The 41686-nt window shown below is 69.0% G+C and carries 57 protein-coding genes (1 of these 57 cut by a window edge); 12 read left to right on the top strand and 45 right to left on the bottom strand.

Going from position 1 to position 41686, the window contains the following annotated elements:
• Positions 1-299, bottom strand: a 299-nt coding sequence (locus ACPYN5_RS09280) for a class II aldolase/adducin family protein (RefSeq protein WP_424448685.1), incomplete at its 3' end; no start/stop codon positions are given.
• A gap of 99 nt (positions 300-398) precedes the next feature.
• Between ACPYN5_RS09280 and ACPYN5_RS09275 the strand changes: the two genes are divergently transcribed.
• Positions 399-1499, top strand: a complete 1101-nt coding sequence (locus ACPYN5_RS09275) for a VanZ family protein (protein ID WP_424448684.1) — start codon at positions 399-401, stop codon at positions 1497-1499.
• A gap of 19 nt (positions 1500-1518) precedes the next feature.
• The gene (locus ACPYN5_RS09270; protein WP_424448683.1) at positions 1519-1695 is read left to right on the top strand and encodes a hypothetical protein; all 177 of its coding nucleotides are present in this window, start codon (positions 1519-1521) and stop codon (positions 1693-1695) included.
• A 56-nt stretch (positions 1696-1751) separates the two neighbouring features.
• On the opposite strand, the gene ACPYN5_RS09265 is transcribed toward ACPYN5_RS09270, so the two are convergent.
• Positions 1752-2714, bottom strand: coding sequence for an alpha/beta fold hydrolase (locus ACPYN5_RS09265; RefSeq protein WP_424448682.1), 963 nt, complete (start codon positions 2712-2714; stop codon positions 1752-1754).
• A gap of 42 nt (positions 2715-2756) precedes the next feature.
• Between ACPYN5_RS09265 and ACPYN5_RS09260 the strand changes: the two genes are divergently transcribed.
• From ACPYN5_RS09260 to ACPYN5_RS09235, 6 genes are all read left to right on the top strand, one after another.
• On the top strand, positions 2757-3872 hold the full coding sequence (locus ACPYN5_RS09260) for a Gfo/Idh/MocA family protein (RefSeq protein WP_424448681.1): 1116 nt from the start codon (positions 2757-2759) through the stop codon (positions 3870-3872).
• A 9-nt stretch (positions 3873-3881) separates the two neighbouring features.
• Positions 3882-4820: a metal ABC transporter substrate-binding protein gene (locus tag ACPYN5_RS09255; protein ID WP_424448680.1), complete on the top strand. Its 939-nt coding sequence runs from the start codon at positions 3882-3884 to the stop codon at positions 4818-4820.
• The gene (locus tag ACPYN5_RS09250) at positions 4820-5554 is read left to right on the top strand and encodes a metal ABC transporter ATP-binding protein (protein WP_424448697.1); all 735 of its coding nucleotides are present in this window, start codon (positions 4820-4822) and stop codon (positions 5552-5554) included. The genes ACPYN5_RS09255 and ACPYN5_RS09250 overlap by 1 nt, the downstream gene beginning before the upstream one ends.
• A complete protein-coding gene (locus tag ACPYN5_RS09245; RefSeq protein ID WP_424448679.1) occupies positions 5551-6426 on the top strand; it encodes a metal ABC transporter permease in 876 nt (291 codons plus the stop codon). Before ACPYN5_RS09250 ends, ACPYN5_RS09245 begins: the two co-directional genes overlap by 4 nt.
• A 9-nt stretch (positions 6427-6435) precedes the next feature.
• On the top strand, positions 6436-6684 hold the full coding sequence (locus tag ACPYN5_RS09240) for a hypothetical protein (protein WP_424448678.1): 249 nt from the start codon (positions 6436-6438) through the stop codon (positions 6682-6684).
• Positions 6685-6751: 67 nt separating this feature from the next.
• Positions 6752-7819: a spore photoproduct lyase family protein gene (locus ACPYN5_RS09235; protein WP_424448677.1), complete on the top strand. Its 1068-nt coding sequence runs from the start codon at positions 6752-6754 to the stop codon at positions 7817-7819.
• A 19-nt stretch (positions 7820-7838) separates the two neighbouring features.
• Here the strand turns inward: ACPYN5_RS09235 and ACPYN5_RS09230 are convergent, their stop codons facing one another.
• The gene (locus tag ACPYN5_RS09230; RefSeq protein ID WP_424448676.1) at positions 7839-8300 is read right to left on the bottom strand and encodes a VanZ family protein; all 462 of its coding nucleotides are present in this window, start codon (positions 8298-8300) and stop codon (positions 7839-7841) included.
• Positions 8297-9004: a universal stress protein gene (locus tag ACPYN5_RS09225; protein ID WP_424448675.1), complete on the bottom strand. Its 708-nt coding sequence runs from the start codon at positions 9002-9004 to the stop codon at positions 8297-8299. The genes ACPYN5_RS09230 and ACPYN5_RS09225 overlap by 4 nt, the downstream gene beginning before the upstream one ends.
• A 107-nt stretch (positions 9005-9111) precedes the next feature.
• Between ACPYN5_RS09225 and ACPYN5_RS09220 the strand changes: the two genes are divergently transcribed.
• Together ACPYN5_RS09220 and ACPYN5_RS09215 are read left to right on the top strand one after the other, a co-directional pair.
• Positions 9112-10254 (top strand): glycoside hydrolase family 6 protein, encoded by a 1143-nt coding sequence (locus tag ACPYN5_RS09220; protein ID WP_424448674.1) that lies wholly within the window; start codon positions 9112-9114, stop codon positions 10252-10254.
• Between the two features lie 80 nt (positions 10255-10334).
• Positions 10335-11420 (top strand): response regulator transcription factor, encoded by a 1086-nt coding sequence (locus ACPYN5_RS09215; RefSeq protein WP_424448673.1) that lies wholly within the window; start codon positions 10335-10337, stop codon positions 11418-11420.
• Between the two features lie 35 nt (positions 11421-11455).
• Here ACPYN5_RS09215 and ACPYN5_RS09210 read toward each other — a convergent pair whose 3' ends face one another.
• The 6 genes from ACPYN5_RS09210 to ACPYN5_RS09185 form a co-directional block, all read right to left on the bottom strand.
• Complete coding sequence (locus ACPYN5_RS09210; protein WP_424448672.1) at positions 11456-12946, bottom strand: glycosyltransferase family 2 protein; 1491 nt, start codon at positions 12944-12946, stop codon at positions 11456-11458.
• A 128-nt stretch (positions 12947-13074) separates the two neighbouring features.
• Positions 13075-13821 (bottom strand): fructose 1,6-bisphosphatase, encoded by a 747-nt coding sequence (locus ACPYN5_RS09205; RefSeq protein WP_424448671.1) that lies wholly within the window; start codon positions 13819-13821, stop codon positions 13075-13077.
• Between the two features lie 128 nt (positions 13822-13949).
• Entirely contained in the window at positions 13950-14615 is a 666-nt protein-coding gene (locus ACPYN5_RS09200; protein ID WP_424448670.1) for a hypothetical protein, read from the bottom strand.
• A gap of 55 nt (positions 14616-14670) precedes the next feature.
• The gene (locus ACPYN5_RS09195) at positions 14671-15339 is read right to left on the bottom strand and encodes an endonuclease/exonuclease/phosphatase family protein (protein WP_424448669.1); all 669 of its coding nucleotides are present in this window, start codon (positions 15337-15339) and stop codon (positions 14671-14673) included.
• A 32-nt stretch (positions 15340-15371) separates the two neighbouring features.
• Positions 15372-16205 (bottom strand): tRNA pseudouridine(38-40) synthase TruA, encoded by an 834-nt coding sequence (truA, locus tag ACPYN5_RS09190; protein WP_424448668.1) that lies wholly within the window; start codon positions 16203-16205, stop codon positions 15372-15374.
• A gap of 4 nt (positions 16206-16209) precedes the next feature.
• Positions 16210-17115 (bottom strand): carbohydrate kinase family protein, encoded by a 906-nt coding sequence (locus tag ACPYN5_RS09185; protein ID WP_424448667.1) that lies wholly within the window; start codon positions 17113-17115, stop codon positions 16210-16212.
• A 100-nt stretch (positions 17116-17215) separates the two neighbouring features.
• On the opposite strand from ACPYN5_RS09185, the gene ACPYN5_RS09180 reads away from it, so the two are divergent.
• Entirely contained in the window at positions 17216-19105 is a 1890-nt protein-coding gene (locus ACPYN5_RS09180) for an acyltransferase family protein (protein WP_424448666.1), read from the top strand.
• Here the strand turns inward: ACPYN5_RS09180 and ACPYN5_RS09175 are convergent.
• From ACPYN5_RS09175 to infA, 7 genes are all read right to left on the bottom strand, one after another.
• Complete coding sequence (locus ACPYN5_RS09175; protein WP_424448665.1) at positions 19099-20112, bottom strand: GNAT family N-acetyltransferase; 1014 nt, start codon at positions 20110-20112, stop codon at positions 19099-19101. The two genes, ACPYN5_RS09180 and ACPYN5_RS09175, sit on opposite strands and share 7 nt — an antisense overlap.
• Before the next feature lie 89 nt (positions 20113-20201).
• Positions 20202-20777: a 50S ribosomal protein L17 gene (rplQ, locus tag ACPYN5_RS09170; protein ID WP_424448664.1), complete on the bottom strand. Its 576-nt coding sequence runs from the start codon at positions 20775-20777 to the stop codon at positions 20202-20204.
• Between the two features lie 29 nt (positions 20778-20806).
• The gene (locus ACPYN5_RS09165; RefSeq protein WP_424448663.1) at positions 20807-21796 is read right to left on the bottom strand and encodes a DNA-directed RNA polymerase subunit alpha; all 990 of its coding nucleotides are present in this window, start codon (positions 21794-21796) and stop codon (positions 20807-20809) included.
• Between the two features lie 123 nt (positions 21797-21919).
• Positions 21920-22318: a 30S ribosomal protein S11 gene (gene rpsK, locus ACPYN5_RS09160; protein WP_023954078.1), complete on the bottom strand. Its 399-nt coding sequence runs from the start codon at positions 22316-22318 to the stop codon at positions 21920-21922.
• 34 nt (positions 22319-22352) lie between these two features.
• Positions 22353-22727 (bottom strand): 30S ribosomal protein S13, encoded by a 375-nt coding sequence (gene rpsM / locus ACPYN5_RS09155; protein WP_424448662.1) that lies wholly within the window; start codon positions 22725-22727, stop codon positions 22353-22355.
• Positions 22728-22993: 266 nt separating this feature from the next.
• Positions 22994-23110, bottom strand: coding sequence for a 50S ribosomal protein L36 (gene rpmJ / locus ACPYN5_RS09150; protein WP_005050492.1), 117 nt, complete (start codon positions 23108-23110; stop codon positions 22994-22996).
• 76 nt (positions 23111-23186) lie between these two features.
• A complete protein-coding gene (infA, locus tag ACPYN5_RS09145; protein ID WP_017201569.1) occupies positions 23187-23408 on the bottom strand; it encodes a translation initiation factor IF-1 in 222 nt (73 codons plus the stop codon).
• 372 nt (positions 23409-23780) lie between these two features.
• On the opposite strand from infA, the gene ACPYN5_RS09140 reads away from it, so the two are divergent.
• Positions 23781-24743 (top strand): hypothetical protein, encoded by a 963-nt coding sequence (locus ACPYN5_RS09140; protein WP_424448661.1) that lies wholly within the window; start codon positions 23781-23783, stop codon positions 24741-24743.
• Positions 24744-24834: 91 nt separating this feature from the next.
• Here ACPYN5_RS09140 and ACPYN5_RS09135 read toward each other — a convergent pair whose 3' ends face one another.
• The 28 genes from ACPYN5_RS09135 to fusA all read right to left on the bottom strand — a co-directional run.
• Positions 24835-25521 (bottom strand): DsbA family protein, encoded by a 687-nt coding sequence (locus tag ACPYN5_RS09135; protein ID WP_424448660.1) that lies wholly within the window; start codon positions 25519-25521, stop codon positions 24835-24837.
• A gap of 11 nt (positions 25522-25532) precedes the next feature.
• Positions 25533-26366, bottom strand: coding sequence for a type I methionyl aminopeptidase (gene map / locus ACPYN5_RS09130; RefSeq protein WP_424448659.1), 834 nt, complete (start codon positions 26364-26366; stop codon positions 25533-25535).
• Complete coding sequence (locus tag ACPYN5_RS09125; protein ID WP_424448658.1) at positions 26363-26950, bottom strand: adenylate kinase; 588 nt, start codon at positions 26948-26950, stop codon at positions 26363-26365. The genes map and ACPYN5_RS09125 overlap by 4 nt, the downstream gene beginning before the upstream one ends.
• The gene (gene secY / locus ACPYN5_RS09120; protein ID WP_424448657.1) at positions 26947-28272 is read right to left on the bottom strand and encodes a preprotein translocase subunit SecY; all 1326 of its coding nucleotides are present in this window, start codon (positions 28270-28272) and stop codon (positions 26947-26949) included. Before secY ends, ACPYN5_RS09125 begins: the two co-directional genes overlap by 4 nt.
• 131 nt (positions 28273-28403) lie before the next feature.
• Positions 28404-28895, bottom strand: a complete 492-nt coding sequence (gene rplO / locus ACPYN5_RS09115) for a 50S ribosomal protein L15 (protein WP_424448656.1) — start codon at positions 28893-28895, stop codon at positions 28404-28406.
• On the bottom strand, positions 28895-29080 hold the full coding sequence (gene rpmD / locus ACPYN5_RS09110; RefSeq protein WP_023954062.1) for a 50S ribosomal protein L30: 186 nt from the start codon (positions 29078-29080) through the stop codon (positions 28895-28897). Before rpmD ends, rplO begins: the two co-directional genes overlap by 1 nt.
• Positions 29080-29778 (bottom strand): 30S ribosomal protein S5, encoded by a 699-nt coding sequence (gene rpsE, locus ACPYN5_RS09105; protein ID WP_424448655.1) that lies wholly within the window; start codon positions 29776-29778, stop codon positions 29080-29082. The genes rpmD and rpsE overlap by 1 nt, the downstream gene beginning before the upstream one ends.
• Positions 29775-30134: a 50S ribosomal protein L18 gene (gene rplR / locus ACPYN5_RS09100; protein WP_424448654.1), complete on the bottom strand. Its 360-nt coding sequence runs from the start codon at positions 30132-30134 to the stop codon at positions 29775-29777. Before rplR ends, rpsE begins: the two co-directional genes overlap by 4 nt.
• Before the next feature lie 2 nt (positions 30135-30136).
• Complete coding sequence (gene rplF, locus ACPYN5_RS09095; protein ID WP_424448653.1) at positions 30137-30673, bottom strand: 50S ribosomal protein L6; 537 nt, start codon at positions 30671-30673, stop codon at positions 30137-30139.
• Between the two features lie 4 nt (positions 30674-30677).
• A complete protein-coding gene (gene rpsH, locus ACPYN5_RS09090) occupies positions 30678-31076 on the bottom strand; it encodes a 30S ribosomal protein S8 (RefSeq protein WP_424448652.1) in 399 nt (132 codons plus the stop codon).
• Positions 31077-31209: 133 nt separating this feature from the next.
• A complete protein-coding gene (rplE, locus tag ACPYN5_RS09085) occupies positions 31210-31800 on the bottom strand; it encodes a 50S ribosomal protein L5 (protein WP_424448651.1) in 591 nt (196 codons plus the stop codon).
• A gap of 2 nt (positions 31801-31802) precedes the next feature.
• Positions 31803-32162, bottom strand: coding sequence for a 50S ribosomal protein L24 (gene rplX / locus ACPYN5_RS09080; RefSeq protein WP_424448650.1), 360 nt, complete (start codon positions 32160-32162; stop codon positions 31803-31805).
• A gap of 2 nt (positions 32163-32164) precedes the next feature.
• Entirely contained in the window at positions 32165-32533 is a 369-nt protein-coding gene (rplN, locus tag ACPYN5_RS09075) for a 50S ribosomal protein L14 (RefSeq protein WP_091500775.1), read from the bottom strand.
• Between the two features lie 4 nt (positions 32534-32537).
• A complete protein-coding gene (gene rpsQ / locus ACPYN5_RS09070) occupies positions 32538-32870 on the bottom strand; it encodes a 30S ribosomal protein S17 (RefSeq protein ID WP_120264235.1) in 333 nt (110 codons plus the stop codon).
• Positions 32870-33178 (bottom strand): 50S ribosomal protein L29, encoded by a 309-nt coding sequence (gene rpmC / locus ACPYN5_RS09065; protein WP_424448649.1) that lies wholly within the window; start codon positions 33176-33178, stop codon positions 32870-32872. The genes rpsQ and rpmC overlap by 1 nt, the downstream gene beginning before the upstream one ends.
• On the bottom strand, positions 33178-33597 hold the full coding sequence (gene rplP / locus ACPYN5_RS09060) for a 50S ribosomal protein L16 (RefSeq protein WP_091500777.1): 420 nt from the start codon (positions 33595-33597) through the stop codon (positions 33178-33180). The genes rpmC and rplP overlap by 1 nt, the downstream gene beginning before the upstream one ends.
• Complete coding sequence (gene rpsC / locus ACPYN5_RS09055; protein ID WP_424448648.1) at positions 33597-34355, bottom strand: 30S ribosomal protein S3; 759 nt, start codon at positions 34353-34355, stop codon at positions 33597-33599. The genes rplP and rpsC overlap by 1 nt, the downstream gene beginning before the upstream one ends.
• Positions 34355-34753: a 50S ribosomal protein L22 gene (rplV, locus tag ACPYN5_RS09050; RefSeq protein WP_424448647.1), complete on the bottom strand. Its 399-nt coding sequence runs from the start codon at positions 34751-34753 to the stop codon at positions 34355-34357. The genes rpsC and rplV overlap by 1 nt, the downstream gene beginning before the upstream one ends.
• A 38-nt stretch (positions 34754-34791) precedes the next feature.
• Positions 34792-35073 carry a 30S ribosomal protein S19 gene (rpsS, locus tag ACPYN5_RS09045; RefSeq protein WP_023954043.1) on the bottom strand — a complete coding sequence of 94 codons (282 nt, stop codon included), beginning with the start codon at positions 35071-35073 and terminating at the stop codon, positions 34792-34794.
• Between the two features lie 12 nt (positions 35074-35085).
• Positions 35086-35925, bottom strand: a complete 840-nt coding sequence (rplB, locus tag ACPYN5_RS09040) for a 50S ribosomal protein L2 (protein WP_210006230.1) — start codon at positions 35923-35925, stop codon at positions 35086-35088.
• Between the two features lie 24 nt (positions 35926-35949).
• On the bottom strand, positions 35950-36249 hold the full coding sequence (gene rplW, locus ACPYN5_RS09035; RefSeq protein ID WP_424448646.1) for a 50S ribosomal protein L23: 300 nt from the start codon (positions 36247-36249) through the stop codon (positions 35950-35952).
• Positions 36246-36908, bottom strand: coding sequence for a 50S ribosomal protein L4 (gene rplD / locus ACPYN5_RS09030; RefSeq protein WP_424448645.1), 663 nt, complete (start codon positions 36906-36908; stop codon positions 36246-36248). Before rplD ends, rplW begins: the two co-directional genes overlap by 4 nt.
• 2 nt (positions 36909-36910) lie before the next feature.
• Positions 36911-37570 (bottom strand): 50S ribosomal protein L3, encoded by a 660-nt coding sequence (gene rplC, locus ACPYN5_RS09025; protein WP_424448644.1) that lies wholly within the window; start codon positions 37568-37570, stop codon positions 36911-36913.
• Positions 37571-37578: 8 nt separating this feature from the next.
• Positions 37579-37887, bottom strand: coding sequence for a 30S ribosomal protein S10 (gene rpsJ, locus ACPYN5_RS09020; protein WP_017201594.1), 309 nt, complete (start codon positions 37885-37887; stop codon positions 37579-37581).
• Positions 37888-38376: 489 nt separating this feature from the next.
• Positions 38377-39333: a hypothetical protein gene (locus tag ACPYN5_RS09015; protein ID WP_424448643.1), complete on the bottom strand. Its 957-nt coding sequence runs from the start codon at positions 39331-39333 to the stop codon at positions 38377-38379.
• A gap of 182 nt (positions 39334-39515) precedes the next feature.
• Complete coding sequence (locus ACPYN5_RS09010) at positions 39516-39731, bottom strand: hypothetical protein (protein ID WP_424448642.1); 216 nt, start codon at positions 39729-39731, stop codon at positions 39516-39518.
• Between the two features lie 130 nt (positions 39732-39861).
• A complete protein-coding gene (gene tuf, locus ACPYN5_RS09005; protein WP_091500783.1) occupies positions 39862-41055 on the bottom strand; it encodes an elongation factor Tu in 1194 nt (397 codons plus the stop codon).
• A 144-nt stretch (positions 41056-41199) separates the two neighbouring features.
• Positions 41200-41686, bottom strand: partial view of an elongation factor G gene (gene fusA, locus ACPYN5_RS09000; RefSeq protein ID WP_424448641.1) — the 3' portion only. Its footprint extends 1628 nt past the window's final position; only the last 487 of its 2115 coding nucleotides appear in the window; the start codon falls outside the window, past its right edge; the stop codon is at positions 41200-41202.

Raw genomic sequence — 41686 nt, 5'->3', positions numbered from 1 at the left:
TACGCATGAGCCGCCGTATCACTGGACGGAGCCCGATCAGCACCCGGCGTACCCGGCACCACATTGCCATCCAGATCACACACGATCATGTTCTCCGGAGCCAACTCGTCATACGACACCCCCGACGGCTTGATCACGAACAGATCAGCGCTGGGATCATCACCAAGCCGAACCCGCCCCGACACGTTCCCCCCGGTCCACACCACCAGGCCGTAACGCACCAGCTCCGCGTGCAACGACGCCACCTCGGCACGAACCTGCGCCACCGCTTCGTGCTCCGTCGAGTGCTCGTGTTCCATCGAGTGCTCCCTCGCCTCTCGGATGAGCCCGACCCGCGCGTCGGGCTCATCCGGCCATGTTACCGGTAACACCTCGAGGCTGCTGGAAGACTCGGCGACATGGGCGACAGTGTCTTTCTCGCGGCGCTCGCGATAGGCATCGGCGCGTTCGCCGGAATCGTGCTTTTCGTGCCGTTCGTGGCGATCCAATACCGCCGCGCGGGACGACTCACGGGCGGGCAGGTCATGCTGTGGAGCGCGGCCCTGGTGTATTTCTTCGCGATCTGGACCTACACGCTGCTACCGCTCCCCGACCCCGCGGAGCTGCGCTGCGCCGGCGTCAATGTCGACCTGTTCGCGTTCGTCGACGACATCCGCGGCGCGGCCGACCGCGCCGGCGGCAGCCCGCGCGCCTTCCTCTCTGACTCCGCCGTGCTCCAGCTCGCCCTCAACGTCCTGCTCTTCCTCCCGCTCGGCTTCTTCGTGCGCATCCTCGGCCGCCGCGGCATCCTCACGGCCCTGGCAGCGGGCCTGGCCATCTCGCTCGTCGTCGAGCTCACGCAGCTGACCGGCGTCTGGGGTGTCTACCCGTGCGCGTACCGGGTCTTCGACGTCGACGACCTGCTCACCAACACCGTCGGCGCGGTCCTCGGCTCGATGCTCGCGCTCCTCGTGCCCCGCCGTCCGACGCACAGCGAGCGCGACGTCCCGCGCGCGGTGACTCGCGGCCGCCGCATCCTCGCGATGGTGTGCGACCTGCTCGCCTACTCGCTCGTCGGGATCTTCGTGAGCGTCGGACTGCAGGCCGCCCTGGTCTTCACGGGCAACCGCGACCTCGCCGTCAGCAGCAACATCGCCGGCGACGCCGGCTCGCTCGCCGCCCTCGCGGTCGTCGCCGGATGCGTGATCGTTTCGGGGCGGACGATCGGCGACCTCGCGGTGCGCCTCCGCTACGTCGGCGGCCCCGCCCCGGTCGCGGTGACCCGGCTGACCCGGTTCGCGGGCGGCATCGGCGGATACGCTCTCCTCGACCAGCTCTCCGGCATCTGGGGTCTGCTGACCTTCGCGTTCGTCGTGACGGCCGCGGTCCTCGCGCTGACGACGCGCAACGGCCGGGGCCTGCCCGGAATCCTCGGCCGCCAGGAACTGCGTGACAGCCGCGAGCGTGGTCCCCGAGGACGAGACGAAATCACCCGTTCGGGGGACGCGCGCCGCGGATGATGTCCGTAGCGTCGTGGCCATGGACGTCGAAGCTCTCGCCCACACCGCCACCGGCGCTCTCGTCGGCATCGCCCTCGGATTCCTCCTGGGCCTGGTGACCCTCAACCCGATGCTCGGCGTCATCGTCGGGGGTGTCGCCATGATCGTCCTGTCGATCGCCGCACCCATGCTGCTCCCCCGCGGAACCCATCGCTGATCACCGGCATCGATCCCGACGCCGCCGTCTGGGAGTGAACCGTCGGCGGGGGGAGCTCAGCTCCGGCCGCCCGTGAAGGCCCGCCACATCACGGCGGCGTGCGATTCCTTCGCGTGCTCGACGCCGACCTCGTCGCCCTCCTTGGCGCTGAACCATTCCTGCACGCGATAGCGCACCGCCCGCCACGTCAGCGAGATGCCGCCGTACGCGGGCTGCGGAACGCGTGCCTCCTCGGCCGACATCTGGCCCCGACGCGCGAGGTCGCCCGCCACGAAGGCGCTCGTGAGCTTCGCGACGCCGATCGCGTTGCCGTTGATCACGGAGTGAGCGGCGCCGTGGATCTCCCACCGCCACGCGTCACGCGCTGCGGCGACGAGCGCGGAATGGAAGTAGCGCGGCGACGAGAAGTCCCGGGCACCGCGGATCAGCAGCACCTGCGCCGGCACATCCTGCAGCCGGGCCGTTAGCCGATACGACATCATGTGGGGCAGCACCCGCAGGAAGTAGGCGAAGCCGCAGAGGAGGTACGCGCTCACCGCGAGCAGCACCAGGCGGAACGGCTCGAACAGCGCCGACTGCGCGAACCGGATCGCCTGCAGCACGACCGAGCGCTCCCGGTCGTTGACGACGGGCCCGATGAGGACGGCCTGACGGATGCCGGGCCGGCGCTCGAGCACCTCGGTCACGATCTGCGTCCCGAACGAGTGTCCCAGCAGCACCGGGTCGTCGAGTCCGAACCGGTCGAGCACCGCTTCGACCTGGTCCGCGAAGAACGACACCGACGGTTCGTCGCGCGGCGCGCGCTGACCGGCGAAGCCCGGCAGGTCGAGCGCGTAGACGCGCGCGTCCTGCGCGAGGATCGGTGCGAGCAGGTCGAAGTAGGTCGCTGCCACGCCGATGCCCGCGATCAGCACGAAGGCCCGCTCCGCGTGTTCCGACGATTCGGTCCGCACCCGCGTCACCCGCGTGCGGACACCGTCGAACTCGACCGTGTCGACGTCGATCTCGGCCGGCTCCATGTCGACTACCGTCTCACACGCTGCGGCGGGCAGACTGTGCCGATGAGCCTCACCTTCGCGATCGTCGGCAGCGGATGGCGCAGCGAGTTCTTCCTGCGCATCGCCGCCGCCCTCCCCGAGCGCTTCCGCGTCTCGGGCCTCGTCACCCGCAGCTCCGACACCGCGGCGGACATCGAGCGCCGCTGGGGGGTGCGCGGCTACAGCGACATCGACGGTCTGCTCGCGGCCGGCGTCCCCGACTTCGTCGTCGTCTCGGTCCCGCGCGACGCGGCCCCCGGCATCATCGTCGACCTCGTCGAGCGCGGCGTCCCCGTCCTGACCGAGACCCCGCCGGCGAACGACGTCGACGATCTCGTCGCGCTGTGGGATCGCGTCGGCCGCCCCGGGATGCCGACCGTTCAAGTCGCCGAGCAGTACCACCTCTCTCCGCTCCTGTCGTCACAGCTCGCGGTCGCGCGCTCGGGCCGGCTGGGCCGGCCCTCCCAGGCCCTGGTCGCGCAGTGCCACGACTATCACGGCGTCAGCGTCATGCGCCGGGCGCTCGGCATCGGCGCGGACGAGGCCGTCATCACGGCATCCGTCTTCCGATCTCCCCTCGTGGCGGGGCCGGGCCGCGCGGGCGATCCGGCCGAGGAGCGCGTCGTGACGGCGACTCAGACGACCGCGCGCTTCGACTTCGGCGACCGGCTCGGCGTCTACGACTTCGCCGGCGAACAGTACTTCTCCTGGATCCGCGGCAACCGTCTGCTCATCCGCGGCGAGCGCGGCGAGATCGAGAACGGCGAGGTGCGCCACCTCCGCCGGTTCGACGAGCCCGTCTTCGACTCGCTGCGGCGCGTGCTGACCGGCGAGGGCGGCAACCTCGAGGGAATGTTCCTGCGCGGCATCCTGCTGGGCGACGAATGGGTCTTCCGAAACCCCTTCCGCCCAGCCCGGTTGAACGACGACGAGATCGCGATCGCCCGCATGCTGGGCGCGATGCCGGAGGCCATCGCGGGCGTCGCTCCCGTCTACTCCCTCGCCGAGGCGAGTCAGGACCACTATCTCGCGCTGCTCATGCAGCAGGCGGCGGCCACGGGTACCAGCGTGCGCTCGGCTCGTCAACCCTGGGCCGACGTCGTCGACGAGGAATTGCGTGTGCGCGAGGTCAGCGGGTAATTTTTCGGTATGCCGAAAAATCGACGCCGCGCCTCCGCCCTGGTGTCGGTCGCGGCCGCGGTCGCGCTGCTCGCCGGCTGCGCGACGAGCTCGAACGAGGGCGCGGCCGGGGCGCCGTCGGATGGACGGCCGGTCGTGCTCACGACGTTCACGGTGCTCGCCGACATCGCCCGGAACGTCGCGGGCGACCGCCTCGACGTCCGCTCCATCACGAAGGCGGGCGCCGAGATCCACGGCTACGAACCGACCCCGCGAGACATCGCGGCGGCATCCGACGCCGACCTGATCCTCGACAACGGTCTCGGCCTGGAGTCGTGGTTCGCGCGCTTCGTCGAGACCGCCGACGCACCCCATGCCGTGGTCTCCGACGGGGTCGAGACGATCGACATCACCGGCGATGCGTACGCCGGCAAGCCGAACCCGCACGCATGGATGAGCCCGCTGAACGTCCAGATCTACGTCGAGAACATCGTCGCGGCCTTCAGCGACCTCGATCCCGCGGGGGCCGACGTCTACGCCGCGAACGGCGCCGAGTACAGCGCCGAGCTGCAGCGGATCCACGACGATCTCGTCGCCGACCTCGCGACGGTTCCCGCCCGGCAGCGCGCGCTCGTCACGTGCGAAGGCGCGTTCTCGTACCTCGCCCGCGACGCCGGACTCACCGAGGCGTACATCTGGCCCGTCAACGCCGAGCAGCAGGCCACCCCTCAGCAGATCCGGCAGACGATCGAATTCGTCGAGGATGGCGACGTGCCCGCCGTCTTCTGCGAGTCGACCGTCTCGGACCGTCCGATGCAGCAGGTGGTCGAGGCGACGGATGCCGTCTTCGGCGGCACCCTCTACGTCGACTCGCTGTCGGAGCCGGACGGCCCGGTGCCGACCTACCTGGATCTCCTCCGCCACGACGCCGAGACGATCGCCGCGGCGCTGACCGGGAGTGCCTCGTGATCCCCGCCGCCGGCATCGAGATTTCGGGCGTCTCGGTGCGCTACCGCGACATCGTGGCCCTCGAGGACGTCACCCTCACCGTTGCGCCCGGGCGGGTGACGGCGCTGATCGGTATGAACGGATCGGGCAAGTCGACGCTGTTCAAATCGATCGCGGGCCTCGTCCGGCCGGCGAGCGGTCGGGTGACGGTCGCGGGGCAGACCCCGGCGGCGGCGCGTCGCCAGGGCCTCATCGGTTACGTCCCGCAGAGCGAGGACGTCGACTGGACCTTCCCGGTGTCGGTGCGCGACGTCGTGATGATGGGGCGCTACGGACGCCTCGGCCCCACCCGGCGTCCGCGCGCGGAGGATCATCGCGCCGTCGACGCCGCCCTCGAGCGCGTCGAGCTGATCGACCTCGCCGACCGCCAGATCGGCCGGCTCTCGGGCGGACAGCGCAAGCGCGCGTTCGTCGCCCGCGGGATCGCCCAGGATGCCGGCGTGCTGCTGCTCGACGAGCCCTTCGCCGGTGTCGACAAGAAGTCCGAGGCGACGATCGTGCGTCTTCTCCGCGAGCTTGCCGCCGACGGACGCACCGTGCTCGTCTCGACCCACGATCTGCACGCGCTTCCCTCACTCGCCGACGAGGCGGTGCTGCTGCTGCGCCGTGTCGTGTTCCAGGGGGCCGTCGACGAGGCGCTGCGGCCCGAGCTCCTCGCCCGCGCCTTCGGACTGACCATCGAGGAGCGCCCGTGAACCCCGTCGACATCCTGCTCGAGCCCCTTCGGTACGAGTTCATGCTGCGCGCGCTCTCGGCCACCGCGATCGCCGCCATCGTCTGCGCCGTCCTGTCGTGCTGGCTCGTCCTCATCGGCTGGTCGCTCATGGGCGACGCGGTCAGCCACGCGGTGCTGCCCGGGGTCGTGCTCGCGTACGTCCTCGGCGCCCCGTTCGCGGTCGGCGCTCTCGTGTTCGGGTTCCTCGCCGTGGCGCTCATCGGCATCATCCGCGGCACGAGCCGGGTGAAGGAGGATGCCGCGATCGGAATCGTCTTCACGACGCTGTTCGCCCTGGGCCTCGTGCTCATCTCCGTCACCCCGAGCCAGACCGACCTCAACCACATTCTGTTCGGCAACGTCCTGGGCGTCTCGGCGGGCGACCTCGTGCAGATCGCCGCCCTCGCCGCCGTCGCTTTCGCGATCCTGTTCGTCAAGCGCCGCGACCTGACCCTGTTCGCCTTCGACCCGATCCACACCTTCGCGATCGGCCTGTCCCCCCGCCTGCTGTCGGGACTGCTGCTGGGGGTCCTCGCGCTGACGGCCGTCGTCGCCCTGCAGGTCGTGGGTGTCGTGCTGGTCGTGGCGATGCTGATCATCCCGGGAGCCACCGCCCACCTGCTCACCGACCGCTTCGGCCGCATGCTCGTGATCGCCCCCGTCCTCTCGGCGACCTCCTCGGTCGTCGGGATCTACCTGAGCTACTGGGTCGACGCCTCCTCAGGGGGACTCGTCGTGCTCGTCCAGGGCGTCGTCTTCGCCGCGGTGTACCTGTTCAGTCCGAAGCACGGGGTCATCGGTCGTCGGATCGCTTCGCGCAAGCCCATCGCCGAATCCGTTCCGGCTGCATAGCGTGCCGGTATGAAGATCAGCGAGATCCACTGGAACGACGAAGCCCGCCAGAAGGTGCTCGATGACGCCGACCGTGTCCTGCAGGATGCCGTCGCCGCCGTCGCCGGAACCGACGATGCCGCGGACGCCGACAAGGCCTACGCCGCGCTCGTCAGCCACATGAAGGACAAGTTCATCGATTGGGAGCCCGGCCCCGACGTACGCACGTACGCCGATGCCCTCGCTGCCGGCGAGGTCGAGCTCGAGTCGCGCGACTGAACCGCCCCGCTGTCCTCCCGTGGCCGCCGACGATGCCGATGTCGGTGGCCACGGGTAGAACGGGATGATGCGCGAACCCGCACCGCTGCTGCAGATCAGCCGCATCTACGCCGAGCGAGCCGCGCTCGAGCTGCCGCGCGGGCAAGAGGTCGTGGCACGCTGGCCGGGCGCCGAGATCGTGCCCATCGACTCGCACTGGCTGGTCCCCGAGGTCCACGGCGACGAGACGAACGTCCGCCGGTGGGTGCGCATCAAGACCGAGGCCCTCGTGCTCGGGGTGAAGAAGTCGGTCGCGACGCGCCTCAACGGCCGCTCCGCCGATTTCATCGCGCCCTCGACCGCGAACGGATGCGCCATGGCGTGCTCCTACTGCTACGTGCCGCGGCGCAAGGGGTACAGCAATCCCGTCACGGTGTTCGCGAACATCGACGAGATCTCCCGTCACCTCGCGCGTCACATCGCCCGACAGGGGCCCAAGACCGAGCCGAACCAGTGCGACCCCGAGGCGTGGGTCTACGACATCGGCGAGAACAGCGACTGCTCGGTCGACGCGATGATCAGCGAGAATGTCCGCGACCTGTGCGAGCTGTTCCGGATGTCGCCGACCGCGAAGGCCTCGTTCGCGACCAAATACGTCAACCGCGACCTCCTCGAGTGGGATCCGCTCGGGCGAACGCGCATCCGCTTCTCGCTCATGCCGCACGACACGGCGAAGGTGACCGACATCCGCACCTCGCCGATCTCCGAGCGCATCGCCGCGATCAACGACTTCGTCGAGGCCGGCTACGAGGTGCACCTCAACTTCTCGCCCGTCATCCTCACCCCCACGTGGGTCGCCGACTGGACCGCCCTGCTGCGCGAGCTCGACGACGTGCTGTCGGATCGCGCGAAGGCGCAGCTCGCGTGCGAGATCATCCTCCTCACGCACAACGAGGGACTCCACGAGGTGAACCTCGGCTGGCATCCGCGCGGTGAGGACCTGCTGTGGACCCCGCGGATGCAGGAGACCAAGCGCTCGCAGAACGGCGCGATCAACGTCCGGTACCGCTCGCCGATGAAGGGCGAAGCGGTCGCGACGCTCTGCGCGCTCATCGAGCGCGAACTGCCGTCGTGCCGTATTCGCTACGCCTTCTGACCCGTCGCGCCCGCGAGGCTCAGTCGTCCGACGCGGGCTGCCCCGGGCCGACGATCTGCCACGCCTCTCGCCGCCGCCGGCGCCGGCGCCACGGCGCGGCGATCAGCCACCCCACGGCCGCGCCGGCGGTATTGGCCACGACATCCCAGACGCTCGAGGTGCGCTCGGTGAGCAGCAATCCCTGCCCGACCTCGATGGCGGTCGAGATGACCAGGGCCGCCGGAACGACGACCGCGCGCCAGCCCCGCCATCCGACGGCCGCGCACCACCCGAAGGGTACGAACAGCGCGATGTTCGCGATGAACTCGATGCGCCCGTAGGTCAACCACGGCACCGCGCCCGTGATCGCCGCGAGGAACGGCCCGGCGTCGCGGTCGACCGGGGTCGGCCAGAACGCGATGAGCGCGAGCACGACGACGTAGCCGGCGAGCAGCGCCCGCGCGATCCGCGATGAGGGGGTGGTGCGCAGCGCCCGCGTCACCGCACGACGACGGCCGGGGAGGCGACGTGAGCGGCCACGTGCTCGCTGACCGACCCGAGCAGCAGGCGCGACAGCCCCGTGCGCCCGTGCGAGCCGACGACGGTCAGCACCGCACCGCGCGACGCCTCCTCGATGAGGGCCGAGGCGTCGCCGACCTCGATGCGGGTGCGCACCTCGAGCTGCGGGTGGCCGGCGCGCACCGGTTCGAGCATGCGCTCCACCATCGCGGCGGTGGCCTCGGAGAGGTCGACCGGCATGGGGCCGGTCCACAGGTCGAGCCCCGGCTCCGTGCCGACCGCGACCGGCTCCCACGCGGCGAGCGCGACGAGGGGCTGGCGCGTGCGAGCAGCCTCGCCGGCGGCGAAGGCGAGCGCGCGAGCCGATACCTCCGTGGCGTCGACACCGACCAGGATGCCCTCACGAGCGGCACTGGGGGCGTCGAGACCACTCGGGGCCTCGTCGGGGACGATCGCGATCGGGCAGTGCGCTTGCGCGATGAGCGGACGGTACGAATGGCCGTGTTCAGCCGGGAGGACGAGGATCTCCGCATCCGCGGTCGCGGCGACGGCGGTGTCGACATCGTCGCGGGTCGGCGCGATCAGCAGTTCGCGCAGCGGCAGGCCCAGAGCCTCCGCCCGGCGCACCGCCCACACACGTGCCGCCGTCCCGTCCGCGTCGGTCACGCCCAGGATCACATCGCTCATGAGTGCCGCCCCTCTCGCCGATTCGAAGCCCCGATCGCCCCAGGCTAGCCGCCGCGGTGTACGGACACGACGACCCGACGGACACGCCCACCGATTAGAGTCGACGCGTGACACAGCGACCGAGCGCCGACGAGTCGCGTCACCCTGCTGCCGGACACGATGTCCACGGGCGCCACGCCGACGGGCGCTACGTCGTGGACGGGCATTACGAAGCGCCGCCCGCGCCCGAACGGCCGGCACCCGCGCCCCGGCGACGCCGCCGCGTCCCCCGCTGGGCGTGGATCGCGATCATCGTGGCGGCGGCCGCCCTTCTCATCGCCGGCATCGCCTTCGCCGTATCGCTCGTGCTGAACGGAGTCCAGATGCTCACCGCACGGCCTCCGCGTGTCGGCACCGCGTTCGTCGCACCCGATGAGTCGAAGGCCGCCCGCGCCGCCGCGGCGGGAGGAACGGCCGAGGAGGTCGCCGCCGCCGAGTACCTCGCGGCCCAGCCCACCGCCTACTGGCTGACCCCCGAGCAGGATCCCATCGGCGAGGTCGGCGAGCGCGTCCTGCACATCGCGCAGGAGGCTCGCGACGCCGACACCGCGATGGCCGTCGTCGTCTACGGCCTGCCCGGACGCGACTGCGGCAATCACTCCGCCGGCGGGCTCGACGAGGCCGACTACGAGACCTGGACGACGCAGATCGGCACGGCGCTGCGATCCGTGCCCGACGTGAAGAAGGTCGTCGTCGTCGAGCCCGACAGCCTCGCCCTCGCCCCGCAGTGCGGCAACGTCGACGAACGGGTCACGCAGCTGCGGGGCGCCCTCGGCCGCCTGACAGGCCCCGACACATGGGTCTACGTCGACGGCGGGCATTCGAACTGGCTCGGCGCCGACGTCATGGCCGGGCTCATCGAGCGGGTCGCCGGGTCGGGCGTGCGAGGTTTCGCGACGAACGTGTCGAACTTCAACAGCACGTTCGACGAGTTCGCCTACGCCCACACCCTGTCCGACCGCCTCGGCGGAATGCACGCCCTCGTCGACACGTCGCGCAACGGAGCCGGCGCACCGGACGACGGCGAATGGTGCAACCCGCCGGGGCGCAGCGTCGGCGACCCGAGCGGGACGTACGGCGACGACGTGGTCGACACGAACCTCTGGATCAAGCCGCCCGGCGAGAGCGACGGCCCCTGCAACGGCGGTCCCGCCGCCGGAGTATGGTGGCCGGCCGGAGCCGTCGATCTGACCCGCGACGTCGAGTACTGACTGTCGGCCGTTCGGGCGACACCGCCGCGCCCCGTGCTTATGACAAAATTACCCGAACCTGAGGGAGAAGAGTGACGAGCATGGCGTCGGAGCAGCTGAAGACCGCGGTCATCGTCGAGGACGACCCCGACATCCGCCATCTCCTCGTCGAGGTGCTCGAGGCCGCCGGCTTCTCCACCGTCTCGGTCGGCAACGGCATCGACGGCATCCAGGCGGTGCTGTCGTACCGGCCCCTCCTGACGACCCTCGACGTCAACATGCCCGGCATCGACGGGTTCGAAGCGGCGCGGCGCATCCGCGCCCAGAGCGACACCTACATCATCATGCTCACGGGGCTCTCCGAAGAGGCCGACGTCGTCCTCGGCCTCGGCGCCGGCGCCGACGAGTACATCGTCAAGCCCTTCCGCCCGCGCGAGTTCCGCGCCCGCGTCGACGCCCTCCTGCGGCGCCCGCGTGCCTCGGCCCCGCAGCAGACCCCGCAGCAGGATTCGGTCGGCCCGTCGTTCCCCGGAGCCCGCTCGGCAACGCCCGCCCCGGCGCCGGCGCCCGCCGACGGCGCGCCCCTGTCGTACGAGGAGTACCTCGCCCGCTTCCCCGGGGCGACCCCCGCGCCCGCCCCGGCAGCGCCGGTAGCGCCGCAGTTCCCCGCGCCGCAGCCCGTCTACGCGCCGCCGCCCCAGCAGCAGCCCGCCCCGCCGGTGCACCCCGCGTCACCGCCGCAGCAGCCCATCATCGTGCATCGCCCCGGCGATGCGCCCGCCCCCTCGTCCGGCGCCGAGCTCGTCGTGCACCAGCCGGCCGGTGAGCTCGTCCCCGTCACGGGCGAGCAGTGGCTCTCGCATCGCGATCTGCAGGTCGACACCGACACCCGCCTCGCGTACGTTGCCGGGCGCGAGCTCGATCTGACCCGTACCGAGTTCGACCTGCTGTCGACCCTGATGGCATCCAAGCGGCGGGTCCGGTCGAAGGCCGACCTCACGCTGGTCCTACGCGGCGAGTCGTACGTCACCAGCTACTTCGTCGGCGAGGCCGACAAGCGCGCCATCGAGGCGCACATGACCAACCTGCGCCGGAAGCTCGCCGACAACCCCACGACCCCCCGGTACATCGAGACCGTGCGGGGCGTCGGTTACCGCATGACGTCGGAGATGGCCGCCCCGGCCTGACCGCTCGGGACCCCACGGGCGCCGGGCCCGGCGGATCAGACCTGGTAGCCGTTCTGGCGGCGCACGAGCTTCGAGAACATCAGCAGCGTCTGCAGCACGGTCACGACGCCGACGATCGGCCACCCGATCCACAGGATCGACGACTGAGCGACGGGACCGATGAGGTTCCACACGACGGCCATCGCCAGCAGCACGGCGGCGAGGATCACCATCGGCATCCAGTGACCGATGCTGCCACCGCCGCTCTCGGCCTTGGCCTGCATGGCCCAGTTGTCGACCTTCTTCTTCGACAGGAATCGCGACCACGAGCGCATGAAGTGGCCGAGCCTGACCCACATGAACGCCTCGGCGGGGAAGACCAGGAGCGCGAACAGGATGTCGCGACGGTTGCGGTCCTTGATGCTCATCGCCATACGGAGGTTGAGCAGGATCGCCACGAGCGGCGGGACGAGCCACAGCGGCGAGAAGACGAACGCGCTGATCGAGAGCGACCCGGCGAGCAGGATGAGGAACGCCACGCGCACGAACAGGTTCGTCAGCATCCCGAAGTTCTCGAACCAGCGCAGGCGCAGGTTGGGGTGGAAGGGCTGGCCCTTCGTGTCGCCCCGCTGCCCCGGCCACATCAGCTCGATCGCGCCGTAGGTCCACTTCACCTGCTGGGCGTCGTAGCCCTTCAGCGTCGTCATGCCGCCGACGTTGGCGCGGGCGTACGGGCTGATCTTGGTGAGGTACCCGGCGCTCTTGATCTGGAGCGAGAGAAGCGAGTCCTCGACCTCGGAGTCCTTGACCCACGGCGTCGACTGGTGGTTCGCCTTCATCGCGTCGCGCAGGGCGTTGGTGGAGAAGATCGAGAACTGTCCGCCGAGCACGGCCATGTTGCGACCGCGCAGCAGGTTCTGCATGTTGAACGCGGCGAACTGCGTGCGCTGACCGGCGATGAGGAACTTCGCGATCGTGCCCTTGATCGGTCGGTCGTCGATCGAGTAGATCGCCGAGATGCCGCCGATGCGCGAGTCGCCGACGGCCTCGGACTCGAGGTACTCCACCGCGCGCGAATCGGCGATGGTGTCGCCGTCGACGCCGAGCAGGTAGTCGTAGCCCTCGACGAGCGAGTAGCCGTAGTTGAGCGCGCCGACCTTCTTGTCGGGGTTCTTGCCGATGTCGTGGACGAACACCTCGGTGAACTGCGTCCCGAGCTCGGTCGTGATCTCGTGGGGACCGGCGTAGCCCGCGGCGATCTTGACGGTGTTGTCGGAAGTGTTGTTGGCGATGACGTGGATGACGTCGGGTACGCGCGTCTGGGCGAGCAGGCCCTCGATGACGCCCGCGATCGACTCCTCCTCGTTGTACGCCGGGATGACGCAGCCGATGGTGGAGCGGTGGACGGTGGTGCTCTCGAGGACGGACTCGAAGTCGTCGGGGTACGCCGCCGCGTCGAAGTGGTCGGTGAGCTGCACCGGCGCCGGCGCGGCCGGGTACTGAGGCTGCGCGAACGCCGGGTTCGTCGTGTACGGCGTCTGAGTCATGCGGTCACATCCTGTGCGAGGTCGTGGCAGCTGTCTGGCTACCGGGATCCATTCTCCGGCGCGACGTGCTCAGAGCGGACGAAGTGAAGCGCAATTTCTGCGCAAGGATTTGGCGGACGCGCGCCGCGTCAGGGCGTCGTCGACGGAGCGGGCGAGGGCACGGCATCCGCGGCCTGCTCCTCGTTGAAGATCGCGACCGGGAGGTACTGGTACACCGTCTGCTGGGTGAAGCTCGCGTCGTCGTTGGCGTTGCCCTCGACCCAGACCGTCATCGCGAACTCGAGCGTCATGCCGTAGGTGTCCGCGGGCAGCCCGTGGATCACCGTCTCGGGGACGTAGAGACCGCCCTGGAAGCTGTTGAGCAGCAGCCCGCGGTCGGAGCGGATCGTGTCGGTCGGGACGAGCGTGCGCGGGTCCGCGCTGAACTGGAACGGGCTCTGCACCTGACCCGAGGTCTGCGCGGTCTGCGAGGTGATCGAGATCGACGAGATGAAGACGCGCCGCTTCTGCGACAGCACCGACTTCTCGTCGACGCGGTTGTCGTGGACGTTGACGGCGAAACCGAACGTCTTCTCCGCCCCGGGCGTCCACTCCTGCGTGCGCTTGGGGTTCTGCGCCCAGACATCCAGACGCAGTTCCAGATCCTGGGCGACGTCGGATGACAGCGCCACCGAGCCGTCGTAGGTGAACTGCGAGTTGAACGCCATCGCCGGCGACTGCGAGGGAGCCGGCGCCGGGACGGCCGAGACGGGCTCGCCCTGGATGGAGTCGATCATGCCGGTCAGCTGCGAGCAGCCCGTGAGCGCGACGAGCGAAAGAGCGAGCGCGCCCGCCGACACGGCGGTGCGGAGGGAGCGGGAGCGGCGCGGAGACATGGGAGACCGGCTTTCTCGAGGTGAAGCCGGCGTCGGGTTTCGCGGGCCTCGCCATACAACCACCCCGGCGAGCGCGACTCCGGCGGTTTAGCCATCTCTTCAGGCCGCCTTGCGGTGACCTTGAGGTTTCAGTCGGCGTCGGTCTCGGTGCTGGTCTCGGCGTCGGTCTCGCTGGCGGTCTCCGAGGCGGCGATCGCGACCGTGATGCTGTCGGTCGCGGTCTGCTTGGCGAACTCCGACGACGTGGGCGTGGTCTGCACGAGGAAGTCGTACGTGAAGCGGATGGTGACGAAGGTCGCCTCGGGCGGCACCTCGCCGACGTAGAACGTCTGCGAGTAGCTGTAGGGCGACAGGACGAGGTAACCCGGGTTCGTCGCCGACTGGTCCGCCGACGGCGCCAGCGGGCTGAAGTCGCCCTCGGCGTTGCCGGGGACGGCGATCATCGTCGCCTTCTGCAGGTACACCTTCTGCCCGTCGTCGGGGCTCACCGTCGTCACGAGCGACAGGCTGACGGGTTTGAGCGCCGTCGCCGACCACCGGTCCATCGACAGATCCGACCAGTAGTTGAGCGAACCCGTGACCGAGCCCGCGGTCACCTGACGTTCCGTCGATCCGCTCGAGAGGTCGTTCGGCACCGGGGGCGGCACCGCGGTGCGCGAGATGCTCGGCGACGGAGCCGGATCGCTCGCGTCGCCGCCGCCGGCGGACGGGAGGTTCCACGGCGCCGGCCCGCAGCCCACGAGGGCCATCGCCATCACCGCTGCCGCGGCGGCTGTCGCCCAGCGTCGCATCATGTTCCCTCCGCTTCCCTTCCCCGAGTGTACGGGCGGACGCGGATCGCGCGCGGCGTCAGACCGGCTCTGCGGTGACCAGGATCGGGAGATGATCGCTCGCCCCCTGCGGCAGGGTCTGCACGCGGGCGATGTCGAAGCCGACGCTGGTGGCGAAGTCGTAGTGCCCGCGGAAGAACTTGTAGCGCGTGTAGGTCCTGGCATCGCTCAGCGTCAGCTCGTAGCCCTGTTTGCGCACGACCTGCCCGAGGTTCTCCTTGAAGACGGGGTAGTTGTAGTCGCCCACCATGAGGATCGGCAGCCCCGTGCCCAGCTCGGCGAGTGACCCGAGGGCCGCCTGGATCTGGTTGCGGCGCAGCGAGTTCAGCGCCGTCAGCGGGGCGGCATGGAAGCTCGCCACGATGACATCGCGCCCGTGGTCGATGTCGCGCAGCCTCACGCCGAGCATGCGCTCCTCGGCGGGCTTGAGCACGCGATCGTGCAGCGACTTCTTCAGCGCGAGGGATCGCACCTCGACCGCGCGATAGGTGTTCTCGCGGTAGTACACCGCGAGCCCGAGCCGGTTCCGCGCCGTCGCCTCGGCCAGCCGCAGCCCGCTGATCTCGTCCGGGATGCCGCTGGTGTCGGCCTCCTGCAGGCACAGCACGTCGGCGCCGTGCTGCTCGACGAGGGCGGCGAGCTCGGATGCCGCGCGATGCTTCCGCAGGTTGTACGAGATGACCTTCATGGTGCCGTCAGGCTACGCCCGCTTCCTTTCGGTCAGGTGTCTGTTGCGCGGCGGGCGCGGGTCTGCTCCGCGCGCGCGGCGAGCAGGTCGTCGGCGGGGTAGCCGACCTCGGTGAGGGTGAGCCCGCGGGCGGCCAGCACCGCGAAGGCACTCGTGCGTTCGCGGGCATCGCGCAGCACGGCGACATCCCCGATCGTCAGCCGGCCCTCCCCCACCGCGACGCACGCCCCGACGAGGGCGCGCACCATGCTGTGGCAGAACGCGTCGGCCTTGACGTTGGCGAGCAGCACGCCGCGCTCGTCGCGTCGCCAGTCGAACTCGAGCAGCGTGCGGATCGTCGTCGCTTCGGGCCGCGGCTTGCAGTACGCGGCGAAGTCGTGGAGGCCCGTGAGGCTGCGGGCTGCGGCGTCCATCGCCGTCTCGTCGAGTACGGCAGGCACGAACGTCGTGCGGAAGCGTTCGAGCGGGTCGTATCCCACGGTGCGATCGGCGATCCGGTAGGCGTACCGGCGCCAGACGGCGGAGAAGCGCGCGTCGAACCCGATGGGCGCCTCGGCGCTCGCCCGGACGTGCACGTCGGCGTACCGCCCGAGCACCCCGTTGAGGCGGGCGGCCAGTGCTGCGGGTTCCGGATCGCGTCCGCGGCGCAGCCTCGACTCCTGCGCCTCGCTGAGGTCGAGGTGTGCGACCTGACCGGAGGCGTGCACGCCGGCGTCGGTGCGACCGGCGACGACAAGCTGCGCCTCGCCGCCGAGGACGCGGCTGACGGCGGCCTCGATCGACCCCTGCACGGTGCGCAGTCCCGGTTGCCGCGCCCAGCCCGAGAAGCCGGATCCGTCGTAGGCGATGTCGAGTCGCAGGCGCACCCGATCAGCCCTCCAGCTCGGCGCGCGTGGGCGGGTTGGCGCCGGGCCGCGACACCGTGATCGCGGCTGCGCGTGCGGCGACCCCCATCGCGTGGCGGAGCGTGTCGGCGTCCGCCGGCACACCGCGCTCGACGAGGGTGGCGATCAGGCTGGCCATGAACGAGTCGCCCGCCCCGATCGTGTCGGCCACCGTCACCGGAACACCCGCGACCTCGACGACGGCGCCGTCGCGTGCGCGTCCGATCGCCCCGTCACCGCCGCGCGTGATGACGACCGCCGATGCACCCGGGCGCGCGATCGTCTCGAGCACCGAGAGGAGCTCGGCCCCGGGCCAGAGCCACGCGGCATCCTCGTCGCTCAGCTTCACCAGGTCGGCCGCTGCCGCGGCTCGCGCGAAACGTTCCCGCGCGGTCTCGCGCGACCCGACGAGGGCCGGCCGGATGTTGGGGTCGACGGTGACCATCGCCTGCCCGCGGGCAGCCTCGAGGGCCGCGAGGCAGGTCTCACCGCCCGGGTCGAGGAACAGGGCGATCGACCCCGTGTGCACGAGCGCGGCGTGTTCGCGGGGCGCGGGCGGAACGATCCCGGCGACCGCGAACTCGTACTCGGCTGATCCATCCGACCGGATGCGGGCACGTGCGGTGTCCGTCGCCGCGTCGGTCCACGAGCCCTCGGCGATCTCGGCACCGGCGTCGCGCACGTGCCGAGCGATCCGCTCGCCCCGGGCATCACGACCCAGGCGCGTCGCCAGCCGCACCGACGTTCCCAGCCGCGCGACACCCACCGCGACATTGGCCGGGCTGCCGCCGACATGCTCGGTGACGCCTCCCTCGGTCTCGACGATGTCGACCAACGCCTCACCCAGCACCAGGACCTCGGGAGAGCCCATGTTCCACCTGTTCTCGATCACGTCTCGCACTACTCGTCCGGTCTACCACATCACCTCGGGCAGGCCGTTTACACTGGGATGCCGCCGCCGCCCGTCCCCCCGACGCCCCGGATCTCGCCGTATGACCTCCCCTCCTGTTCCGCGCGCCCGCATTGCGGGACTCGACGGCCTGCGCGCCCTCGCCGTCGTGCTGGTGGTCGTCTACCACCTGTTCCCCGGCGCCGTCCTGCGAAGCGGATACGTCGGCGTCGACGTCTTCTTCGTCATCTCCGGGTTCCTCATCACGACGCTCCTCCTGCGCGAACGCGCGCGCGAGGGCAGAATCCGACTCGCTCGGTTCTGGGCGCGGCGCGCACGCCGACTGCTCCCCGCGCTCGCGGCCGTCGTCACCGTCAGCGCCTCGCTCGCGTGGCTCGTCGGCGGAGACGTCCTGGTCGACATGGGCACGCAGGTGCTGGGCGCCGCCACCTTCTCGTACAACTGGGTGTCAGTGGCCGACGGGGGCGGTTACTTCTCAGCCGCCGATCCCGAGATCTTCCGGAATCTGTGGTCGCTCGCCGTCGAGGAGCAGTTCTACCTGCTGTGGCCGCTTCTGCTGCCGTCGTTCCTGCTGCTTCCCGGCCGGCGCTCTCGCAGCGCCGCCGCCATCGTGCTGGCGGCAGCCTCCGCAGCGTGGGCGTTCGGCGGCCTCGCCGCCGGCGCCGACCTCACGCGCGTGTACTTCGGCACCGACACGCACGCCTTCGGGCTGCTCACGGGAGTCGCCGTCGCGTTCGCGCTGCACGGGCTCGTCGTGCATCGCGCATCAGTGGCGGGGGTGGGCCCGGTCTGGGGGGTCGCCGTCGGCACGCTGGCGATCGTCGGCATCGTGCTCGCAGCCGCCGTCGGGGGCGGGGAGGCCATCACCTACCCGGCGTCGAGCGTGGCGGCCTCGGTGCTCACCGCCGTCGTCCTCCTGATCACCGCGTGGCCGGGGTCGTGGCTCGGACGAGGCCTCGACGTCGTGCCCCTGCGGTGGCTCGGCGAACGCTCGTACGCGGTGTACCTGTGGCACTGGCCCCTCCTCGTGCTGCTGTCCTTCCCCCTCACGGGCACCGGTCCTGAGAATGGGGTCCCCGTGCCCGCGGGGATCGGGGTCGCCCTCGCGTCGGTGCTGCTCGCGGCCGTCTCGTACCGATTCATCGAGCAGCCGGTACGCCGGCATGGATTCCGCGGCACGTTCGCGATGATCCGGCGCGGGCTGCACGCCCGGCCCGCCCGCCGCGCGGCGACGCTCGCGGCGGCGGTGGTCGTCGCTCTCGCCCTCGGCGGGACGACCGCCGCGGTGGCGGCCGCGCCGCGGGAGACCTCGAGCCAGAGCGCCGTCGAGGCCGGTCGGGATGCGCTGCGCCAGGCGCACCGGCAGCCCACACCCGCACCGGCGCCGAGCGCCCAGACCGTCGACGGCACGCGCGTGAGCGCCGTCGGCGACTCGGTCATGCTCGCCTCGGCCCCCGGGCTCTTGACGGCGCTGCCGGGGATCGAGATCGACGCCGAGGTGTCGCGGTCGGTGTGGGCCGGCGCCCGCATCATCGACGACCTCGCCGCATCCGGAGCACTGCGCGAGTACGTCGTCGTCGGCCTGGGGACGAACGGTCCCGTCTCGACGGAGGCGCTGCAGAGCATCGTGGATGCCGCGGGGCCCGAGCGCTACGTCATCCTGGTGAACGCGTATGCACCGCGCGACTGGATCCCCGAGGTCAACCGCGTCCTCACGGAGTTCGCTGCGGCGCACCCCCGCGTCGCCGTCGCCGACTGGGCGGGCGCCATCGGGGAGCGCACCGATCTGCTCGCGGGCGACCGGATCCATCCGCAGGCCGCGGGCGGCGACCTCTACGCGCAGACGGTGGCGCGTGCCGTCGACGGTGCCGCGACCCGGCTCGCGACCGCGCAGTGGGCTGCCGAGCAGGCGCGCGCGACGCTGCTGGAGCTCTTCGGCCGCGCCCGCGAGAACGTGACCGAGGGTCAGTAGCGCCGCACCAGCACCCGGTCGCGCTCGAAGGCGGTGAACCCGAGGCCGCCGTAGAGCGCGTTGGCCCCCGTCGGGCTCTCGGTGTCGACGTCGAGCACGGCCGTGCCGAGCCCGGCGTCGCGCATCGCGCCGAGGGAGCGCGAGATCACCGCGGGAGCCAACCCGCGTCGGCGGTGCGAACGCACGACGCCCACGAGGTCGATGTACGCGTTGGGTCCGAGGACGTCGAAGTCACCCTCGTTCACCGATGCCAGGCAGAACGCCACGATGCGCCCGTCGTCGAGCGCGAGCGTGCACAGGTCGGGCCGGAGGAAGGCTCCGCCGATGAACTGCTGCCAGCGCTCCGGCGGGCTCGGGAGGCTCCCCCAGTGATCGCGGAACGCGTCGTTGCGCGCGAGACGGGCGTCCTCTGCGCGGTCGCGCGAGAACGGGACGAGCTCGACCCCCGCCGGCGGCCGGACCGCGTCGATCGGCTGAGACAGATCGCGGTGCATCGTCGAGAACCACCGCTCGGTGCGGTAACCATGCTTCTCGGCGATGCGCTCGAGCGCGAGGTCCTTCTCCGACGCGTACACCTGGATCTCGGCGGGGAGCGGTGCCGCTGCGGCATCCGCTGCGGCATCCCCGGCTGCCGCTTCGCGCAGCTGCTGCTCGGCGCGGGCGTGCTGCCATCCGAACAGGGCGGTTCCGATACCGCGACCGCGACGATCGGGCCGGACGCCGCCGGTCAGATGGACGTGCAGGTGCTCGTCGCGCGAGGGATGGAGTGTGACGGTGCCGACCGCGACAGCCTCACCCGCGTCGTCGAAGGCGATGAGTGTGTCACGCGAGTGATCGATGTGCGACAGCTCGAAGGTCTCGGCGACCTCCTCGCGCGGCGTCGTCCACGTCGGGTGGTCGACGCGGTCGGCGGCGACCAGGACCCCGTGGATCGTGTCGACGTCGTCGATCGTCGCGGTGCGCCAGGTCGCCACGGCGGGGCAGGACGGGGGCTTCGGCTCGCTCACCCCTCCACCCTCGCACACGTCCGTGTGAACGCCGACGGGCCCGCACCCTCCGAAGAGAGGTGCGGGCCCGTCGTGAGCGCGGGGCGCTGTTACTTCTTGTCGTCCTCGGCGGGAGCCTCAGCGGCGTCCGCGGCTGCAGCCTCGGCGGCCGCACCCTCTTCCGGCGACTCGGCGCCGGCGTCGGCAGCGGTGTCGTCGGCCGGAGCCTCGGTCGTCTCGTCGGCGGCAGCCTCGTCGGCAACCGGAGCCTCATCGGCGACCGGAGCGGCCGCAGCCGTCTTCTTGGCCGACTTCGGCTTCGGGCTCACCGGCTCGAGCACGAGCTCGATGACGGCCATGGGGGCGTTGTCACCCTTGCGGTTGCCGATCTTCGTGATGCGGGTGTAGCCGCCCTCACGCTCGGCGACCAGCGGCGCGATCTCGGCGAAGAGCTCGTGGACGACGCTCTTGTCACCGATGATCGACGCGACGCGACGGCGGGCGTGCAGGTCGCCGCGCTTGGCGAAGGTGACCAGGCGCTCGGCGAACGGACGCAGGCGCTTGGCCTTGGTCTCGGTCGTCGTGATCGACTTGTGGGTGAAGAGGGCCGCCGCGAGGTTCGCGAGAAGCAGGCGCTCGTGGGCGGGGCCGCCTCCGAGGCGGGGACCCTTGGTGGGCTTAGGCATGTCTCAATACTCCAGGAAGAAAAGCGGGCTCAAAGGTTCTCGTCGTCGTATCCGCCGTAGAAGTGCGCACCGTCGAACCCGGGAACCGAGTCCTTCAGCGACAGGCCGAGGGAGACGAGCTTGTCGCGCACCTCGTCGACCGACTTCTGACCGAAGTTGCGGATGTTCATGAGCTGGGTCTCCGAGAGGGCGACCAGCTCGGACACCGTGTTGATGCCCTCGCGCTTGAGGCAGTTGTACGAACGGACCGACAGATCGAGGTCTTCGATCGGCATCGACAGCTCGTTGGTGAGGACCTCGGCGACCGGCGCGGGGCCGATCTCGATGCCCTCGGCCTCGACGTTGAGCTCACGGGCCAGACCGAACAGCTCGACCAGCGTGCGGCCGGCCGAGGCGACGGCGTCGCGGGGCGAGATGGACGCCTTCGACTCGACGTCGAGGACGAGCTTGTCGAAGTCGGTGCGCTCACCGGCACGAGTGGCCTCGACGCGGTAGCTGACCTTGAGGACGGGCGAGTAGATCGAGTCGATCGGGATCTGACCGGCCTCGGCGTACTCGTTGCGGTTCTGGGTCGCCGAGACGTAGCCGCGGCCACGCTCGATGGTCAGCTCGAGCTCGAACTTCGCGCTGTCGTTGAGCGTCGCGATGACCAGGTCGGGGTTGTGGACCTCGACACCGGCGGGAGCCGAGATGTCGGCGGCCGTGACCTCACCGGCGCCGGTCTTGCGCAGGTACGCCGTGATGGGCTCGTCGCGCTCCGACGAGACCACGAGCTGCTTGATGTTGAGGATGATCTCGGTGACATCCTCCTTCACGCCCGGGATGGTGCTGAACTCGTGCAGCACGCCGTCGAAGCGGATGCTGGTGACGGCGGCACCGGGGATCGACGACAGCAGGCTGCGGCGCAGCGCGTTGCCGATGGTGTAGCCGAAGCCGGGCTCGAGCGGCTCGACGACGAACCGGCTGCGGAACTCGCCGATCTTCTCCTCGGTCAGAGTGGGACGCTGTGCGATGAGCACTATGTGTTCCTTTCGATCACGTGCCCGCTATATGACACGTGCAAATTCAGTGAGGTGTTGAGTTTTCAAGGAAACGACGGAAGTCCGGATGCCGCGCGGTGCGGCATCCGGATCCGTGTCAGCTCAGACGCGGCGGCGCTTGGGGGGACGGCAGCCGTTGTGGGCCTGGGGGGTGACGTCCTGGATGGACCCCACCTCGAGGCCGGCGGCCGTCAGCGAGCGGATCGCGGTCTCACGGCCCGAACCGGGGCCCTTCACGAAGACGTCGACCTTCTTGACGCCGTGCTCCTGCGCCTGACGCGCAGCGGACTCGGCGGCCATGCCGGCGGCGTACGGGGTCGACTTGCGCGAGCCCTTGAAGCCGACGCCACCCGAGGAGGCCCAGCTGATGACGGCGCCCGACGGGTCGGTGATCGAGACGATCGTGTTGTTGAACGTCGACTTGATGTGGGCGTGGCCCAGCGCGATGTTCTTCTTCTCCTTGCGGCGCGGCTTGCGCGCTGCGGACTTGGCCTGTGCCATGTGCGTGTTCTCCTAAACCTGTGGGGGCCGCGCCTTAGCGCGCCTTCTTCTTGCCGGCGACGGTGCGCTTGGGACCCTTGCGCGTACGCGCGTTGGTCTTGGTGCGCTGACCGCGCACAGGCAGGCCACGGCGGTGGCGGATGCCCTCGTAGGAACCGATCTCGACCTTGCGGCGGATGTCGGCGGCGACCTCGCGGCGCAGGTCACCCTCCACCTTGTAGTTGCCCTCGATGTAGTCGCGGAGAGCGACGAGCTGGTCGTCGCTGAGGTCCTTGACGCGGATGTTCTCGTCGATCTCCGTCGCAGCGAGGATCTCGTTCGAGCGGGTACGGCCCACGCCGTAGATGTACGTGAGGGCGATCACCACGCGCTTGTCGCGCGGGATGTCAACGCCGGCAAGACGTGCCATGCGGTTCTCCTAGGAGTAGTCGAAGGTGTGGAGCAGGATCGGTGCCCGGGCCTTCGTCCCGAGGTGTCCCCCGCCGGCCGGGCCGGTGCGAGTTCTGATCTGCCTTGTGAGTCGACCGTTGCCGGTCGTTGAGCGAGCGGAGCGAGTCGAAACGCGTTGCTCGCGGTATTGAGTTGTGTGCTGGGTTTCGACGCGGCCCTTCGGGCCTCGCTCAACCTTGACTTCGAGCGCATCAGCGCGGCTCCGCCGCGGTGACCCGCTCGAACTCAGCCCTGGCGCTGCTTGTGACGCGGGTTCGACTTGCAGATGACCATGACGCGACCGTGGCGACGGATGACCTTGCAGTGGTCGCAGATGGGCTTGACGGAGGGGTTGACCTTCATGATGTTCCTGATTCGCTGTCTTCGCCGACGGGACGAAAGTCCCGGGGCGTTACTTCTCGACCGGAGTGCTCTGGGCTCAGCGGTAGCGGTAGACGATGCGCCCGCGCGTGAGGTCGTAGGGGCTGAGCTCCACGACGACGCGGTCTTCCGGGATGATGCGGATGTAGTTCTGCCGCATCTTTCCGGAGATCGTTGCGAGGACCTTGTGTCCGTTGCTGAGCTCGACGCGGAACATCGCGTTCGGCAGAGCCTCGGAGATCACGCCCTCGATCTCGATGACACCGTCTTTCTTGGCCATACGCTCGCTTACAGTTGTGCAGACCGGTCGGTCTGCGTTGGATGGGATTGTTGGCGACACGCCAATACAGGCGCAACGCACCAAAGATCAAGCATACGCGCTACCGCACCCGCCGGCAACTCGCCGTATCTCTTCCGGCGCGTCGCCCCCCGCGCGGCAATCGCATCGCCTCGCGAGAATTGCTCGGCGCGGTGAGAATCGCTCGCCGCAGTGAGGATCGCGCACGCGAACCGATTCTCACCGCGACGGGCGATCGTCACCGCGGCGGCTCGCACCCGGGAGCTCCTCCCCCGGGGCGGGATCGGGCGACGGGCCCACAGAATGTGCGGGGGCGCGGCGGAGCGCGGGATGCCGCCGGCACGATGGTGTGCCATGTACGCGACGCCGTCCACGGATCTCCCGCTCGTCACCGCCCGCGAGATCCGCGAGTTGTCGCTCCCCCGGCATGGACTGCAGCGCGTGCGCTCCGGGGTGTACACCACGCGGGACGCTTGGTCGTCGGCGCGGCCCTGGGAGCGATACCGGATGCGCGTCGCGGCCTTCGGCCTCACCAGCCCCGGGGCGGTGTTCTGCCTCGAGTCGGCAGCGGTCCTCCTCGGGCTGCCGGTCTTCGGTGAGCCCCGCGACATCCACGTGTTCGATCCCGAGCGGGCGACCTCCACCCGCTACGGAGATGTCAGCGTCCATACCAGCACCGACCCCCGGGATGTCGTCGTCACTCTCGGCGGAGCGAGCACCTCGACCCTCGACACCGTGGTCGACCTCGCCCGAGTCCTCCCGCCCGCGCAGGCGCTGGCCGTCGCGGATGCCGCCGCCTCGCCGTTCCAGCACCGAACCGCTCCCGTCGTCGAGCCGGCAGCGCTCCGCGACCTGACCGACTCCCGGGCGGACCGCCGCGGTCGCGCGCGATGCCGCTGGGTGTGGGCGCGGGTGGACGGACGGGCCGAGTCCCCGTTCGAGACCGTCAGCCGCGCGGTGATCGAGTGGCTCGGCTTCGAGGAGCCCGACCTCCAGCGCGAGCTCGCGTACGAGGGCCACCGGGATCGCGTGGACTTCCTGTTCCCGTCGATGGGCGGCATCGGAGAGGCGGACGGCTGGTCGAAGTACGCGCTGGCCGACGGCGCGGCCGCAGCCGAGCGCCTCCGCGCGGAGAAGCGCCGCGAAGACCGGCTCCGGCGCGCGGGGCACGCGTTCGCCCGGTGGGAGTACGACGACGCCGTCGCGGCGTGGCCGCTCGAGCGGATCCTGCGCGCAGCCCGCATCCCCCAGCCGCGTCCGCATCAGCGCGCCTTTCTGGCCACCCTGACTCGAACGCCGCGCGCCCTCACACGGTGAGGATCACCTCACGCGGCGAGAATCACCTCACGCGGCGAGAATCGCCCACATACCGCGCTCGCCACCGCGGATCGCGATTGTCAGCCGGCGCTCAGTCGAAGAGCGTCGCGAACGATCCGCGCGCGGGGATCGTGCTGTTCGAGATGACCTCACCGTTCACGGCGATCGTGGGCGTGCCGATGCCCGAGGCGCCGGGCTGGATCGGCGTCTCCTTCGTCATCGCGGTCACGAACGAGGCGTAGGTGCGGTCGGTGACGCACGAGTCGATGCCGGTCACGCCGGCATCCGACGCGATCTGCAGGATCTGCTCGTCGGTCAGGCCCTCGGACTGCTCGGCCGGCTGCTGCTCGAACATCGCCTGCATGAAGGGCACGGCGGCGTCCGGGTCTGCTTCGGCGACGCAGTACATCGCGTTCGCGGCACGGGTGGAGTACTCGGTGCCCTGCGACGCACGGTCGAGGATCGAGATGGGGTGGATGTTGAGCGTGATCGTGCCGTCGTCGACGAGGTCGAGGATCTCGGGACCGTACGTCGCCTCGAACTGACCGCAGATCGGGCACATGAAGTCGATGTACGTGTCGAGCGTCTGCGAGCCCTCGCCCACGACGACGGCTCCGGTCTCCTGGTCGATGCCCGAGCCCGTCGGCGGCGTGCCCGGGTCGGTCGCGCTGTTGTTCATCCACACGACCAACCCCACGATGAGGGCCACCACGACCACGACGGCCGTCGACACCCAGATCGCGAACCAGTTGGTCTTGCCCGTCGCCGCTGCAGCCATCACTTCTCTCCTCAGCCGATTTCCGTCGGCACGATTCCATACGGAGCGAGCCCCGCAGCGCCACCGTCGGGCGCCGTGAGAACCCAGATGCCCCCATCATGCACAGCGACGCTATGTTCCCAGTGGGAGCCGTCCGACCCGTCGATCGTCGAGACGGTCCAGTCGTCGTCCTCGGTGAAGGTCTCCTCGGACCCGGCGACGACCATCGGCTCGATCGCGAGCACGAGGCCCGGCTTCACCTCGGGACCGAGATCGGCGACCCGGTAGTTGAACACCGACGGCGCCTCGTGCATCTTCCGGCCGATCCCGTGCCCGACGTAGTCGCGCAGGATGCCGTAGCCCTCGCCCGATGCCTCGATGGAGGTCTGGATCGCGTCGCCGATCTCGCCGATGCGCTTCGCGTTCGCCATGGCGGCGATGCCGGCCCACAGCGATTCCTCCGTCACCTGCGACAGTCGCTCGCGGCGCGCCACGAGCTCGGGACGCGCTGGGTCGGGGATGACGATCGTGATCGCCGAGTCGCCGTTCCAGCCGCGGTACTGCGCACCGGCGTCGATCGAGAGGATGTCGCCGGGCTCGAGCGGTCGGGAGTTCGGGATGCCGTGCACCACCTGCTCGTTGACCGACGCGCACACGGTGTGCCGGTAACCCCGGACGAGCTGGAAGTTCGACTCCGCCCCGCGCGAGCGGATGACGTCGGCCGCGATCGCATCGAGCTCGAGCGTCGTGATGCCCGGCTCGACGCACTCGCGTACGGCCTGCAGCGCGGCGGCCGTGATCCGACCGGGCTCGATCATCGCCTGCAGCTGAGCGGGCGACTTGTAGATGGAGCGGCGGCCGATCACGCCGTGATGCCGCGCGCGGTCAGCGCGGCGGTGATGCGCTCGGTGATGTCGTCGAGCGACCCGACGCCATCGATCTGGTCGACGATGCCGCGCTCCCGGAACACCTCGAGGATCGGAGCGGTCTCGCTCTCGTAGATCGAGAGCCGCTTGGCGATCGACTCCTCGTTGTCGTCGTCGCGGCCCTGCTCGGCCGCACGCTTGGAGAGGCGTGCGATCGACTCCTCACGGGGGACCACGAGCTCGATGACCGCCGTCAGCTCCTCGCCGCGGCCGCGGAGGAACGCGTCGAGGTCGCCGACCTGGGCGAGGTTCCGCGGGTACCCGTCCAGCAGGAACCCGCTCGCCGCGTCGTCCTCCTCGAGCCGGTCGCGCACGATCGCGCTGGTGAGCTCGTCGGGGACGAGGTCGCCGGCGTCGATGATCGCCTTGACCTGCTGGCCGAGCTCGGTGCCCTCTTTGACGTTGGCCCGGAAGACATCGCCGGTGGAGACGGCGGGGATGCCGAGCGCCTCCGCGATGCGGATGCCCTGGGTGCCCTTGCCCGAGCCCTGCGGCCCGATGATCAGCAGACGTGCAGCCGTCATCGCAGCAACCCTTCGTAGTGGCGCTGCTGAAGCTGCGCGTCGATCTGCTTCACCGTCTCGAGACCGACACCCACGATGATGAGGATGGATGCGCCGCCGAACGGGAAGTTCTGATTGGCACCGACCGTGGCGAGCGCGATCAGTGGCAGCAGGGCGATGAGACCCAGGTAGATCGAGCCCGGAGCGGTGATGCGGGTGAGCACGTAGTCGAGGTACTCGGCCGTGGGACGACCGGCACGGATGCCGGGGATGAAGCCGCCGTACTTCTTCATGTTGTCGGCGACGTCGACCGGGTTGAAGGTGATCGCGACGTAGAAGTAGGTGAATCCGATGATCAGCAAGAAGTACACCGCCATGTAGAGCGGGTGGTCACCGGTGGTGAAGTACTGCTGGATCCACGCCACCCAGCCCGGCACGTTGCCGTCGGCATCCGGGTTCTGGTTGAACTGCGCGATCAGGGCCGGGATGTACAGCAGCGACGAGGCGAAGATGACCGGCACGACACCGGCCATGTTGACCTTGATCGGGATGTAGGTGTTCGTGCCGCCGTAGGTGCGGCGACCGACCATCCGCTTGGCGTACTGCACCGGGATGCGCCGCTGCGACTGCTCGACGAAGACGACCAGGGCGACGACGACGATGCCGACCGCCAGGACGAGGAGGAAGACCTCGAAGCCGCGCGCGACGGCGATCGACCAGAGCGCGGCGGGGAAGGTCGCCGCGATCGAGGTGAAGATGAGGATGGACATGCCGTTGCCGACGCCCCGCTCGGTGACGAGCTCGGCGAACCACATGATGAGACCCGTGCCGGCGGTCATCGTGATGATCATCAGCAGCTGCGCGTACCAGGCCTCGGAGGTGACGAGCTGCTCGCACTCGGGCACACCGGCCACGGGGATCAGCTGCCCGGAGCGGGCGACCGTCACGAGGGTCGTCGACTGCAGCAGCGCCAGAGCGATCGTCAGGTAGCGCGTGTACTGCGTCAGCTTGGCCTGGCCCGACTGGCCCTCCTTGTAGAGGGTCTCGAAGTGCGGGATGACCACGCGCAGCAGCTGCACGATGATCGTCGCGGTGATGTACGGCATGACGCCGAGCGCGAAGATCGACAGCTGCAGCAGTGCGCCGCCCGAGAACAGGTTCACCAGCGAGAGCAGGCCCTGCGTGGTACCGCTCTGGTCGAGGCAGCTCTGCACGTTCGGGAAGTTCACGAACGGCGTCGGCACGTGCGCGCCCAGGCGGTAGATGGCGATGATCGCCAGGGTGAAGCCGATCTTCCGCCGGAGATCCGGAGTGCGGAAGACCCGCGCAATGGCGCTGAACAAGTGGATTCCTCCCAAGGGATGGGCGGCGTCTCGGGAAGACACCGTCAACCAGGTTATCCCAGGCCGTTCACGGGCGCGCCTCGGATACGACGAAGCGAGGGCCGGAGCGAACTCCGGCCCTCGCTGGCGACTTACTTGATGGAACCGCCGGCTGCGACGATCTTCTGCTCGGCAGAGCCCGAGACCTTGTCGACCGACACGTTCAGCGCGACCGAGATGTCGCCGGTGCCGAGCACCTTGACCTTCTCGTTCTTGCGGACGGCACCCTTGGCGACCAGGTCGCCGATGGTGACGTCGCCACCCTGCGGGTAGAGCTCCGCGAGCTTGTCCAGGTTCACGACCTGGTACTCGACGCGGAACGGGTTCTTGAACCCGCGCAGCTTCGGCGTGCGCATGTGAAGCGGCATCTGGCCACCCTCGAAGCCCGCCTTGACCTGGTACCGAGCCTTCTGGCCCTTGGTTCCGCGGCCCGCGGTCTTACCCTTCGAGCCCTCACCGCGACCGACACGGGTCTTCGCGGTGTTGGACCCGGGGACGGGACGCAGGTGGTGCACCTTCAGCACACCGGGGCGCGTGGCCGTGGTCTCGGCCTTCGCCTTCTTGTCGTCCTTCTTCTCAACCATCAGTCGATCTCCTCAACCTTCACGAGGTGCGCGACGGTCTTGACGTAGCCGCGCGTCTGCGCGTCGTCGGGACGGACGACCGAGTCGCCGATCCGCTTGAGACCCAGCGAACGCAGCGTGTCGCGCTGGTTCTGCTTCTCACTCACCTTGGACTTGACCTGGGTGACCTTCAGTCGAGCGGCCATCAGGCACCTACCTTCTGTGCGGCGATCGCCTCGGCCTCGGCGCGCACGAGACGAGCCGGCGCGACCTGGTCGAAGTCCAGGCCACGGCGTGCGGCGACCGCACGGGGCTCCTCGAGCTGCTTCAGTGCCTCGACGGTCGCGTGCACGATGTTGATCGTGTTCGACGAGCCGAGCGACTTCGACAGGACGTCGTGGATGCCGGCGCACTCGAGCACGGCGCGGACGGGACCACCGGCGATAACACCGGTACCGGCGGCGGCGGGGCGCAGGAGCACCACACCGGCGGCGGCCTCACCCTGGACGGGGTGGGGGATGGTCGAGCCCGTGCGGGGCACGCGGAAGAAGTTGCGCTTGGCCTCTTCGACACCCTTGGAGATGGCGAGGGGGACCTCACGCGCCTTGCCGTAGCCGACGCCCACGAGACCGTTGCCGTCGCCGACGACGACGAGAGCGGTGAAGCTGAAGCGACGACCACCCTTGACGACCTTCGACACGCGGTTGATCGTGACGACGCGCTCCAGGAACTGGCTCTTGTCGGCGTCGCGCGAACCGCGGTCGCGGTTGTTGTTGCGCTCGCGGCTGCCGCGGCGGGGCTCGCGGGCCTCGCGCTCGACGGGAGCGGTGCCGGCGGCCTGCTCGGTCGTAGCCTGTTCGGTCACAGGGTTCTCTCCGTTGTTGTTGGTCACTGCATCGCTCACAGGTTCAGACCTCCCTCGCGAGCGCCGTCGGCGATCGCTGCGACACGGCCCGCGTAGCGGTTGCCACCGCGGTCGAACACGACGTCCTCGACGCCGGCGGCCTTGGCGCGCTCGGCGACGAGCTCGCCGACCTTGCGGGCCTTGGCGGTCTTGTCACCGTCGAACGTGCGCAGGTCGGCCTCGAGGGTCGACGCCGAAGCGACCGTGTGGCCCTTGGCGTCGTCGACGAGCTGCACGAAGACGTGGCGGGCCGAGCGGGTCACGACCAGGCGCGGCCGGGCCTCGGTGCCCACGATCTTCTTGCGAAGGCGGGCGTGACGACGCGCACGCGCGTCGGACTTGCTCTTCAGAGCCATGCTTACTTACCAGCCTTTCCGGCCTTGCGGCGGACGACCTCGCCCGCGTATCGCACACCCTTGCCCTTGTAGGGCTCGGGCTTGCGGATCTTGCGGATGTTGGCCGCGGTCTCGCCGACCGCCTGCTTGTCGATGCCGCTGACCGTGAGCTTGTTGTTGCCCTCGACGGTCAGGGTGATGCCGGCGGGTGCCTCGACGGTGACGGGGTGCGAGAAGCCGAGAGCGAACTCGACGGACGAGCCCTTCTGAGCGACGCGGTAACCGGTGCCGACGACCTCGAGACCCTTGGTGTAGCCCTGGGTCACGCCGATGATGTTGTTGTTGATCAGGGTGCGGGTCAGACCGTGCAGGGCACGCGACTCGCGCTCGTCATCCGGACGGGTGACGAGAACCTGGTTTTCCTCGACCTTGGCCTCGATGGGCTTGGCGATGGTGAGTCGCAGCTCGCCCTTCGGGCCGGTGACGAGAACGTCCTGTCCGGTGACCTCGACGGTCACACCGGCAGGGATGTCAATGGGAAGACGTCCAATACGCGACATCAGATCACCACACGTAGGCGAGGACTTCCCCGCCGACGCCCTTCGACTCGGCCTGGCGGTCCGTGAGGAGGCCAGAGGAGGTGGACAGGATCGCGACACCCAGGCCACCGAGGACCGTGGGCAGCTCGGTCGACTTCGCGTACACGCGGAGACCGGGCTTGGAGACGCGCTTGATGCCGGCGATCGACCGCTCGCGGTTCGGGCCGTACTTGAGCGTCATGGTGAGGGTCTGGCCGACGCGGGCGTCGGTGACCTCCCAGGCCGAGATGTAGCCCTCGCGCTTGAGGATCTCGGCGATGTTGGTCTTGAGCTTGGAGCTCGGCAGCGACACGGAGTCGTGGTGCGCCGAGTTCGCGTTGCGCAGACGGGTCAGCATGTCTGCGACCGGGTCTGTCATCGTCATAGGTGTATTCCTTCGATCATGAGGTTTCGACTGCCGTTACACGACAGGCGACCTTCGATGAATGTCCATATTCAGTTGTGCAGTCGTTCGGCCCCGGAGCATGCCCCGAGGCCGAACGATCTACTGTACCGGATTACGCCTGAGCGTCGTCCGACTTGAACGGGAAGCCGAGCTGACGCAGCAGCGATCGGCCCTCGTCATCCGTCTTCGCCGTGGTGACGATCGTGATGTCGAAACCACGGACGCGGTCGATGCGGTCCTGGTTGATCTCGTGGAAGACCGCCTGCTCCTGCAGACCGAACGTGTAGTTGCCGTGCCCGTCGAACTGCTTGGGCGACAGACCGCGGAAGTCGCGGATGCGGGGCAGCGCGAGGTTCACGAGACGGTCCACGAACTCCCACGCACGGTCACCGCGGAGGGTGACGTGTGCGCCGATGGCCTGGCCCTCGCGCAGCTTGAACTGCGCGATGGACTTGCGGGCCTTCGTGACGATGGGCTTCTGACCGGTGATCTTGGTCAGGTCGTCCACGGCGCCGTCGATCACCTTGCTGTCGCGAGCTGCCTCGCCGACACCGGTGTTCACGACGACCTTCACGAGACCGGGGATCTGCATGACGTTGGCGTAGCCGAACTCGTCCTGCAGAGCCTTCTTGATCTCGCTCTGGTACTTCTGCTTCAGGCGGGGCTGGATCTTGCCAGCCGCCGCGGCAGTGGTGCTGCTCATATTCAGAGGTCCTTGCCGCTCTTCTTCGCGTAACGCACGCGGACGGTGCGCTTCACGCCGTCCTTCGTCTTCTCCTCGACGCGGTGACCGACGCGGGTCGGCTTCTTCGTCTCGGGGTCGACGACCTGGACGTTGGAGATGTGGATGGGGGCCTCGAAGGTCTCGATGCCACCCGTCTTGGTGCCGCGCTGCGTCTGGCCGACGCGGTTGTGCTTGGTGACGTAGTTCACGCCCTCGACGATGACGCGGTTCTGCTCGACGAGGACCTCGAGGACCTTGCCCTGCTTGCCGCGGTCGCCGCCGCGCTCGGGCTTGGCGCCCGTGATGACCTGAACCAGGTCACCCTTTTTGATGTTCGCCATGATCAGATGACCTCCGGGGCGAGCGAGACGATCTTCATGAACTTCTTGTCGCGAAGCTCACGACCGACCGGTCCGAAGATGCGGGTGCCGCGGGGCTCCCCGTCGTTCTTCAGGATGACGGCGGCGTTCTCGTCGAACTTGATGTACGAGCCGTCGGAACGGCGCGTCTGCTTGACGGTGCGAACGATGACGGCCTTGACGACGTCACCCTTCTTGACGTTGCCACCGGGGATCGCGTCCTTGACGGTGGCGACGATGATGTCGCCGAGTCCGGCGTACCGGCGGGCGGAGCCGCCGAGCACGCGGATGGTGAGCAGCTCCTTGGCGCCGGTGTTGTCGGCGACCTTGAGGCGGGATTCGGTCTGGATCATGAGATCACTTCGCCTTCTCGAGGACCTCGACCAGACGCCAGCGCTTGGTGGCGCTCAGCGGGCGAGTCTCGTTGATGAGGACGAGGTCGCCGATGCCGGCGGTGTTGGCCTCGTCGTGGGCCTTGACCTTCGACGTGCGGCGGATGACCTTGCCGTAGAGCGGGTGCTTCACGCGGTCCTCGACCTCGACGACGATCGTCTTGTCCATCTTGTCGCTCACGACATAGCCACGACGCGCCTTGCGGTAACCGCGGGCGTTCTCGTCGCGGACGTCGTGCGCGGCCGACTCGTGGCCGGCGGCCGCGGGTGCCGTAGCGGCATCCTTCTTCTCAGCCATCACTCGGTCTCTTCCTTCGCGGCCTCGGAGGCGTCATCCGCCTTCTTGGCCTTGGTCTTCTTCGCCTTCGGCGCCTCGGCGACGGGCGTGGCACGGATGCCCAGCTCGCGCTCGCGGATCACCGTGTAGAGCCGCGCGATGTCGCGCTTGACCGCACGGATGCGGCCGTGGCTCTCGAGCTGGCCGGTGGCCGACTGGAAGCGCAGGTTGAACAGCTCTTCCTTGGCCTTGCGCAGCTCCTCGACGAGGCGCTGGTCTTCGAACGTATCGAGCTCGCTCGGGGCGAGCGTCTTGGTGCCGACAGCCATTACGCGTCGCCCTCCTCGCGCTTGATGATGCGTGCCTTCAGCGGCAGCTTGTGAATGGCACGGGTCAGGGCCTCGCGTGCGAGCTCCTCGTTGACTCCGGCGACCTCGAAGAGGACGCGACCCGGCTTGACGTTGGCGACCCACCACTCCGGCGAACCCTTACCGGAACCCATGCGGGTTTCGGCCGGCTTCTTCGTGAGCGGACGGTCGGGGTAGACGTTGATCCACACCTTGCCGCCACGCTTGATGTGACGCGTCATGGCGATACGAGCGGACTCGATCTGACGGTTGGTCACGTAAGCGGGCGTGAGCGCCTGGATACCGTACTCGCCGAAGGAGACCTTCGTGCCGCCGGTGGCCTGGCCATCGCGCTTGGGGTGGTGCTGCTTGCGGTACTTGACCTTGCGGGGGATAAGCATCAGGCCGACGCTCCTTCTGCCACGGGGGCCTCGTTGCGGGGACCACGACGGCGGTCACCGCGGTCGTCGCGACCGCGCGAGGTCTTCGGCGCGTTGGCCTGCTCGCGAGCGAGCTCCTTGGCCGTCAGGTCGCCCTTGTAGATCCAGACCTTGACGCCGATGCGGCCGAAGGTGGTCTTGGCCTCGTAGAAGCCGTAGTCGATGTTCGCGCGGAGGGTGTGCAGCGGCACGCGGCCGTCGCGGTAGAACTCCGAGCGGCTCATCTCCGCGCCGCCGAGGCGGCCCGAGACCTGGATCCGGATGCCCTTGGCACCGGCGCGCTGTGCACCCTGCAGACCCTTGCGCATCGCGCGGCGGAAAGCCACGCGAGCGGAGAGCTGCTCGGCGATGCCCTGCGCGACGAGCTGGGCGTCGGCCTCGGGGTTCTTGACCTCGAGGATGTTGAGCTGGATCTGCTTGCCGGTGAGCTTCTCGAGGTCGGCGCGGATGCGCTCGGCCTCGGCGCCACGACGACCGATCACGATGCCCGGACGGGCGGTGTGGATGTCGACGCGGACGCGGTCACGGGTGCGCTCGATCTCGATGTTGCTGACGCCGGCGCGGTCGAGTGACGTGGTCAGCAGTCGACGGATCTTGATGTCCTCGGCGACGTAGTCGGCGTAACGCTGGCCCGGCTTGGTCGAGTCCGAGAACCAACGCGACACGTGGTCCGTGGTGATGCCGAGGCGGAAGCCGTACGGGTTGACTTTCTGTCCCATTACTTGCTCGCCTTCTTGCTCGTACCGGCGGCCGCGGTGCCCGCGTCCTCCGGCGTCGACAGCACGATCGTGATGTGGCTCGTGCGCTTCTTGATCTGGAAGGCGCGACCCTGGGCGCGGGGCTGGAAACGCTTGAGCGTCGTGCCCTCGTCGACGTACGCGTTCTTCACGTACAGGTCTGCGTCGTCCAGGAACTCGTTGTCCTTGTCGGCCTTGACGCGAGCGTTCGCGACCGCCGAGGCGACGAGCTTGTAGATCGGCTCGCTGGCGCTCTGGGGGGCGAACTTCAGGATGGCGAGAGCCTCCTGAGCCTGCTTGCCCTTGATGAGCGCGACGACACGACGAGCCTTCTGAGGGGTCACGCGGATGTGCTTCACGCGTGCGGTGGATTCCACCATGTCTCTCCTCCTCTGTCCTCTCTGGAACTGCCCCCGCGTCAGCGGCGGCGGCCCTTCTTGTCGTCCTTCACGTGGCCGCGGAAGGTGCGGGTGGGCGCGAATTCGCCCAGCTTGTGGCCGACCATGGTCTCGGACACGAACACGGGGATGTGCTTGCGTCCGTCGTGCACGGCGATCGTGTGACCCAGCATCGCCGGGATGATCATCGAACGGCGCGACCAGGTCTTGATGACGTTCTTGGAGCCGGCTTCGTTCTGCGCGACCACCTTGCGAAGCAGGTGCTCGTCGACGAAGGGGCCCTTCTTCAGGCTGCGAGGCATCTTCCTCTACTCCTACTTGCGCTTCTTGCCGGCGTTGCGACGGCGGACGATGTACTTGTCGCTCTCCTTGTTGGGGTGGCGGGTGCGACCCTCAGCCTGGCCCCAGGGAGTGACGGGGTGACGACCACCGGACGTCTTGCCCTCACCACCACCGTGCGGGTGGTCGACCGGGTTCATGGCGACACCACGAACCGTCGGGCGAACGCCCTTCCAGCGCTTGCGGCCGGCCTTGCCCCAGTTGATGTTCGACTGCTCGGCGTTGCCGACCTCGCCGATGGTCGCGCGGCAGCGCGCATCGACGTTGCGGATCTCGCCGGAGGGCAGACGCAGCTGGGCGTAGGGGCCGTCCTTCGCGACCAGACGCACGCTGGCGCCGGCCGAGCGAGCCATCTTCGCGCCGCCGCCGGGGCGGAGCTCGATGGCGTGGATGACCGTACCGGTCGGGATGTTGCGCAGCGGCAGGTTGTTGCCGGGCTTGATGTCGGCGCCGGCACCCGACTCGACGATGTCGCCCTGCTGCAGCTTGTTCGGGGCGATGATGTAACGCTTCTCGCCGTCGACGTAGTGCAGGAGCGCGATGCGCGCGGTGCGGTTGGGGTCGTACTCGATGTGAGCGACCTTGGCGTTGACGCCGTCCTTGTCGTTGCGACGGAAGTCGATCACGCGGTACTGGCGCTTGTGGCCACCACCGATGTGACGCGTCGTGATGCGGCCCTGGTTGTTACGGCCACCGGTCTTGGCGAGCGGGCGGAGGAGCGACTTCTCGGGCGTCGATCGGGTGATCTCGGCGAAGTCGGCCACCGACGAACCGCGGCGACCCGGGGTCGTGGGCTTGTACTTGCGAATAGCCATGTTCGTTGTCCTCTATCCCGACCGTCAGCCGACTGCCGTGAAGATGTCGATGGTGCCCGACTTCAGGGTGACGATGGCGCGCTTGGTGTCCTTGCGCTTGCCGGTGCCGAAGCGGGTGCGACGGGACTTGCCCGCGCGGTTGAGCGTGTTGACCGCGGCGACCTTCACTCCGAAGATCTTCTCGATCGCGAGCTTGATCTCGGTCTTCGACGCACGGGGGTCCACGAGGAACGTGTACTTGCCCTCGTCGATGAGCGAGTAGCTCTTCTCCGAGACGACCGGCTTCAGGATGATGTCGCGCGGGTCCTTGTTGACGTCGGTCATGCCGAGACCTCCTCGGTGGCGCCGGCCTTGGACGCGACGAACGCGTCGTAGGCGGCCTTGGTGAAGACGAGGTCGTCCGAGACGAGCACGTCGTAGGCGTTGAGCTGGTCGAACGTCAGCACGTGGACGTACGCGAGGTTGCGCACGCTCTTGACGGTGAGCTCGTCACCGCGCTCGATGACCACGAGCACGTTCTTCGTGGCGCCGAGGCCGCTCAGCACCGCAGCAGCGGTCTTGGTCGAAGGAGCACCCTCGACACCGAACGAGTCGATGATGTGCAGACGCTGTCCGCGAGCACGGTCGCTGAGCGCACCGAGCAGTGCGGCGGCGACCATCTTCTTGGGGGTGCGCTGCGAGTAGTTGCGCGGCTTGGGGCCGTGCACGATGCCACCACCGGTCATGTGCGGCGCGCGGATCGAGCCCTGACGGGCGTTACCCGTGCCCTTCTGCTTGAAGGGCTTGCGGCCGGCACCCGAGACCTCACCGCGACGCTTGGTCGAGTGGGTTCCCTGGCGAGCCGCCGCGAGCTGCGCGACGACGACCTGGTGGATGAGCGGAACGTTGGTCTTGACGTCGAAGAGGGCGGCGGGCAGCTCCACGGAGCCGGCCTTCTTGCCGGAGGCACTCTGGACGTCGAGCGCGAGAGTCGAGTCAGCCATGATCAGGCACCCTTCACAGCGTTGCGGACGTAGACGATGCGGCCGCGGGCACCGGGGACGGCGCCCTTGACGAGCAGCAGACCCTTCTCGGCGTCGACGGCGTGCACCGTGAGGTTGAGGACGGTCACGCGCTCGCCACCCATGCGGCCGGCCATGCGCATGCCCTTGAAGACGCGGCTGGGCGTCGACGAGGCACCGATGGAACCGGGCTTGCGGTGGTTGCGGTGCGCACCGTGCGAGGCCGAGACGCCCTTGAAGTTGTGGCGCTTCATGACACCCGCGGTGCCCTTGCCCTTGCTGGTGCCGACGACGTCGACCAGCTGGCCGGCCTCGAACGTGTCACCGGCGGTGAGCTCCTGGCCGAGCGAGTAGTCAGCGGCATCCGCCGTGCGGATCTCGGTGACGTGGCGGCGCGGGGTCACACCGGCGGCCTCGAAGTGGGCCGTGAGGGGCTTGTTGACCTTGCGGGGGTCGATCTGGCCGGCAGCGATCTGAACGGCCGAGTAGCCGTCCTTCTCGGGCGTGCGCAGCTGGGTGACCACGTTCGGCGCGATCTCGATGACCGTGACGGGGACGAGCTTGCCCTGCTCGTTCCAGACCTGGGTCATGCCGAGCTTGGTGCCGAGGAGACCCTTGGAAACCTTGGAGTTGATGTCAGCCATGTCGAACCTCAGAGCTTGATCTCGATGTTGACGTCGGCCGGAAGGTCGAGACGCATGAGCGAGTCGACAGCCTTCGGCGTCGGGTCGACGATGTCGATCAGACGCTTGTGGGTGCGCATCTCGAAGTGCTCGCGGCTGTCCTTGTACTTGTGGGGCGACCGGATGACGCACACGACGTTCTTCTCGGTCGGCAGCGGCACGGGTCCGACGACAGTCGCGCCCGCACGGGTCACGGTGTCGACGATCTTGCGTGCCGAGGTGTCGATGACCTCGTGGTCGTACGACTTCAGGCGAATGCGGATCTTCTGTCCCGCCATTTGTCTGCTCACTCTCTTTATCGCGTCTTACGTCTCGCTGGTCGCGAGCGCATTGGACGCCCGGTGGCGCGGTCTGCGCCGGGCACTTCTCACCGCCGGGGCGGTGATGCTGCACCACTGTTCTGATGTCAAACCCGCGGGTCGCCCTGCGGTTCCACACCCTGCGCGCACGCGCGCATCCTGTCTCCAGGTCGGTGTGGGGTTCGATGTTCATCTGCCCGTGGCCTAGGACTCTGCGCTTCGCGCCGCCTATGCACTGTCGTGACAGTGATCCGGGATGCTGCGCACCCATCGGAATGTGGAACCTGGATAGTCTACGTGCCGCCCGGGCGTGTCGCAAACCCGGGCGTGTCGCGATATCCGTTCCGCGTCGCACGGCGGCCGTGAGGCCTCCCCGCGCGAGCGCCGAGAGCGCACCGTCCGCGCGAACACGCACCTTCTATGGTGCACCCTCGCGACGACGGTGCGCGCTCGGCGATGCTGCGCGTATCAGCGCAGGAGGCCGTGGGAGCGGAGGAATGCGGCGAACGCGGGGCGCGAGCCGAGGCGCTCCCACCCCCACCGGATCGGGGTCCAGCCGGTCGCGGCGACGATGCGGCTCTCGCGCTCGCGCTGCGCGCGCAGCACGTCACGGGGCGAGCGACCTGCGGTGAGCGCGGGATCGAGGTACTTGCCGTCGCCGTCGAACTCGCCGAACTTCCGCAGCGGGGGCCAGGCGAAGTCGAGGAACGCCCACCGCCCGTCGCCGAGCGCGATGGGATGCTGGAGCGTCGGTTCCGCGGCGCCGAGCTGCTGCATCCACAGCCGGCTGATACTCTCGCCCGGCAGCTGCGAGCGGCCGTCGGCGATCGAGACCACGAAGCGCGCGCGCCGGATGCCGCGGGCGCCGGGTGCATCGTCGACACGCGCGCGGACGTCGTTGAGCAGCACGGTGGCGGCGCGCTCGTCGTACCCGTCCCGCTCGTGCCACGCCGCCGCTCGCAGCGCGGCATCCATCGCGGCGGTCGCGGTCTCGGCCGTCTCCGCGCACAGCACGTCGAAAAGCGTGCGGGCGAGGCTCGTGACGCGGAGCGACCCGACGCGGGCGACATCCGCGTCAGCGACCTCGTGCCGATGGCGCACGACGTCGCTGCGACTCGGGGCGGGCGCAGCCCCGAGCTCGAGAGTGTGCACACGGGCATCGTCACCGCGGTGCATCGGAATCCCGTGCAGCGCAGCGGCCGTCGCGTGCGAGAAGACCGGCTCGCGCGTGGCGACGGCGGCGAGGGCGTGCGCGCGAAGCCGCATCCGCTCCTCCGGACGCGCAGCTACCCATCGGGTTGCCGCGATGTAGACGCCCCGGCGCACGCGCACGAGCTCTCCGGCATCGACGGACCGGTCGAGAGCGGACATCTCGCCGCGACGGTGCGCATCACGCCGGAGGATCAGGTCGTCGCGCTCGGTCACTCCCCCACGGTGCCGCTCCTACCGCCCCGGCACTTCCCCGCACCCCTCTCCCGGTGCAGCATCCCGCGCGCCGCGCCCCTGGGGAGGAATCCCCCACGGAAACGCGAGAACGCACCGTCGGTGCGAGCGCACACCATCTACGGTGCGACCTCGCGGCGACGGTGCGTTCTCGGCGCGTGGGCCTACTGGTTGCCGATGTTCTTGTCGACGTTCTCGCGGACGTCGTCGACCTTCGCGTGGTGCTGTTCGGGAACGACCTTCTTCACCGCGTCGGCCGCGCCCTGCAGGAACTTGTCGCTGACGTCCTCGGCCTTCTCGCTCTTGAGGGCCTCCTCGATCTTGTCGCGGTTCTGATCGAACATCTGCTTGCCCTTGTTGATGATGTCGTCCACGCCCATGGCACGGTCCTTTCGTCGAACGGTTGAAGCCATGACAGCGCGCCCGCCGGGCCCGCGTCAACAGCTTGCGGAACGACGAAACCCCCCGGATCCGAAGATCCGAGGGGTTTCGCGAAGGAAGTCGAAAGACTTACTTGACGATCTTGGTCACCGTGCCGGCGCCGACGGTGCGGCCACCCTCACGGATCGCGAAGCCGAGGCCCTCTTCCATGGCGATCGGCTGGATGAGCTCGACCGACATGTCGGTGGTGTCACCGGGCATGACCATCTCGGTGCCCTCGGGCAGCGAGATGACGCCGGTGACGTCCGTGGTGCGGAAGTAGAACTGCGGGCGGTAGTTCGTGTAGAAGGGGTTGTGACGGCCACCCTCCTCCTTCGAGAGGATGTAGGCAGTGCCCTCGAAGTTGGTGTGCGGCGTAACCGAACCCGGCTTCACGACGACCTGGCCACGCTCGACGTCGTCACGCTTGGTGCCGCGGAGGAGCAGACCACAGTTCTCGCCGGCCCAGGCCTCGTCGAGCTGCTTGTGGAACATCTCGATGCCCGTGACCGTGGTCTTCTGCGTCGGGCGGATGCCGACGATCTCGACCTCGGAGTTGATGGCGAGGGTGCCACGCTCGGCGCGACCGGTGACGACGGTTCCACGACCGGTGATCGTGAAGACATCCTCGACGGGCATGAGGAACGGCTTGTCCTTGTCACGCACCGGGTCGGGGATCGACTCGTCGACGGCGTCCATGAGCTCGACGATGGCGTTGACCCACTGCTCGTCGCCCTCGAGAGCCTTCAGGCCCGAGACGCGGACGACGGGGGCGTTGTCACCATCGAAGTCCTGCGACGACAGCAGCTCGCGAACCTCGAGCTCGACGAGCTCCAGGATCTCCTCGTCGTCGACCATGTCGGACTTGTTCAGCGCGACCAGCAGGTAGGGGACGCCGACCTGCTTGGCGAGCAGGACGTGCTCGCGGGTCTGAGCCATCGGGCCGTCGGTGGCGGCGACCACGAGGATGGCGCCGTCCATCTGAGCAGCACCGGTGATCATGTTCTTGATGTAGTCAGCGTGACCCGGGGCGTCGACGTGAGCGTAGTGACGCTTCGGGGTCTCGTACTCGACGTGCGAGATGTTGATCGTGATACCACGCTGACGCTCTTCGGGCGCCGAGTCGATCGACGCGAAGTCACGCTGCACGTTGGTGGCCGACGGGTACTTGTCGGCGAGCACCTTCGAGATCGCCGCGGTGAGCGTCGTCTTGCCGTGGTCGACGTGACCGATGGTTCCGATGTTGACGTGCGGCTTGGTCCGCTCGAACTTGGCCTTAGCCACTGGGTCCTCCTCAGGACTGTCGTTGTAGATCTCCGGGCGCTGGATTGCGACCGGTTCTCTACGGGGATGTTCTCACTCTAGTAGAGAGGTCGATATTCAGTTTGAGTGGATGCCGGGAGCATGGGCCCCCGGCATCCCGAGGGCTTATTCGCCCTTGTTCTTCTGGACGATCTCGTCGGCCACCGCGCGGGGGACCTCGGAGTAGCTGTCGAACTCCATCGAGTAGACCGCACGACCCGAGGTCTTCGAGCGCAGGTCACCGATGTAGCCGAACATCTCCGACAGGGGCACGAGGGCGCGGACGATCTTGATGCCCGAGCCGTCCTCCATCGACTGGATCTGGCCACGGCGCGAGTTCAGGTCGCCGATGACGTCGCCCATGTACTCCTCGGGCGTGCGCACCTCGACGGCCATGAGGGGCTCGAGGATGACGGGAGCCGCCTTGCGCAGCGCCTCCTTGAAGCCCATCGAGCCGGCGATCTTGAACGCCATCTCGGACGAGTCGACGTCGTGCGACGCACCGTCGAGCAGGATCGCCTTGACACCCACGATGGGGTAGCCGGCGAGCACACCGACGTTCATCGCGTCCTGGAAGCCCTGGTTGGTCGGCTCGATGTACTCGCGCGGGATG

This window comes from Microbacterium arborescens (assembly GCF_049707515.1).
GTDB lineage: Bacteria > Actinomycetota > Actinomycetes > Actinomycetales > Microbacteriaceae > Microbacterium > Microbacterium arborescens_B.
The sequence above is the reverse complement of the archived record's forward strand: the minus strand, read 5'-3'. Positions and strand labels throughout refer to the sequence as shown.

What these genes read in the sequence shown, in the direction of transcription:
- rplR (WP_424448654.1), bottom strand. Translation starts at nt 30,134, where the DNA reads ATGGCTCTGAAGAGCAAGTCCGACGCGCGTGCGCGTCGTCACGCCCGC.
- rplC (WP_424448644.1), bottom strand. Translation starts at nt 37,570, where the DNA reads ATGGCTGACATCAACTCCAAGGTTTCCAAGGGTCTCCTCGGCACCAAG.
- rpmD (WP_023954062.1), bottom strand. Translation starts at nt 29,080, where the DNA reads ATGGCCGCTCGACTGAAGGTCACCCAGGTCAAGTCCAAGGTGAGTGAG.
- ACPYN5_RS09225 (WP_424448675.1), bottom strand. Translation starts at nt 9,004, where the DNA reads ATGAGCGATGTGATCCTGGGCGTGACCGACGCGGACGGGACGGCGGCA.
- rpmJ (WP_005050492.1), bottom strand. Translation starts at nt 23,110, where the DNA reads ATGAAGGTCAACCCCTCCGTCAAGCCCATCTGCGACCACTGCAAGGTC.
- infA (WP_017201569.1), bottom strand. Translation starts at nt 23,408, where the DNA reads ATGGCCAAGAAAGACGGTGTCATCGAGATCGAGGGCGTGATCTCCGAG.
- ACPYN5_RS09255 (WP_424448680.1), top strand. Translation starts at nt 3,882, where the DNA reads ATGCCGAAAAATCGACGCCGCGCCTCCGCCCTGGTGTCGGTCGCGGCC.
- rpsJ (WP_017201594.1), bottom strand. Translation starts at nt 37,887, where the DNA reads ATGGCGGGACAGAAGATCCGCATTCGCCTGAAGTCGTACGACCACGAG.
- rplE (WP_424448651.1), bottom strand. Translation starts at nt 31,800, where the DNA reads ATGAGCAGCACCACTGCCGCGGCGGCTGGCAAGATCCAGCCCCGCCTG.
- rplV (WP_424448647.1), bottom strand. Translation starts at nt 34,753, where the DNA reads ATGGTGGAATCCACCGCACGCGTGAAGCACATCCGCGTGACCCCTCAG.
- ACPYN5_RS09270 (WP_424448683.1), top strand. Translation starts at nt 1,519, where the DNA reads ATGGACGTCGAAGCTCTCGCCCACACCGCCACCGGCGCTCTCGTCGGC.
- ACPYN5_RS09140 (WP_424448661.1), top strand. Translation starts at nt 23,781, where the DNA reads ATGTACGCGACGCCGTCCACGGATCTCCCGCTCGTCACCGCCCGCGAG.
- ACPYN5_RS09275 (WP_424448684.1), top strand. Translation starts at nt 399, where the DNA reads ATGGGCGACAGTGTCTTTCTCGCGGCGCTCGCGATAGGCATCGGCGCG.
- ACPYN5_RS09135 (WP_424448660.1), bottom strand. Translation starts at nt 25,521, where the DNA reads ATGGCTGCAGCGGCGACGGGCAAGACCAACTGGTTCGCGATCTGGGTG.
- ACPYN5_RS09210 (WP_424448672.1), bottom strand. Translation starts at nt 12,946, where the DNA reads ATGACTCAGACGCCGTACACGACGAACCCGGCGTTCGCGCAGCCTCAG.
- rpmC (WP_424448649.1), bottom strand. Translation starts at nt 33,178, where the DNA reads ATGGCTGTCGGCACCAAGACGCTCGCCCCGAGCGAGCTCGATACGTTC.
- ACPYN5_RS09195 (WP_424448669.1), bottom strand. Translation starts at nt 15,339, where the DNA reads ATGAAGGTCATCTCGTACAACCTGCGGAAGCATCGCGCGGCATCCGAG.
- rpsM (WP_424448662.1), bottom strand. Translation starts at nt 22,727, where the DNA reads ATGGCACGTCTTGCCGGCGTTGACATCCCGCGCGACAAGCGCGTGGTG.
- rpsS (WP_023954043.1), bottom strand. Translation starts at nt 35,073, where the DNA reads ATGCCTCGCAGCCTGAAGAAGGGCCCCTTCGTCGACGAGCACCTGCTT.
- ACPYN5_RS09010 (WP_424448642.1), bottom strand. Translation starts at nt 39,731, where the DNA reads ATGGGCGTGGACGACATCATCAACAAGGGCAAGCAGATGTTCGATCAG.
- ACPYN5_RS09240 (WP_424448678.1), top strand. Translation starts at nt 6,436, where the DNA reads ATGAAGATCAGCGAGATCCACTGGAACGACGAAGCCCGCCAGAAGGTG.
- rpsC (WP_424448648.1), bottom strand. Translation starts at nt 34,355, where the DNA reads ATGGGACAGAAAGTCAACCCGTACGGCTTCCGCCTCGGCATCACCACG.
- rplO (WP_424448656.1), bottom strand. Translation starts at nt 28,895, where the DNA reads ATGGTTGAGAAGAAGGACGACAAGAAGGCGAAGGCCGAGACCACGGCC.
- rplN (WP_091500775.1), bottom strand. Translation starts at nt 32,533, where the DNA reads ATGATCCAGACCGAATCCCGCCTCAAGGTCGCCGACAACACCGGCGCC.
- rplF (WP_424448653.1), bottom strand. Translation starts at nt 30,673, where the DNA reads ATGTCGCGTATTGGACGTCTTCCCATTGACATCCCTGCCGGTGTGACC.
- rplW (WP_424448646.1), bottom strand. Translation starts at nt 36,249, where the DNA reads ATGACCGACGTCAACAAGGACCCGCGCGACATCATCCTGAAGCCGGTC.
- rpsQ (WP_120264235.1), bottom strand. Translation starts at nt 32,870, where the DNA reads ATGGCTGAGAAGAAGGATGCCGCTACGGCACCCGCGGCCGCCGGCCAC.
- ACPYN5_RS09125 (WP_424448658.1), bottom strand. Translation starts at nt 26,950, where the DNA reads ATGACGGCTGCACGTCTGCTGATCATCGGGCCGCAGGGCTCGGGCAAG.
- ACPYN5_RS09235 (WP_424448677.1), top strand. Translation starts at nt 6,752, where the DNA reads ATGCGCGAACCCGCACCGCTGCTGCAGATCAGCCGCATCTACGCCGAG.
- rplX (WP_424448650.1), bottom strand. Translation starts at nt 32,162, where the DNA reads ATGGCGAACATCAAAAAGGGTGACCTGGTTCAGGTCATCACGGGCGCC.
- ACPYN5_RS09180 (WP_424448666.1), top strand. Translation starts at nt 17,216, where the DNA reads ATGACCTCCCCTCCTGTTCCGCGCGCCCGCATTGCGGGACTCGACGGC.
- rpsK (WP_023954078.1), bottom strand. Translation starts at nt 22,318, where the DNA reads ATGGCACAGGCCAAGTCCGCAGCGCGCAAGCCGCGCCGCAAGGAGAAG.
- ACPYN5_RS09200 (WP_424448670.1), bottom strand. Translation starts at nt 14,615, where the DNA reads ATGATGCGACGCTGGGCGACAGCCGCCGCGGCAGCGGTGATGGCGATG.
- ACPYN5_RS09205 (WP_424448671.1), bottom strand. Translation starts at nt 13,821, where the DNA reads ATGTCTCCGCGCCGCTCCCGCTCCCTCCGCACCGCCGTGTCGGCGGGC.
- ACPYN5_RS09215 (WP_424448673.1), top strand. Translation starts at nt 10,335, where the DNA reads ATGGCGTCGGAGCAGCTGAAGACCGCGGTCATCGTCGAGGACGACCCC.
- ACPYN5_RS09265 (WP_424448682.1), bottom strand. Translation starts at nt 2,714, where the DNA reads ATGGAGCCGGCCGAGATCGACGTCGACACGGTCGAGTTCGACGGTGTC.
- rplQ (WP_424448664.1), bottom strand. Translation starts at nt 20,777, where the DNA reads ATGCCTAAGCCCACCAAGGGTCCCCGCCTCGGAGGCGGCCCCGCCCAC.
- rplP (WP_091500777.1), bottom strand. Translation starts at nt 33,597, where the DNA reads ATGCTTATCCCCCGCAAGGTCAAGTACCGCAAGCAGCACCACCCCAAG.
- rpsH (WP_424448652.1), bottom strand. Translation starts at nt 31,076, where the DNA reads ATGACGATGACAGACCCGGTCGCAGACATGCTGACCCGTCTGCGCAAC.
- rplD (WP_424448645.1), bottom strand. Translation starts at nt 36,908, where the DNA reads ATGGCTGACTCGACTCTCGCGCTCGACGTCCAGAGTGCCTCCGGCAAG.
- rplB (WP_210006230.1), bottom strand. Translation starts at nt 35,925, where the DNA reads ATGGCTATTCGCAAGTACAAGCCCACGACCCCGGGTCGCCGCGGTTCG.
- ACPYN5_RS09260 (WP_424448681.1), top strand. Translation starts at nt 2,757, where the DNA reads ATGAGCCTCACCTTCGCGATCGTCGGCAGCGGATGGCGCAGCGAGTTC.